Source organism: Zunongwangia endophytica, assembly GCF_030409505.1.
Classification (GTDB): Bacteria; Bacteroidota; Bacteroidia; order Flavobacteriales; family Flavobacteriaceae; genus Zunongwangia; species Zunongwangia endophytica.
This window is the reverse complement of record NZ_JAUFPZ010000002.1, coordinates 3848015-3900000: the sequence shown is the minus strand read 5'-3', so window position 1 is coordinate 3900000 and position 51986 is coordinate 3848015. Positions and strand designations below refer to the sequence as shown.

54 protein-coding genes and 1 rRNA gene (1 of these 55 cut by a window edge) are annotated in these 51986 nt (G+C 35.5%); 37 read left to right on the top strand and 18 right to left on the bottom strand.

Annotated features, from left to right (window positions below; translation table 11 throughout):
• Positions 1-42: 42 nt before the first annotated feature.
• Positions 43-1570, bottom strand: a 16S ribosomal RNA gene (locus tag QWY91_RS17120).
• Between the two features lie 886 nt (positions 1571-2456).
• Between QWY91_RS17120 and thrS the strand changes: the two genes are divergently transcribed.
• The 4 genes from thrS to rplT all read left to right on the top strand — a co-directional run bounded on the left by thrS (position 2457) and on the right by rplT (position 5668).
• The gene (gene thrS, locus QWY91_RS17115) at positions 2457-4403 is read left to right on the top strand and encodes a threonine--tRNA ligase (RefSeq protein WP_290236726.1); all 1947 of its coding nucleotides are present in this window, start codon (positions 2457-2459) and stop codon (positions 4401-4403) included.
• Positions 4404-4425: 22 nt separating this feature from the next.
• Positions 4426-4983: a translation initiation factor IF-3 gene (gene infC / locus QWY91_RS17110; protein ID WP_290237122.1), complete on the top strand. Its 558-nt coding sequence runs from the start codon at positions 4426-4428 to the stop codon at positions 4981-4983.
• A gap of 36 nt (positions 4984-5019) precedes the next feature.
• Entirely contained in the window at positions 5020-5217 is a 198-nt protein-coding gene (rpmI, locus tag QWY91_RS17105) for a 50S ribosomal protein L35 (RefSeq protein ID WP_290236724.1), read from the top strand.
• Between the two features lie 106 nt (positions 5218-5323).
• The gene (gene rplT, locus QWY91_RS17100) at positions 5324-5668 is read left to right on the top strand and encodes a 50S ribosomal protein L20 (protein ID WP_270060403.1); all 345 of its coding nucleotides are present in this window, start codon (positions 5324-5326) and stop codon (positions 5666-5668) included.
• Between the two features lie 388 nt (positions 5669-6056).
• On the opposite strand, the gene QWY91_RS17095 is transcribed toward rplT, so the two are convergent.
• The 3 genes from QWY91_RS17095 to QWY91_RS17085 form a co-directional block, all read right to left on the bottom strand.
• On the bottom strand, positions 6057-6758 hold the full coding sequence (locus QWY91_RS17095; protein ID WP_290236723.1) for a putative outer membrane beta-barrel protein: 702 nt from the start codon (positions 6756-6758) through the stop codon (positions 6057-6059).
• Positions 6759-6871: 113 nt separating this feature from the next.
• Positions 6872-7261, bottom strand: coding sequence for a rhodanese-like domain-containing protein (locus QWY91_RS17090; RefSeq protein ID WP_290236721.1), 390 nt, complete (start codon positions 7259-7261; stop codon positions 6872-6874).
• Entirely contained in the window at positions 7261-7575 is a 315-nt protein-coding gene (locus tag QWY91_RS17085) for a rhodanese-like domain-containing protein (protein ID WP_290236719.1), read from the bottom strand. Before QWY91_RS17085 ends, QWY91_RS17090 begins: the two co-directional genes overlap by 1 nt.
• Before the next feature lie 150 nt (positions 7576-7725).
• Here QWY91_RS17085 and QWY91_RS17080 point away from each other — a divergent pair, with 150 nt between their 5' ends.
• The 12 genes from QWY91_RS17080 (at position 7726) to QWY91_RS17025 (ending at position 17562) form a co-directional block, all read left to right on the top strand.
• Positions 7726-8178, top strand: a complete 453-nt coding sequence (locus QWY91_RS17080; RefSeq protein WP_290236717.1) for a MarR family winged helix-turn-helix transcriptional regulator — start codon at positions 7726-7728, stop codon at positions 8176-8178.
• Between the two features lie 11 nt (positions 8179-8189).
• On the top strand, positions 8190-8822 hold the full coding sequence (locus QWY91_RS17075) for an NAD(P)H-dependent oxidoreductase (protein WP_290236716.1): 633 nt from the start codon (positions 8190-8192) through the stop codon (positions 8820-8822).
• A gap of 21 nt (positions 8823-8843) precedes the next feature.
• A complete protein-coding gene (locus QWY91_RS17070) occupies positions 8844-9413 on the top strand; it encodes a YceI family protein (protein WP_290236715.1) in 570 nt (189 codons plus the stop codon).
• Between the two features lie 248 nt (positions 9414-9661).
• Positions 9662-11059, top strand: coding sequence for an anthranilate synthase component I family protein (locus tag QWY91_RS17065; protein ID WP_290236713.1), 1398 nt, complete (start codon positions 9662-9664; stop codon positions 11057-11059).
• A gap of 206 nt (positions 11060-11265) precedes the next feature.
• Entirely contained in the window at positions 11266-11838 is a 573-nt protein-coding gene (locus tag QWY91_RS17060) for an anthranilate synthase component II (RefSeq protein WP_290236711.1), read from the top strand.
• Positions 11839-11916: 78 nt separating this feature from the next.
• Complete coding sequence (gene trpD, locus QWY91_RS17055; RefSeq protein WP_290236710.1) at positions 11917-12906, top strand: anthranilate phosphoribosyltransferase; 990 nt, start codon at positions 11917-11919, stop codon at positions 12904-12906.
• A 9-nt stretch (positions 12907-12915) separates the two neighbouring features.
• Entirely contained in the window at positions 12916-13707 is a 792-nt protein-coding gene (gene trpC, locus QWY91_RS17050; protein ID WP_290236709.1) for an indole-3-glycerol phosphate synthase TrpC, read from the top strand.
• Between the two features lie 335 nt (positions 13708-14042).
• Positions 14043-14693: a phosphoribosylanthranilate isomerase gene (locus QWY91_RS17045; RefSeq protein ID WP_290236708.1), complete on the top strand. Its 651-nt coding sequence runs from the start codon at positions 14043-14045 to the stop codon at positions 14691-14693.
• Positions 14694-14994: 301 nt separating this feature from the next.
• A complete protein-coding gene (trpB, locus tag QWY91_RS17040) occupies positions 14995-16176 on the top strand; it encodes a tryptophan synthase subunit beta (RefSeq protein ID WP_290236706.1) in 1182 nt (393 codons plus the stop codon).
• Positions 16177-16433: 257 nt separating this feature from the next.
• Positions 16434-17201 carry a tryptophan synthase subunit alpha gene (gene trpA, locus QWY91_RS17035; protein ID WP_290236705.1) on the top strand — a complete coding sequence of 256 codons (768 nt, stop codon included), beginning with the start codon at positions 16434-16436 and terminating at the stop codon, positions 17199-17201.
• Positions 17202-17278: 77 nt separating this feature from the next.
• A complete protein-coding gene (locus tag QWY91_RS17030) occupies positions 17279-17422 on the top strand; it encodes a hypothetical protein (RefSeq protein WP_290236704.1) in 144 nt (47 codons plus the stop codon).
• 5 nt (positions 17423-17427) lie between these two features.
• Positions 17428-17562: a 30S ribosomal protein THX gene (locus QWY91_RS17025; protein WP_270060388.1), complete on the top strand. Its 135-nt coding sequence runs from the start codon at positions 17428-17430 to the stop codon at positions 17560-17562.
• Positions 17563-17722: 160 nt separating this feature from the next.
• Here the strand turns inward: QWY91_RS17025 and QWY91_RS17020 are convergent, their stop codons facing one another.
• The 5 genes from QWY91_RS17020 to QWY91_RS17000 all read right to left on the bottom strand — a co-directional run bounded on the left by QWY91_RS17020 (position 17723) and on the right by QWY91_RS17000 (position 21906).
• The gene (locus tag QWY91_RS17020; protein WP_290237121.1) at positions 17723-18385 is read right to left on the bottom strand and encodes a uracil-DNA glycosylase family protein; all 663 of its coding nucleotides are present in this window, start codon (positions 18383-18385) and stop codon (positions 17723-17725) included.
• An 11-nt stretch (positions 18386-18396) separates the two neighbouring features.
• On the bottom strand, positions 18397-19062 hold the full coding sequence (locus QWY91_RS17015) for an HAD family hydrolase (protein ID WP_290236703.1): 666 nt from the start codon (positions 19060-19062) through the stop codon (positions 18397-18399).
• Between the two features lie 85 nt (positions 19063-19147).
• The gene (gene yaaA, locus QWY91_RS17010; protein ID WP_290236702.1) at positions 19148-19909 is read right to left on the bottom strand and encodes a peroxide stress protein YaaA; all 762 of its coding nucleotides are present in this window, start codon (positions 19907-19909) and stop codon (positions 19148-19150) included.
• A 321-nt stretch (positions 19910-20230) separates the two neighbouring features.
• A complete protein-coding gene (locus QWY91_RS17005; protein WP_290236700.1) occupies positions 20231-21286 on the bottom strand; it encodes an RluA family pseudouridine synthase in 1056 nt (351 codons plus the stop codon).
• Positions 21286-21906 (bottom strand): PASTA domain-containing protein, encoded by a 621-nt coding sequence (locus QWY91_RS17000; protein WP_290236699.1) that lies wholly within the window; start codon positions 21904-21906, stop codon positions 21286-21288. Before QWY91_RS17000 ends, QWY91_RS17005 begins: the two co-directional genes overlap by 1 nt.
• 106 nt (positions 21907-22012) lie before the next feature.
• On the opposite strand from QWY91_RS17000, the gene QWY91_RS16995 reads away from it, so the two are divergent.
• Entirely contained in the window at positions 22013-22987 is a 975-nt protein-coding gene (locus QWY91_RS16995; protein WP_290236698.1) for a D-alanine--D-alanine ligase, read from the top strand.
• A gap of 5 nt (positions 22988-22992) precedes the next feature.
• On the opposite strand, the gene QWY91_RS16990 is transcribed toward QWY91_RS16995, so the two are convergent.
• Entirely contained in the window at positions 22993-23550 is a 558-nt protein-coding gene (locus QWY91_RS16990; RefSeq protein WP_290236697.1) for a hypothetical protein, read from the bottom strand.
• Between the two features lie 123 nt (positions 23551-23673).
• Between QWY91_RS16990 and coaD the strand changes: the two genes are divergently transcribed.
• On the top strand, positions 23674-24126 hold the full coding sequence (gene coaD / locus QWY91_RS16985) for a pantetheine-phosphate adenylyltransferase (RefSeq protein ID WP_290236696.1): 453 nt from the start codon (positions 23674-23676) through the stop codon (positions 24124-24126).
• 148 nt (positions 24127-24274) lie between these two features.
• Here the strand turns inward: coaD and QWY91_RS16980 are convergent, their stop codons facing one another.
• From QWY91_RS16980 to QWY91_RS16970, 3 genes are read right to left on the bottom strand one after another with little or no spacing between them, the layout of a single operon-like run.
• A complete protein-coding gene (locus QWY91_RS16980) occupies positions 24275-24826 on the bottom strand; it encodes an HNH endonuclease (RefSeq protein WP_290236695.1) in 552 nt (183 codons plus the stop codon).
• Between the two features lie 22 nt (positions 24827-24848).
• Positions 24849-27137, bottom strand: coding sequence for a TonB-dependent receptor (locus QWY91_RS16975; protein WP_290236694.1), 2289 nt, complete (start codon positions 27135-27137; stop codon positions 24849-24851).
• Between the two features lie 26 nt (positions 27138-27163).
• Complete coding sequence (locus tag QWY91_RS16970) at positions 27164-28453, bottom strand: PQQ-dependent sugar dehydrogenase (RefSeq protein WP_290236693.1); 1290 nt, start codon at positions 28451-28453, stop codon at positions 27164-27166.
• 240 nt (positions 28454-28693) lie between these two features.
• Between QWY91_RS16970 and QWY91_RS16965 the strand changes: the two genes are divergently transcribed.
• Positions 28694-30445 (top strand): M14 family metallopeptidase, encoded by a 1752-nt coding sequence (locus tag QWY91_RS16965; protein WP_290236692.1) that lies wholly within the window; start codon positions 28694-28696, stop codon positions 30443-30445.
• On the opposite strand, the gene QWY91_RS16960 is transcribed toward QWY91_RS16965, so the two are convergent.
• On the bottom strand, positions 30429-31052 hold the full coding sequence (locus QWY91_RS16960) for an NUDIX hydrolase (protein ID WP_290236691.1): 624 nt from the start codon (positions 31050-31052) through the stop codon (positions 30429-30431). The two genes, QWY91_RS16965 and QWY91_RS16960, sit on opposite strands and share 17 nt — an antisense overlap.
• A 7-nt stretch (positions 31053-31059) precedes the next feature.
• Between QWY91_RS16960 and pyrE the strand changes: the two genes are divergently transcribed.
• Both pyrE and QWY91_RS16950 read left to right on the top strand, forming a co-directional pair.
• The gene (pyrE, locus tag QWY91_RS16955) at positions 31060-31704 is read left to right on the top strand and encodes an orotate phosphoribosyltransferase (protein WP_290236690.1); all 645 of its coding nucleotides are present in this window, start codon (positions 31060-31062) and stop codon (positions 31702-31704) included.
• 1 nt (position 31705) lies between these two features.
• Positions 31706-32095, top strand: a complete 390-nt coding sequence (locus tag QWY91_RS16950; RefSeq protein WP_290236689.1) for an SRPBCC family protein — start codon at positions 31706-31708, stop codon at positions 32093-32095.
• Positions 32096-32161: 66 nt separating this feature from the next.
• Here QWY91_RS16950 and QWY91_RS16945 read toward each other — a convergent pair whose 3' ends face one another.
• Positions 32162-32893 carry a biotin--[acetyl-CoA-carboxylase] ligase gene (locus QWY91_RS16945; protein WP_290236688.1) on the bottom strand — a complete coding sequence of 244 codons (732 nt, stop codon included), beginning with the start codon at positions 32891-32893 and terminating at the stop codon, positions 32162-32164.
• A 93-nt stretch (positions 32894-32986) separates the two neighbouring features.
• Between QWY91_RS16945 and rsfS the strand changes: the two genes are divergently transcribed.
• The 6 genes from rsfS to QWY91_RS16915 all read left to right on the top strand — a co-directional run bounded on the left by rsfS (position 32987) and on the right by QWY91_RS16915 (position 37878).
• Positions 32987-33358 (top strand): ribosome silencing factor, encoded by a 372-nt coding sequence (rsfS, locus tag QWY91_RS16940; protein WP_290236687.1) that lies wholly within the window; start codon positions 32987-32989, stop codon positions 33356-33358.
• Positions 33359-33379: 21 nt separating this feature from the next.
• A complete protein-coding gene (ftsH, locus tag QWY91_RS16935; protein ID WP_290236686.1) occupies positions 33380-35422 on the top strand; it encodes an ATP-dependent zinc metalloprotease FtsH in 2043 nt (680 codons plus the stop codon).
• A gap of 100 nt (positions 35423-35522) precedes the next feature.
• A complete protein-coding gene (locus QWY91_RS16930) occupies positions 35523-36137 on the top strand; it encodes an LUD domain-containing protein (protein WP_290236685.1) in 615 nt (204 codons plus the stop codon).
• A gap of 6 nt (positions 36138-36143) precedes the next feature.
• A complete protein-coding gene (locus tag QWY91_RS16925) occupies positions 36144-36947 on the top strand; it encodes a phosphatidate cytidylyltransferase (RefSeq protein WP_290236684.1) in 804 nt (267 codons plus the stop codon).
• Positions 36937-37587: a phosphatidylserine decarboxylase family protein gene (locus QWY91_RS16920; protein WP_290236682.1), complete on the top strand. Its 651-nt coding sequence runs from the start codon at positions 36937-36939 to the stop codon at positions 37585-37587. The genes QWY91_RS16925 and QWY91_RS16920 overlap by 11 nt, the downstream gene beginning before the upstream one ends.
• A 15-nt stretch (positions 37588-37602) precedes the next feature.
• Positions 37603-37878, top strand: a complete 276-nt coding sequence (locus QWY91_RS16915; RefSeq protein ID WP_290236681.1) for an acyl-CoA-binding protein — start codon at positions 37603-37605, stop codon at positions 37876-37878.
• Positions 37879-38107: 229 nt separating this feature from the next.
• On the opposite strand, the gene QWY91_RS16910 is transcribed toward QWY91_RS16915, so the two are convergent.
• Entirely contained in the window at positions 38108-40738 is a 2631-nt protein-coding gene (locus tag QWY91_RS16910; protein WP_290236680.1) for a valine--tRNA ligase, read from the bottom strand.
• Between the two features lie 132 nt (positions 40739-40870).
• Between QWY91_RS16910 and QWY91_RS16905 the strand changes: the two genes are divergently transcribed.
• From QWY91_RS16905 to murB, 3 genes are all read left to right on the top strand, one after another.
• Positions 40871-41284 carry a DUF1573 domain-containing protein gene (locus QWY91_RS16905; protein ID WP_290236679.1) on the top strand — a complete coding sequence of 138 codons (414 nt, stop codon included), beginning with the start codon at positions 40871-40873 and terminating at the stop codon, positions 41282-41284.
• A gap of 148 nt (positions 41285-41432) precedes the next feature.
• Positions 41433-42626 carry a pyridoxal phosphate-dependent aminotransferase gene (locus tag QWY91_RS16900; protein WP_290236678.1) on the top strand — a complete coding sequence of 398 codons (1194 nt, stop codon included), beginning with the start codon at positions 41433-41435 and terminating at the stop codon, positions 42624-42626.
• Between the two features lie 5 nt (positions 42627-42631).
• Positions 42632-43639 (top strand): UDP-N-acetylmuramate dehydrogenase, encoded by a 1008-nt coding sequence (gene murB, locus QWY91_RS16895; protein ID WP_290236677.1) that lies wholly within the window; start codon positions 42632-42634, stop codon positions 43637-43639.
• On the opposite strand, the gene QWY91_RS16890 is transcribed toward murB, so the two are convergent.
• A complete protein-coding gene (locus tag QWY91_RS16890; protein ID WP_290236676.1) occupies positions 43636-44208 on the bottom strand; it encodes a fasciclin domain-containing protein in 573 nt (190 codons plus the stop codon). The two genes, murB and QWY91_RS16890, sit on opposite strands and share 4 nt — an antisense overlap.
• 132 nt (positions 44209-44340) lie before the next feature.
• Here QWY91_RS16890 and QWY91_RS16885 point away from each other — a divergent pair, with 132 nt between their 5' ends.
• The 6 genes from QWY91_RS16885 (at position 44341) to QWY91_RS16860 (ending at position 50446) form a co-directional block, all read left to right on the top strand.
• Positions 44341-44544, top strand: coding sequence for a membrane or secreted protein (locus QWY91_RS16885; protein ID WP_290236675.1), 204 nt, complete (start codon positions 44341-44343; stop codon positions 44542-44544).
• Positions 44545-44550: 6 nt separating this feature from the next.
• On the top strand, positions 44551-45654 hold the full coding sequence (locus QWY91_RS16880) for a glycosyltransferase (RefSeq protein WP_290236674.1): 1104 nt from the start codon (positions 44551-44553) through the stop codon (positions 45652-45654).
• Positions 45645-46214, top strand: a complete 570-nt coding sequence (locus QWY91_RS16875; protein ID WP_290236673.1) for an RNA polymerase sigma factor — start codon at positions 45645-45647, stop codon at positions 46212-46214. The genes QWY91_RS16880 and QWY91_RS16875 overlap by 10 nt, the downstream gene beginning before the upstream one ends.
• 76 nt (positions 46215-46290) lie before the next feature.
• On the top strand, positions 46291-47169 hold the full coding sequence (gene lipA, locus QWY91_RS16870; protein ID WP_290236672.1) for a lipoyl synthase: 879 nt from the start codon (positions 46291-46293) through the stop codon (positions 47167-47169).
• 4 nt (positions 47170-47173) lie between these two features.
• On the top strand, positions 47174-48175 hold the full coding sequence (gene gap, locus QWY91_RS16865) for a type I glyceraldehyde-3-phosphate dehydrogenase (RefSeq protein WP_290236671.1): 1002 nt from the start codon (positions 47174-47176) through the stop codon (positions 48173-48175).
• Between the two features lie 42 nt (positions 48176-48217).
• Positions 48218-50446, top strand: coding sequence for an ATP-binding protein (locus QWY91_RS16860; protein ID WP_290236670.1), 2229 nt, complete (start codon positions 48218-48220; stop codon positions 50444-50446).
• A 48-nt stretch (positions 50447-50494) separates the two neighbouring features.
• On the opposite strand, the gene lpxK is transcribed toward QWY91_RS16860, so the two are convergent.
• Positions 50495-51496, bottom strand: coding sequence for a tetraacyldisaccharide 4'-kinase (gene lpxK, locus QWY91_RS16855; protein WP_290236669.1), 1002 nt, complete (start codon positions 51494-51496; stop codon positions 50495-50497).
• A 183-nt stretch (positions 51497-51679) separates the two neighbouring features.
• Between lpxK and QWY91_RS16850 the strand changes: the two genes are divergently transcribed.
• Positions 51680-51986, top strand: the beginning of a protein-coding gene (locus tag QWY91_RS16850) for a Nif3-like dinuclear metal center hexameric protein (RefSeq protein ID WP_290236668.1). It continues 788 nt past the right edge of the window; the window shows 307 of its 1095 coding nt (coding positions 1-307); its start codon is at positions 51680-51682; its stop codon lies off the right edge, out of view.

Sequence of the window (51986 nt, the reverse complement as noted above, 5' to 3'; positions counted from 1 at the left end):
ATCTAATTGCCAGTTCCTTATTAAAATAAGGTTCTGCTCTAGAAAGGAGGTGTTCCAGCCGCACCTTCCGGTACGGCTACCTTGTTACGACTTAGCCCCAGTTACCAGTTTTACCCTAGGCCGCTCCTTACGGTAACGGACTTCAGGTACCCCCAGCTTCCATGGCTTGACGGGCGGTGTGTACAAGGCCCGGGAACGTATTCACCGCATCATGGCTGATATGCGATTACTAGCGATTCCAGCTTCACGTAGTCGAGTTGCAGACTACGATCCGAACTGTGATAGGGTTTATAGATTCGCTCCTGGTCGCCCAGTGGCTGCTCTCTGTCCCTACCATTGTAGCACGTGTGTGGCCCAGGACGTAAGGGCCGTGATGATTTGACGTCATCCCCACCTTCCTCACGGTTTGCACCGGCAGTCTGGCTAGAGTTCCCACCATTACGTGCTGGCAACTAACCACAGGGGTTGCGCTCGTTATAGGACTTAACCTGACACCTCACGGCACGAGCTGACGACAACCATGCAGCACCTTGCAATCTGTCCGAAGAAAAAGATGTTTCCATCCCTGTCAGACTGCATTTAAGCCCTGGTAAGGTTCCTCGCGTATCATCGAATTAAACCACATGCTCCACCGCTTGTGCGGGCCCCCGTCAATTCCTTTGAGTTTCATTCTTGCGAACGTACTCCCCAGGTGGGTTACTTATCACTTTCGCTTAACCACCCAGCCCTCAATTAGGCCGGACAGCTAGTAACCATCGTTTACGGCGTAGACTACCAGGGTATCTAATCCTGTTCGCTACCTACGCTTTCGTCCATCAGCGTCAATATATTATTAGTGATCTGCCTTCGCAATCGGTATTCTGTGTAATATCTATGCATTTCACCGCTACACTACACATTCTAACCACTTCATAATAATTCAAGATCTACAGTATCAATGGCAGTTCTCCCGTTAAGCGGAAGACTTTCACCACTGACTTATAAATCCGCCTACGGACCCTTTAAACCCAATGATTCCGGATAACGCTTGGATCCTCCGTATTACCGCGGCTGCTGGCACGGAGTTAGCCGATCCTTATTCGCAGAGTACCGTCAGCCCTTTACACGTAAAGGGGTTTCTTCCTCTGTAAAAGCAGTTTACAACCCATAGGGCAGTCTTCCTGCACGCGGCATGGCTGGATCAGGCTCTCGCCCATTGTCCAATATTCCTCACTGCTGCCTCCCGTAGGAGTCTGGTCCGTGTCTCAGTACCAGTGTGGGGGATCTCCCTCTCAGGACCCCTACCTATCGTTGCCATGGTAAGCCGTTACCTTACCATCTAGCTAATAGGACGCATACTCATCTCTTACCGTAACCTTTAATCACTAATCGATGCCGATCAATAATACTATGAGGTATTAATCCACGTTTCCATGGGCTATCCCTCAGTAAGAGGTAGATTGTATACGCGTTACGCACCCGTGCGCCGGTCGTCAGCAAAAAAGCAAGCTTTCTTCTGTTACCCCTCGACTTGCATGTGTTAAGCCTGCCGCTAGCGTTCATCCTGAGCCAGGATCAAACTCTTCATCGTTGTTTCATTATTTTGTAACAATCAAATCGTAAGTTTGCGTTCTTATATAAATAAGAAGTTTAAAGCTCAAAAGACGACTTTCTAGTCTTAATTCTTAATTCTACACTTCCATTTCCTAAAATTACAATAAAGTAATTTCAAGTAATGTCGTTTGTCAATTCAATATGTCAATGAACTCATTTAAAAGTCCGGGATAAAAATCCCTTCGATAGAAACAAAGGACTCGAACCTTACTACAACCCCAAGCGGTATTTCCTAGTTAATCAGTATTTTAAGAGCGTTTTAAGTTTTTCTTAAAGCGGTTGCAAATATACAACTCTTTTTAAAACTCACAAGTAAAAAATAAAAATATTTTTTTCTTAATTTTAAACGCTACTTCCAAAGAACATCGCTGTCAAAGCGGATGCAAATATACGACCCTTTTTCTTTAACCACCAAAACTTTTTTTAAGTTTTTTTTTCGATCCCTTCTTCCGTATTTATCAATGAACTCCCGCCCTCACAACCAATCATTACAGCGCTAAGCGGGTGCAAATATATATCCTAATTCTATTTTGACAATGAAAAAATAAACAAAATTTAAAAATAATTTAAAATTAGATTTCAAGATTTTAATACACAACTATTTAAGAAAACTAAAATTGTGTTAGGGATAGCAACGGCATCCTTGGCGCTATAATTTTTACAGATAAACATGTCCTCTCAATGAAGTTTTACGTCTCAAAAATAAATTTCATCTATAATAGTAGCGCCAAGATATAGTGGATAGCCCGATCCCTATAATTGCAATTATAGGGAAACACCCATAAAATACTAAATAGTAGTATTGCGCAAACAATAACAACTATTATCTTTGCTACCTATAATAACGACTATAATATATAGACATGATAAAGGTAACATTGCCAGATGGCAGTATTAAGGAATTTGAAAAAGGCTCTACTCCTATGGATGTAGCCCAAAGTATAAGTAGTGGGCTTGCCAGGAATGTAATTTCTGCAAAATATAATGATAGTACAGTAGAAACTTCTACTCCTTTAGAATCTGATGGCACCCTTACCTTATATACATGGAAAGACAAAGAAGGAAAACAAGCTTTTTGGCATTCTACTTCTCACGTAATGGCTCAAGCCATCCAAGATCTTTATCCAGGTGCTAAATTAACGATTGGCCCATCTATAGAAAATGGATTTTATTATGACGTGGATTTTGGTGAGCATAAAATTTCTGAGAATGATTTCGCCAAAATCGAAAATCGCATGTTGGAAATCGCCAGAGGTAAACACGACTTCAGCATGAGATCGGTTACGAAGGATGAAGCGCTTAACTTTTATAAGGAGGTAGGAAATCCCTTTAAAGTTGAATTGATTGAAAATCTTGAGGATGGCACTATTACCTTCTGTGACCATGACACGTTTACAGATTTATGCCGTGGAGGACATATTCCTAATACCGGAATTATTAAAGCGGTAAAATTAATGAGTGTTGCGGGAGCTTATTGGCGAGGTGATGAAAATAATCCACAACTTACCCGTGTTTACGGTACAAGTTTCCCCAAACAAAAAGAACTAAAAGAATATCTTGAACTTTTAGAAGAAGCGAAAAAGAGGGATCATAGAAAACTTGGAAAAGAACTAGAACTTTTCACCTTTTCGCAAAAAGTTGGACAAGGTTTACCATTATGGCTACCTAAAGGCGCCGCTTTACGGGAGCGCTTAGAGAACTTTCTTAAGAAAGCACAAAGGAAAGCCGGATATGAAATGGTCGTTAGCCCCCATATAGGTAATAAAGATCTATATGTAACTTCTGGGCATTATGCCAAATATGGCGAAGATAGTTTCCAACCAATTAAAACACCGCACGAAGGAGAAGAGTTTTTATTAAAGCCAATGAATTGCCCTCATCATTGTGAAATATACAATTCACAATCCTGGAGCTATAGAGATTTACCAAAACGATTTGCTGAATTTGGAACCGTTTATCGTTATGAACAAAGCGGAGAGCTGCATGGATTAACCCGTGTTCGTGGCTTTACTCAGGATGATGCTCATATTTTCTGTATGCCAGAACAGTTAGACGATGAATTTAAAAAAGTTATCGATCTTACCTTATACGTATTCGATAGTTTAGGCTTTGAAAACTTTACGGCACAGGTTTCTTTAAGAGATCCTGAGAATAAAGAAAAATATATAGGTAGTGATGATGTTTGGGAAAAAGCGGAAACTGCCATTATTAATGCAGCTAAAGAAAAAGGTTTAGATTATGTAATCGAAACCGGTGAAGCAGCATTTTATGGGCCAAAGTTAGACTTCATGGTAAAAGATGCACTTGGCAGAAGCTGGCAACTTGGCACTATTCAGGTAGATTATAATTTACCGGAACGTTTTGACCTGACATATAAAGGAAGTGACAATAATACACATAGACCTGTAATGATCCACAGAGCTCCATTTGGAAGCATGGAAAGATTTATTGCCATCTTATTAGAACACACTGGAGGTAATTTCCCACTATGGTTGATGCCAGAACAGGCTACTATACTCTCTCTCAGTGAGAAATATGAAAATTATAGCCAAAAAGTTTTAAGTTTATTAGAAAATCACGAAATTCGCAGCGTAGTAGATAACAGAAATGAAACTATCGGAAAGAAAATAAGGGAAGCCGAAGTGCAAAAATTCCCTTATATGCTTATAGTTGGAGAACAGGAAGCTAAAGATGGTACGGTTTCTGTACGTAAACATGGCGAAGGCGATATTGGCACTATGCCAGTAGAAGACTTTGCTGAAATTATAAATAACGAAATTAGAAAAACGCTAAAAGCGTTTGAAGTATAACTAAAAACTTGAAGCCATAGCAATACGAAGAAAAAAATCGAGACAACAAAGAGTAACTCGTAAGGAAGATCAACACAAAATTAACCAGAAGATTAGAGCTAGTGAAGTTCGATTGGTTGGGGATAATGTGGAAATGGATGTTTACCCGATCGAAAAAGCTTTAGCTATTGCTGAAGAACTGGGACTTGATTTGGTTGAAATTTCTCCTGATGCCAAGCCACCTGTGGTTAAGGCGATGGATTATAAGAAGTTCCTTTACGAACAAAAGAAGCGCGAAAAAGTCATGAAGGCTAAAGCGAGCAAAGTTGTCGTTAAGGAAATTCGTTTTGGGCCAAATACAGATGACCACGATTACGAATTCAAAAAGAAAAATGCTGAGAAGTTCCTGAAGGATGGTGCTAAATTAAAAGCATTTGTTTTCTTTAAAGGTCGTTCTATTGTATTTAAAGATAAAGGAGAAATCCTTTTATTAAGATTAGCGACAGATCTTGAAGAATTCGGAAAGGTTGAGCAAATGCCAAAGCTTGAAGGGAAACGAATGACGATGTTCATGTCACCTACAACTTCTAAGAAAAAATAAGAAATAAGAGAGTTATAATTATAAAAGAAGGATAGCATGCCTAAGATGAAAACGAAATCCAGCGCAAAGAAGCGTTTTAAGCTAACAGGTTCTGGAAAGATTAAAAGAAAGCACGCGTTTAAAAGTCACATCTTAACAAAGAAGTCTAAGAAACGTAAGCTTAAGTTGACGCACAGTACTCTAGTATCTGATGCTGATACAAATAATGTTAAACTTCAATTACGTTTAAAGTAACTGAAAGTTAACGGTTTAAATTCATTATAAACCCTGGAGTTGGGCAAATTAAAATTTTAATTTAAAAGTATCGATTTTCGATCGCCTGCTACAAAATCTAAAAATTATGCCAAGATCAGTAAATTCTGTTGCGAAAAGAGCTAGAAGAAAAAAAGTTCTTAAGCAAGCAAAAGGCTACTTTGGACGTCGTAAGAACGTTTGGACAGTAGCAAAAAATGCAGTTGAAAAAGCAATGCTTTACTCTTATAGAGACCGTAAAGCTAAAAAACGTAACTTCCGTTCATTATGGATTATGCGTATTAATGCTGCAGCTCGTCAACAAGGAATGTCTTATTCGCAGTTTATGGGAAAAGTAAAAGCTAATGAAATCGGATTAAACCGTAAGGTTTTAGCTGATTTAGCGATGAACCACCCAGATGCGTTTAAAGCAATTGTTGATAAAGTAAAATAAATAAAAACAATTATACTCTCTTATAAAAGACCGGCTTATATGAAGCCGGTCTTTTTTTGTTGCCGTTTTTGACCAATATTAGATTTCTAATAATCTAAATCTTAGATTCTCCTAACCGGATATTATTCCGCTTATCTTATAGATTATACTATTCGCCTAAACAAGAACAGCTATTCATCTAATTTCAAGAATAGCATATACTCTTCGTATGTATATTTGAAGTATCAAGTATTGATGGTTATTGGTTAGGTTAACGGGCAGTAGTTTGATTGTTTTATTGGTGGTTCTTAAACAATTTGTTTCTCATTTTTTTAGCTACTACTGCTCATTTTGAATTAAAAAAGCCTCGACAATGTCGAGGCTTTTTTTATGTATGGTTCTCTACTAGTTAATTGAAGTAACAACCACGACTTTTGGATTTCTGTGGACGATAATTTGAATCAAATATGATGAAAGACACACTTAACATTAATTGATTAAAACGTTTATTTTTAAAAACTGAATTTATTCCGCCGAAAGAAGTATAGTCTAATAGCACATCTGTTTCTTCTGAACTTTTAAAATTATGCTCATACCTTAAATCGACCTCAAAACGGCCAAAATGAGCTTTGGCTCCTATATTAGCAGAAATATAAGATTTATCGGTAGGTATTGCTCCATCAGGAAAAGACTCTTCGTATTCTAAAACAGCATCTCCAACCATCATACTTAAACCAGGTCCTACATACACATCGAATGGCTCATAAATATGATAGCCTAGAAGTATAGGAACACTTATTTTGTCGTAAGAGTACGAAGCAAAACGTTTATCAAAAGCAAAGTCTGATTTCGCCGTATTATATAAACCTTCCAGGCGTAAAAAAAGTTTACCGAAGCTTTTCTGCCCGTATATACCTCCATGAAATCCTTCCTTAAATTCAGATTCTAGAGTTCCGCCATTAAAGCCAGTGACAGGTACGCCTTGTGTTTCTATCTCAGCTCCAAAAACATAATTAACTCCGGCCTTTACTCCTATTATTAGGTCTTGTTGCGCCAAGGAAGTTGTTACCGAAAATAATAGAAAAGAAAGCAGTGTAAAAATTTTTCTCATAGAACTGTATATAAAATTCGAGCTAAATATAGAATATATTTAACATTTGGAGCATATTAGATATAAAAAATGGAAACTGTTTTATAGTTTCCATTTTAAAAGTAAAATTGTTTCTAGTAAACCTCACCACCTAAAAGTATCCAATCCTGAATACCACCTTCGAGTTCGTATACTTCATTAAAACCATCTTTTTTAAGAATTTTGATCGCTTTCTTAGTATTTTCTTTATCCTCGCCGTAAATAACTATCGGCTTGTCTTTAGAAAGCGTATCAAAAAATAATGAATTGTCACTATTCTCGTTAAGAATGATATTCTTAGCCTTTAGTATATGTGCATCAGCGAATTCTTCTTCAGATCGTACATCCAATACCTGAAATTCTTCTTCATTTAGACGCTCTAACATTTCTTCAGGAGAAATCATATCGATCTCACTTGCTTCCACTTCCTTGCATGCTTGTAAGGATAGAAGTAATAGGACTAAAACAAGAAGCCCACTTCTCATTAGTCTTGTGCAGTTTCGCCTTCCCATTCCATAAAACCACCTTGCAAATTATAAGTATTTGCATAGCCAAGTTGATCAAGAATAGTACAAGCCTGGGCGCTACGCTTCCCGGAACGACAATAAACATAGAAGTTCTTACTTTTATCAAGCTTTTCAACTTCATCTATAAATCCCTGTCCCTGGTAAATATCAATATTCTTAGATTCAGGAATATATCCTTCTTCAACTTCTTCTTCCGTACGAACATCTAAAACAACTGCATCGCTATCTGCCGCTAATTGTTTACTCCATTCTTCTTGTGAAAGCTCTTTCATAATTTCAATTTTCTAATTATCGCAGTAAATATACTGTTCTAAAAAAAACCATAACTAAACTCTGAAAAACAAACCCCTTTTTTTAACAATATTTTAATAAAATACTAAATCATCAAATATATATTTGTATAGACAAATGTTGTTTAGACAATGAAAGTAGAGAAACTGATTCAAACCGAACATAAATTAAGCGAAAACAAGAAGTTCGCTATAAACGTATTATTGTGCGCTAGTAAAGTTACCACTATGATGGGTGATGTCTTAAAACCGTACGATGTTTCTATGCAGCAATTTAATGTGTTGAGAATCTTAAGAGGTCAAAAGGGAAATCCAGCAAATCTAAACACTATTCAGGAAAGAATGGTCAATAAGATGAGTAATACGACTCGTTTAGTTGATAAGCTAATAAAAAAGAACCTTGTTCAGCGCCATATTTGCGAACAGAATAGACGTAAAGTAGAAATTGCAATTACAGAGGATGGTTTGGCACTGCTAGATAAATTAGATCCTTTAGTAGAACAGGTTGAAAATGACTTTGCCGAATCGCTATCTGAGGAAGAATTAGTCTTACTGAATACAAGCTTAGAAAAAATTAGAACCTAAATTATAGAATTATGGATACTACAATTGAAGATTTAAAATGGAGATATGCTACAAAGCAATTTGATGCTACTAAAAAAATATCAAAAAATGATCTAGACACTCTTCTAGAAGGAGTTCAGTTGTCTGCTTCATCTTACGGCTTACAACCTTACCAAATCTTTGTAATTGAAAACCCTGAGATTAGAGAAAAATTAAAAACAGCTGCATTCAATCAATCTCAATTGACAGAAGGCTCGCAGGTAATTGTTTTTGCTAACCATAAAAAGTTAGACGAAGCCTACGTAGATAACTATATAAAAAATATTGCTCAAACAAGGAATATGGATGTAGAAGATCTTCAGGGAATGGCCGATACGATCAAAAATTCTACGCTTCAATTACCTGATGATAAACAAAACGAATGGGCACAGAAGCAATCTTACATCGCACTTGGTTTTTTACTGACTACAGCAGCTAGTTTAAAAATTGATGTGTGCCCTATGGAAGGTTTCTCTGCTGAAGAATTTGATAAAATTTTAGGTTTAGAAGAGAAAGGACTTCATACAGGTGTTATCGCATGTATAGGATATAGAAGTGAAGAAGACGATATGCAACATGCAGCTAAAGTAAGAAAGTCGAAAGAGGATTTATTTAATTTTATATAAACGTCAAATACAAAAATTGCTATGAAAAAGAATGTTTTAAAAGGAGCTTTAGCTTCACTTGTTGTGATCGCTATGATGTCTTTCACAAGTATTATCGAAAAGGTAAATGTTAAAAATAGTACCGTAGAATGGACTGGTGAAAAAGTTACCGGATCTCACAATGGAAATATCGATCTTAAATCGGGTTTTCTAGATGTTGAAGGAGATAAAATTACAGGTGGCGAATTTGTAATGGATATGACCTCGATCGATGTAACCGATTTAGAAGGAGAAGGTAAAGGTAAATTGGAAGGCCACCTAAAATCTGATGACTTTTTTGGTGTATCCAACCACCCAGAAGCTAAACTTGTGATTAATACTGCTTCTAAAAAATCTGAAAACACTTATGGTGTTGTTGCAGATTTAACTATTAAAGGAATCACTAACCCGGTTACATTTGATATGAACTATGATGGAAAATCTGCAACTGCAGATCTTACCATAGATCGTACAAAATATGATGTACGTTATGGTTCTGGTAGTTTCTTCGATAATTTAGGAGATAAAACAATCTACGATGAATTTGAGATCGCTGTAGATTTAAAATTTTAATACCCCTAACACTCTAACGCAATCCCGTAATCTCCCCTACAGATTACGGGATTATTTTTTTGAGCTTTTTTATTTGTCCTTTCAAATATCATAACTATCTTTGAAAAGATGAAAAACAGAATAGCAAATACTTGGTGGTGGTCTAACTTACGTGCAAACTTCGTGAGCTAAACTGCCATTGTATAATAATATATAACCAAAAGGCTTGTCTCACGACAAGCCTTTTTTTATTTCAATTCGCCTTAAATATGTACAAACTTAAAACCAATCACAAAAAATTACTTGCAGATACGATTACTCCGGTAAGCGTATATTTAAAAGTACGCGATAAATATCCAAATAGTCTTCTACTAGAAAGTAGCGATTATCATGCAAATAAAAACAGTTTTTCTTATATCTGCTGTAATCCAATTGCATCTATAAGAGTACAAAATGAAGAAATAATTGAGGAATTTCCTGATGGAACTTCTACTACGACAAAAATTACTTCAGACATCAACATTCCTAATAAAATTCAGGATTTTGGGAAATTGTTCGATACTGAAGATTTAGATTTCAAATTTATAAATAACGGTCTCTTCGGCTATATCTCTTACGATGGTGTACGTTATTTTGAAGATATTGAAATCAAAAAGAAAAAAGGCGATCTAGAATTACCGGATATGTATTATGCGGTCTATCAAAATATTATTGCAATAAATCATTTCAATAATCAAGCTTTTATTTTTAACCATTCGTACGATGGTGACAATAAAATTGCAGAAATCGAGCAGCTTATTAGCGTAAAGAATTTCTCAACCTATAATTTTTATCGCGACGGCGAAACCCAAAGTAATTTATCCGACGACGAGTTTATCGAACAAGTGAAATTCGGTAAAAAACACTGTTTTCGCGGAGATGTTTTTCAGATTGTACTTTCCAGACGATTTTCTCAAAAGTTTAAAGGAGACGAATTTAACGTATACCGCGCTTTACGAAGCATAAACCCCTCGCCTTACCTATTCTATTTTGACTACGGAAACTTTAAAATCTTCGGAAGCTCTCCAGAAGCGCAATTAGTTGTAGACGAAGGTCAGGCTGAAATTCACCCTATTGCCGGAACTTTTAAACGTACCGGAAACGATGAAAAAGATGCCGAAATTGCCAAACAATTAAGTGCCGACGAGAAAGAAAACGCAGAACATGTAATGTTGGTAGATCTTGCTCGTAACGACCTTAGTCGAAACGGAAGCAATGTAAAGGTAGAAACCTATCGCGAAATTCAGTTTTTCTCTCACGTTATTCACCTGGTGAGTAAAGTTACCGGAACAAAAAATCCAGATACCTCGACAATGCAGGTCGTTGCCGATACATTCCCGGCAGGAACGTTAAGTGGCGCACCAAAACACAGCGCAATGAAGCTTATCGAAGAATGCGAAAATGTAAATAGAGATGCCTACGGCGGTGCGATAGGATTTATGGATTTCCACGGAAACTTCAACCACGCCATCATCATCAGATCTTTTGTAAGTAAAAATCACCACTTGCACTATCAGGCAGGTGCCGGTGTCGTTTCAGAATCTAAAAACGAAAACGAATTACAAGAAGTATATAACAAACTAGGCGCACTAACAAACGCATTAGAAATAGCTGAAAATGTTGAATAATGGCGTTACCTCCCTAACGGGTGGTCGGGCTTTCGGTAGTCGCTTTTTTAAACGCTAACTCGTTTAAAAAGAGCTCCAACAATACCTCAATCCCTAACGCAAACAGATCCACAAACTCTAGGGAAACCTAAGAGTATGAAAATCGAGAATAATTAAAATTTCGGGAAATTCTACCGAACAATAAAAACCTCAATGAGGGATAGAAAATGAAAAAAGTATTAGTTATAGATAATTACGATTCGTTTGTGTACAACCTGGTACATTATCTAGAAGATCTAGATTGCGACGTTACAGTAAGAAGAAACGATCAATTAGATATCGATTTTGTAGAAAATTTCGATAAAATATTATTGTCTCCCGGTCCTGGTATCCCTTCAGAAGCCGGACTTTTAAAACCGATTATAGAAAAATACGGAGCAACCAAAAGTATTTTTGGTGTTTGCTTAGGCCAGCAAGCCATCGGCGAAGTTTACGGCGGTACTTTAGGGAATCTAGACTCGGTATATCATGGTATTGCTACAGATATAGATATTGTAGTAGAAGATGAACCCTTATTTGCTGGTTTAGATAAAAAGATAAAAGTTGGTCGTTATCATTCTTGGGTAGTTTTAAAAGATTTACCAGATGCTTTGGAAGCTACCGCTTTTGATGATAAAGGACAAATCATGTCACTACGCCATAGAGAATATGATGTTCGCGGCGTTCAGTTTCATCCGGAATCAGTTTTAACTCCAGAAGGAAAGAAAATGATCGAAAATTGGGTAAAAGCAGATTCATAAAGTAAAAACGAAGCAAACATCTAATTTTCAAAACATATACATTTATCTTCCGTTTTTTAACGGAGCATTTCTTATATAATGAAAGCATTACTCAATAGGTTAATTAACCACGAAACCATCAGTAAAGAAGAAGCTAAACAAGCTTTATTCAATATATCAGATGGAGAATATAACGAAAGTCAAATTGCTGCTTTTCTAACCGTTTACATGATGCGAAGTGTAACTATTGCCGAGTTAGAAGGTTTTAGGGACGCACTTCTAGAACTTTGTGTAGCTATCGATCTAAGCGCTTACGATCCTATCGATCTTTGTGGTACGGGAGGCGATGGTAAAAATACCTTCAATATATCTACAACTTCATCTTTTGTTACTGCTGGTGCCGGAGTTCATGTCGCAAAACATGGTAATTATGGTGTTTCTTCAGTAAGCGGAAGTTCAAATGCTATGGAACATTTGGGTATCAAATTCAGCAATCGCCCCGACTTTTTAGAAAAATGTATCGATAAAGCAGGAATCTGTGTTTTACATGCGCCGCTATTTCACCCAGCCATGAAAAACGTTGCTCCTATTCGTAAAAGCTTAGCTGTGAAAACCTTTTTCAACATGTTGGGTCCTATGGTGAATCCTGCATTTCCGAAGAATCAGTTAGTGGGTGTTTTCAATTTAGAATTAGCTAGAATGTATGGGTATCTTTATCAAAACACCGATAAAAATTTCAGTATCTTATATGCATTAGATGGTTACGACGAGATTTCGTTAACAAGCGATACTAAAGTAATTTCTAATAACACCGAAAGTATAATAAAACCTAGTGATTTTGGAGTTAAGAAATTAAAACAAGAAGAAATTTACGGTGGCGGAACTATAGAAAATTCAGCAATGATTTTAGTAAATATCTTAAAAGGACAAGGTACCGAAGCTCAGGAAAATGTAGTCTGTGCTAATGCGGGAATGGCAATTTCTACAGCAAAAGGTATCACACCTCGAGAAGGATTTTATGCTGCTAAAGATTCTATCAAATCTGGTAAAGCCTTACAGGCACTAAAAAAATTACAAGAATTAAGCTAATAAGAACTTATGAATATTCTAGATAAAATAATAGCAGATAAACATAAAGAACTGGTTTTAAAAAAACTGGTTGTTCCGGTTTCCCAATTGGAAAATTCAGCGTTGTTTGAAAGAGAAACTGTTTCTTTAGCTAATGCTCTCCGAAAAAGTAAAAGCGGAATTATTGCTGAACATAAACGTCGTTCTCCTTCTAAATCGGTAATTAACCACAGTTTAAATGTAGAAGATGTCGCTAAAGGTTACGAAAATGCTGGAGTTAGTGGAATGTCGGTTTTAACCGATGGTAAGTATTTTGGAGGTTCTTTAGATGATTTGCTTTTCGCCAGAGCTTCAGTAAGAATGCCTATTTTAAGAAAAGAGTTTGTAATTGACGAATATCAATTATTAGAAGCAAAGGCTCATGGAGCCGATGTTATTCTGTTAATTGCGGCTGTTTTAGAACAATCACAAATTAAACAATTATCTGAGTTTGCTAAAAATCTAGGTTTAGATGTATTGCTTGAAGTGCATAACCAAGAAGAGTTAGAAAAATCGATTATGCCAAGCCTGGATATGTTAGGTGTAAATAACCGAAACTTAAAAACCTTTGAAGTTAGCACGCAAACCAGCAAAGATCTTTCAGAAAAAATACCTGATGATTTTGTAAAAGTTAGCGAAAGCGGAATCAGTTCCGTAGCGGCTATCAACGATTTAAAACAATATGGTTACGAAGGTTTTTTAATTGGAGAAAACTTTATGAAAACCGATAATCCCGGTGAAAGTGCGAAAGCTTTTATTGAAGAATTAGAAACTAGAAGTTAGTAAATAGAGTATAGATCGCTTCGCTGTTAGATATGATAATTTGATTTGTTGATTTGATGATGCGGTGGTTTGAAGATTAGAAAAGAAATATAATTATTTTGAAGTTAATATGGCCTATCAAAGATTGCTCGTAAAATTGGAAGTGAAAGAAGCATAAAATTTTAGGCTGTTTGAGCGTAGCGAATTCCTAAAATTTAGCTTCAGAACGTACAATTTAGAGCAAGGTTTGTAAGCCTAGTTTTTTTGTTTCTTTTTTCAGCAATGGAAAAAAGAAAAAACGAACTAATAGCTAAATAATAATAGCCTTTAAACTGTAAACCATAAACTTAAAAACCATGAACTTAAAACTCAAAATATGCGGAATGAAACATCCTGAAAATATTCAGGAAATCGCTGCATTGCACCCAGATTATATGGGTTTTATTTTCTACGAAAAAACACCTCGTTTTTTTAATACTGAAATACCTAAAATTTCAGATTCGATAAAAAAGACCGGTGTTTTTATAGAATCTGAAATCAGTGAAATTTTAGATAAAATCACTGAATTCGATTTAAATGCAATTCAGCTTCATGGTGGTGAGTCGGCTGAGTTTTGTGCAGAATTAAAAACAGTTTTAAAAGAAACGAATATTGAAATTATAAAAGTGTTTTCCGTAAAGTCTGAATTCGATTTTAATCAATTAGCAGATTTTGAAGACACCGTTGATTATTTCCTTTTCGATACCAAAGGCAAACATAAAGGCGGGAATGGCGAAACTTTCGACTGGACTTTGCTTAAAGATTACCCATCTGAAAAACCATTTTTTTTAAGTGGAGGTATTGGATTAGAGCAATTAGAAGATCTACAAGAATTTTATACCTATTTCAGCAAAATCGGTAAAGCACACTTATTATACGCTATAGATGTAAACAGTGCTTTCGAAAATGAACCCGGACTTAAAAATGCAAAAAAACTTAAACAATTTGTTGATGAAATAATTTCATAATGTGGCAATGTGGTGATTTGATAATGGAAAGAGGAATAATTATTTTGAATATTGAATAAGATTGAAAAATGGCCTATCGAAAATTGCTCGTGAAGAAAGGATGATTTGGAAATAATACAAGTAAAACGTCATGCTGAACTTGATTCAGCGTCTCACACAACTTATGAGCTCCCGGATCAAATCTGGGATGATGAAATAGGAAACATTAAAGTTAAAACTGTTTACTGAAAACAGTTAACCATAAACTAAGAATAAAAATTAAGCTGAAAGCTGAAAGCTCTAAGCTAAAAAGCTAAATAAAATGACATATCAAGCAGACGAAAAAGGATACTACGGCGAGTTTGGCGGCGCCTTTATTCCTGAAATGCTATATCCTAATGTTGAAGAATTGCGTAAGCAGTATTTAGACATTATGAAAGAAGATTCTTTTCAGAAAGAATTTAAAGCGCTTCTAAAAGATTACGTAGGTCGCCCTACTCCGCTTTACTATGCAGAACGTTTCAGTAAAAAATACAATACCAAAGTATATTTAAAACGAGAAGATCTTTGTCATACTGGTGCTCATAAAGTGAACAACACTGTTGGACAAATTTTAATGGCCAAACGTCTTGGTAAAAATAGAATAATTGCTGAAACCGGTGCAGGCCAACATGGTGTTGCTACAGCTACGGTTTGTGCACTAATGGGAATTGAGTGTATTGTGTACATGGGCGAAATTGATATTGAACGCCAGGCGCCAAACGTGGCCCGAATGAAGATGCTAGGTGCAAAAGTAGTTCCGGCAAAATCGGGTAGTAAAACCCTAAAAGATGCGACTAACGAAGCAATTCGGGATTGGATTAACAATCCATTAGACACGCATTATATTATCGGATCTGTGGTGGGACCTCATCCTTATCCAGATATGGTGGCGAGATTTCAAGCAATAATTTCAGAAGAAATTAAAGTTCAACTTAAAGAAAAAGAAAATCGGGAAAATCCAGATTATGTTGTGGCTTGTGTAGGAGGTGGTAGTAATGCGGCCGGTGCGTATTTCCATTATTTAGATAATCCTGAAGTTGGTATTATTGCGGTAGAAGCTGCCGGAAAAGGAATTTATACCGGAGAAAGTGCAGCAACTTCGGCTTTAGGAAAAGAAGGAATTATCCACGGAAGCAAAACGCTTTTGATGCAAACTGAAGACGGACAAATAACTGAACCGTATTCGATTTCCGCTGGTTTAGATTATCCGGGAGTTGGCCCAATGCACGCCAATCTATTTAGAAGCGGTCGCGGCGAATTTATTTCAATCACCGATAAAGCTGCCATGGATGCCGGCTTAGAATTGGCAAAATTAGAAGGAATTATTCCTGCAATCGAAACCTCTCACGCTCTGGCAATTTTTGAAGATCGAAAATTTAAAGAAGATGATATTATCGTGGTAAATCTTTCTGGTCGTGGCGATAAAGATCTAAATACGTATATCGATTATTTTGATCTTTAGAAATTAAATTTAAAATGCTGAAGTTTTAGTGTTTTCGTCATTCCGTCCCAATAGCTATCGGTAGATACGGAATCTCATACCGGTACGTAACTAATTGTAGGAAGCCATTATTGGATGAGACCCTAAATCAAGTTCAGGGTGACGAGATAAAATTAAAATCAAGATTTGTAAGCCTAGATTTTTTTGTTTCTTTTTCATCAATGGAAAAAGAAAGTGAGAATAAAAGCTGAAAGCAAAACAACCAAAAGCTTAAAAAAATGAATAGAATTAATCAAAAAATGAAAGAAGACAAAAAACTTCTTTCTATATATTTTACCTCAGGATATCCTGAAATTAACGATACGGTAGAAATCATTAAAAATCTAGAAAAAAATGGAATCGATTTTATCGAAATTGGACTTCCGTTTAGTGATCCTTTAGCTGATGGTCCAACAATTCAGGAAAGTTCTACCATTGCTTTAAAAAGCGGAATGACCACCAATAAACTCTTTGAACAATTAAAAAATATTCGTTCTGAAGTTTCTATTCCGCTAGTCATTATGGGTTATTTTAATCCGATACTTCAATTTGGCGTAGAAAAATTTTGTGCAAAATGCGAAGAAGTAGGAATCGACGGACTCATAATTCCAGATCTTCCGGTAGATGTTTATAATGACGAATACAAAGCGATATTCGATAAACACGGACTAAAAAATATATTCTTAATCACGCCACAGACTTCCGAAGAGCGTATTCGGTTTATCGATGAAGTTTCCAACGGATTTATTTATATGGTAAGTACCGCTAGTGTTACTGGAGGGACTAAAGGTTTTGGAGAGGATACTAAGGCTTACTTTAAGAGGATTGCTGATATGAATTTGAAGAATCCCCAGATTGTAGGATTTGGAATTAGTGATGAAGATACCTTTAACCAAGCAACTAAATATGCAAAAGGTGCTATTATTGGTAGTGCATTTATAAAGCACATAAACAAGCACGGGAAAGACAGTATCCACGAGTTTGTAAAAACGGTTAGACCGGTTTAACCAAAGTCTAACACTGTATTAGGAGCTTTTAAGAAAAGCGGTTCGTATCTTTAAGTTGAATCTTAAAAACACGAATTATGGGAGGGCCAATTGAAGATAACCACCGAACTAGAAAAACAGATCAAAAGAATCCGACACAACCATCGGGAAATAGAAACGAATCTACCAACGAAGTAGATATCGACGAAAAAACAGTTAAAGATCAACAAAACAAAAAATAGATTCTATGGGAAGAGGCGATAAAAAAACTAAACGAGGGAAAATAGCGATCGGCACTAGCGGAAAACTACGACCTAAACGTAAAAAATTTAAAGTAAAGCCGACGACCCTCGCAGAACAGGATAAAAAAGCTTTGCAGTAAATTACCCAAAATTAAAGCTATGAGGTATTTATAAGAAATTAATTTATTATTTCGAGGCAAATCTCGCGGCTTTTAATCTCGATTATCGAGCAAATAATCTGCAAAATGATAATCCCTGAAATTCAATTTGAGTTTCAGGGATTTTTACTTTTTAGAGGGTTTAGAAAAACTCTTTATACTGAAGAATTCTAAAATCTACGGTATTGAAATTAGAATCTTTCGACTTCAATTCTTTATAAAGTTGCATGCTTCCTATTGCTCGATTGGCAGAACCAGAAGGCGCAGTTAAAGAAACGGTCTTAATTAATCGTCCATCCAAAACAAACTGATGAATTCTTGGCGGTTCATTATCGATAACTTTCAGTTTGATATTTTCTTCTTCGGAATTTTTTAAATGTCTCCGGAAAAAATATTCGGGGCCATTTTTACTGTTTCCTCCCGTAAATAAAAGCGTATCGATTTTAGGATGATTTCGTAAAATCTGAAGCATATTCCGAAGTTCAACATCTTTCATTCCCAAATCAGAAGCATCTATCTTTTCTCGATAACTGCTTTCGACAACATCACAAATCCCGATGCCTCGCTTCCGAAGAAAATCCTTTCGTTGTGCAATAGCTTTTTCTGAAGTATCATAAATTAATTCCAGATCAAAAATTTGATCTAAAATTGGCCAAAGTAAACCATCCTGACTTCCGTAACAAAAATCAACATCGCGCTCCTTGAGTTTACGTTGTGTAAACCTGGGAGGCGGTAAAGTTCCGACGATAAGTTTGGTAGCACTCTCTGGAATAAATGGCGGGTATGGGTGTTTGTGATAAAAAATACCGATATTTTTTAAATTCGACCTTCTTTTTCTAAATATTGCGTGGCTTCCTGAAGCGTATCAAAAATCTTATCGGCAGCTTTTACGTTATCTTTTAAATTGGCGTCTGCCTGAATTGCTAAACATTCCAGGCCGGCTCCTTTTGCTGAAGCTACTCCGGTTTTAGTATCTTCGAAAACAATCATATTTTGTTTAGGCAAATTAATCTTTTCGATAGCAGTTAGATAACTTTCAGGATCTGGTTTGCTATTTTTCACATCAGTTCTTGTGATTGTAAACTCAAAATAATGATCGATTCCGGTTTTCTCTAAAAGAAATTCTACATTATTGCGAGGACTTCCGGTAACCAAATAAATTGGAATTCCTTTCTTCTTGAAAAGTTCGAGTGTTTCAATAGCAAAAGGCATAAATTCAACTTCCGATTCTTTTACCAACTTTTCGGCCATTCGCTCGCGCTTATACGTAAGATCTTCTCTGGAGATTGGTAGATCAAATTGCTCAATAATGGCTTTTGCATTAATCGGCGAAGGAGTTCCTGCGTAAGTTTTGATATAATAATCGTAGTCCAAATCGACATCATATTCTTTTAAAACTTCAGTCCAGGATTTGAAATGATAATGTTCTGAATCTACTAAAGTACCGTCAAAATCGAATATTGCTGCTTTGATTTCAGCCATTGTTGCTAGGTTTTTTGAAGTTTCACGAATATAATTCCGCAGTGATAAAAAAAGCTATTTTAAATATTAAACTTTCGTTAGATGTTTAACGTATAAATACCGGTTCGTTTTCTTTCTCGGTATGCTCTGCACTAAATTTATAATCATCATAATCGAAACCTTTGATATCGTCTAAAGTTTTTGCTGAAGTATCAATAATATAACGAACCATAGCACCTCTTGCTTTTTTGGCGTAAAAACTTATGATCTTTAATTTCCCATTTTTATAATCTTTAAAAACCGGAGCGATTACAGGTGTCTTTAATTCTTTCGTGTTTACTGCCTTAAAATATTCGTTACTGGCGAGATTAACAAAAAGTTCGTCTTCTTCTAATTCTGAATTCAAATAATCTGTCACCTTTTCTTTCCAAACTTCGTAAAGTGTATCGGTACTTTCGATTCCGATTTTAGTTCCCATTTCTAAACGATACGGCTGAATAAGATCCAATGGCTTTAGGATTCCGTACAAACCAGATAAAATTCGAAGTGTATTTTGAACATTATCGATTTTCTCTTCCGGAATCGAATATGCATCTAAACCATTATAAACATCTCCATTAAAAGCATACATCGCCGGGCGAGAATTCTTTTTGGTATGATCTTCTTCAAAATCCTGATAACGTGTGTAATTAAGATCAGCCAACTTATCGCTGATACTCATTAATTCTGAAATTTCTTTTTTAGTCATTCTTGCGAGCTTGCGATTAAGCTTAGCGGTAGTTTCTAAAAAAGAAGGCTGAGTTCCTCTGGTGGTCGGTAACTTCGATTCGTAATCCAGACTTTTAGCCGGTGATACAACTATTTTCATTTTTCTTTTCTATTTATAATTATCCGTAGTTTTTAATAATTGATATTTTCGTCATTCCGGACTTGATCCGGAATCTCATAGTAAATTAAAAGATCATGAAAATGAGACCCTTAATCAAGTTCAGGGTGACGACATCAAATTATTCAGAAAAAGAAATCATAAAACTGAACTATTTTATGATATAATTTAAAATCAAACTTCGAACATTTTCCGTTTATAAAGTAAAGATAAGCCTTCCTTTACCGAAAATAAAAAAGACCTTCAATTACTTATTTATAAAGCAATAGAAAGGTCTTGTTCTATAGAATTCAGCTATAAAATTTACAGCATTTCTTTTTGATTTCTGGCGTAATTCTGCCATTTTTCAATAGCACCAACCAAATCCTCTGGCAAGTCTGAATTAAAGCTCATCCACTCCCCTGTCTTGGGATGTGTAAAGCCCAAAGTCTTTGCGTGTAAAGCCTGTCTTGGTAAAATCTTAAAACAGTTTTCTACGAATTGTTTATACTTTGTAAAAGTTGTTCCTTTTAAGATACGTTCACCACCATAGCGTTCATCATTAAAAAGTGTATGACCAATATGCTTCATATGCACTCTAATTTGGTGTGTTCTTCCGGTTTCTAATTTACATGCTACCAAAGTCACATAACCAAAACGCTCCAACACTTTAAAATGAGTTACTGCTGGTTTTCCTTTTTCAGCTTCATCACCGTCGTAAACGGTGTTTTGTAATCTATTTTTTGGATGTCTCCCGATGTTTCCTTCTACAGTACCTTCATCTTCTTCAACATTGCCCCAAACCATCGCTACATATTCTCGCTCACTCGTTTTATCGAAAAACTGTTTTGATAAATGCGCCATAGCTTGTTCGGTTTTTGCAACCACTAAAAGTCCGCTAGTATCTTTATCTATTCGATGTACCAAACCTGGGCGATCACTACTATTATTAGGAAGATTTTCAAAATGATAAATAAGGGCATTTATCAAAGTTCCGCTATAATTTCCATGGCCAGGATGCACTACCATTCCGGCTGGTTTATTAACCACTAATAAAGTATCGTCTTCGTAAACAACATCAATTGGGATATCTTCCGGAGTAAGTAAAAACTCGTAAGGTGGATGCTCAAACATCACCTGCACCACATCGCCGGCCTTTACTTTATAGTTTTGTTTTACCGCAATATCATTTACATAAATATTACCGTCCTTCGCTGCTTTCTGAATTTTATTACGAGTTGCTTTCTCGATATAATTCATTAGGTATTTATCTACACGAAGTGGATTTTGACCTTTCTCTGCTGTAAACTTATGATGCTCGTAAAGCGTTTCATCATTTTGTTCTTCCAGCTCGTTATTTTCTTGTGGGTGTTCGCTCATTAAAAGTCAAATTGATCTTCGTCAGTATTTTCTTCAGTTTCGGTACTATCTACCGTAGGGCGTCGGTAATTGCCTGATCCATCTCCTAAAACAAGATCGATCTTAGAGGTCTTCATCAACTCATCCCCTACTTCGATTAGTTTTCCATTATGTCGAAGCTCTAGAACGGCATCTTCGGCGATATCTGGCTTATAAGTTACTTCACCAATTTCGAAGCCTAAAGATTTCAACGTAGGTTCTGCTTGTCTTCTTGTTCTACGTATTAAATCTGGGATAACTACTTTTCTATAGCCCGATGGATTTAACGTCAGATAAATTTTCCGATTTTCCTTTACATAATTACCAGCTCTGGGAACTTGTTCGATAACAGAAAATCTTGGATAATCTGGATTGAAATTCGCTGAATCTAAAATCTCATATCGAAGATCCATTTCATCTAATCTGGTCTCCACTTCGCTAAGGGACATCTCTGCCAAATCGGGAACTTCTAAACGTTCTCCCTGGTTAGTTGTGTGCTCTAGCCACTGCATGGCCAAAAATGTTAGAACTACAACAAAAATAATTGCTAGTACAAGCTGAATTAAAAATGTTTTGCTAAAAATGAATCTGAACAATCCCATATATTTACAAAATAAAAAGCAAAGATATAAAAACGCCTTGGTTTTGGTGACACCCTTTTTTCGTGATATTTTTGTTTTAAACGCAGCTTAGCATTAGATATTGAGTATGAAGAAAAAAATTGCCATCGCAATGGGCGGTTTCTCTAGCGAATACCGCATTTCTATAAATAGTGGTAACATGGTTTACCAGAATTTAGATAACAGCATTTATGAAGCTTACCGAGTTCATATTTCAAAAAATGAATGGTTTGTCGTTGCTGCAGATGATACTCCCTATCCTATAAACAAAAGTGATTTCACGGTTAAAATTGATGGTGAGATTATAAAATTTGACTGTGTTTTTAATACAATACATGGTACACCTGGTGAAAATGGTCTATTACAGGCCTATTTGGAATTATTGAATATTCCTCAAACAGCAGCCGATCATTACCAATCTGCTTTAACTTTTAATAAAAGAGACCTGATAAGCGTTTTAAAGCCCTACGGAATAAAATGCGCTAAAAATTTCTTTTTGAATAAAGAAGATGTTTTGGATGTAGATGTTATTGTAGATACCGTCGGACTTCCCTGCTTTGTAAAAGCAAATCGTGCCGGTAGTAGCTTCGGAATCACAAAAGTGAAGCAAAAAGACGAATTATACAGAGCTGCCCAAAATGCATTTCAGGAAGATGATGAAGCTATAATTGAATCCTTCTTAGACGGCACTGAAGTTTCTGTAGGTGTAATTACATATAATGGTGAAGCTTTGGCTTTACCGGTAACTGAGATTGTTTCAGAAAACGAATTCTTCGATTATGAAGCTAAATATCTAGGGAAATCCCAAGAAATTACACCAGCAAGAATTTCTGAAGAAGACACAAAAAAGGTTCAGGAAATCGCTAAACTGATCTATCAGAAATTAAAAATGAAAGGATTTAGTAGATCTGAATTCATATTCCATAACGGAGAACCGCATTTTATTGAGATGAATACCACACCCGGACTCAGCCAGGCAAGTATTTTACCTCAGCAAGCAGCAAAGGCTGGAATTTCTTTAAAAGAATTATATGGTAGCGCCATCGAAGCTGCTTTAAGCTAAGATTCTTAAAAATTGTAACCGATTTTTAGATCTAATGTCGCTGTAGTACCACTATTTCTAGTATCATCTAAATTTATCCGATATCCTAAAGGTCCTACAGCAATTTCAAAACCAAAATGCTGGCCAATATTACGTTTAATTCCCCATTTTGGTATAAATGCGATCGTATTGGTCACAGCAACATTATCGTGATTTGATATCGTAAATAAATCAGGATGCAAACTTGTTTCTAAACTTAGGAAGTTGGCCCCGTTATTCCAGGTTCTTCTTCCCTTATCTGCACGCTTTTTTAAATTATAATACCAGCGTGGCTCTATCGTAATTGTTGGAGTGAAAATATAATTGAATGTATTGGAGTAACTGGAACCGCCCCATATCCCTGCATTAAAACCAATTTCTGATCGTAGGGTTAATTGGTCTGCCAATCGCAGCTCGTTATATCCCCAAATCCCTAGAAAGCCAGTTTGTACGCCAAACAATGATTCTTCTACAGAGGATTTTTGGGCATTGGCAATGGAACTTCCTAAAACCAGAAATAAAAATAATGTGATGATTCTGTTCATTTTTTGATTGATTTCTCTATTGAGCGGCGCTAATATAAAAAAATAACGCTTACCTCTATAACCCAAAATAAGATTTTGTGGTTTTCATTATTTATAAGACCTTAGTATTTCAATCTATTTTCCATGAGAAGAGCTGTATTTCCGGGATCTTTTGATCCTATTACTTTAGGCCATGTAGACATCATTGAAAGAGGATTACCTCTTTTCGATGAAATAGTCCTGGCCATTGGCACCAATAGCAGTAAAAAGTATCTATTTTCTTTAGAAAAGCGATTAAAGTTTCTTGAGAAAACTTTCAAGAACGAACCTAAAATAAAGGTTACTACTTATAAAGGACTTACGGTTGACTTCTGTAAGGAGATAGATGCGAAGTTTTTGCTACGCGGATTAAGAAACGGTATTGACCTTGAGTTTGAGAAATCTATTGGGCAAACCAATTACAAAATGGAAGGTATAGAAACGGTATTTCTTATTGCTTCCTCTGGCTTAGAGCATATTTCTTCTACAGTAGTTAGAGATGTGATGCAACACGGCGGAAAATATCAATTTATGGTGCCAGATGTAGTTAGTAGTTAGTAGTTAGTAGTTAGTAGTTAGTGAATTTACGATTTCAGACTTTATGCCGAAATGAAAAGCTTTTTAAAATTACTGCTAAAACCCTACAATATCAAATCCCAAAAATCTCTTTTCTATTTTCTATTCTCTAACATCTAGAATCTAATCTCTAATACTCCCTTACGTGCCCCCAGTTTTCTCCGGTTTTGATTCGATACAATTGCATTTCTGAAATACCGAATTGCTTGGCGATCATTTTTAATCGTGTTCGGCGATTGGGATCAAAGATTTTTCGCTTAATAAATTTCACCTTCGTTTCCGTCAATTTTGCATGACTCGGCAGTTTTCTAACAATATTCTTATTTTCGGGATTACTAAACTGGTGAATTTCTTTTTCCCGCTTAGTAGCCCATTGTAAATTTTCTAGACTATTATCTTTTTTATCATAATTAAGATGAATTACAAAACGTTGTCCTTCCTTTCGTTCCAAAAAATGTTCAGCCATTAATTTATGCACGTATCTTGAAGACCAGGAACCAGATTTCAGTCTCGTGCGTATCGCTTGATAACCATTCGTGTAGGTTTTTTTCTGAAGAAAATCTCTATCCTCTCTTATTCGAATTAATCGTCCAAAATTTGAAATCTTATAGCTTTCATTCTCTGATATTCCATCATCAAATTCCACATCTTTCCATTCTTCATTATAATAACTTCTAATCATAGCGCTTTTAATATTAGGTCATTTAAAACAAATAATTAACTGCCAGGCCTGTAAAAAAATTACGAGGATATCCCGGGTAATAATATCTAGGTTGCGCACCGCCAAAACCCACTGCATTAGGCAAAACACTGGCTGCGTAATGTTCATCAAAAACGTTGTTTAATCCGCCGTAAACATTTAGTTGCAAATCTTCAATAATGTTGAATGTATAAGCAGCTTTAATATTCACCAAATTGTAAGCATCACTATATAACGCATTAGCATCGTTAAGCGGAATTTCTCCTACATTTCGATACAAAGCATTAAAACTGAAACCAAATTCAGTATTTAGATCCAGTCCCGCGTTAATGGTATGCTTTGGCACTCCGGGCAACTCGTTACCTGAATAATCTACTTCTTCATTTACAAAACGATCGAATTCAAAAAAATTGAATGCGGCATTTACAAAAGGACTTAACTGCCAGTTTTCAGCTAACGGAATTGTATATTTTCCGAAGAATTCAATTCCGTTGTGATCAGATTTACCCGCGTTAATTCCTACGTATCTATCTTCTGCAACTCGCTGTGCTACTAAAAGATTCCTTACCTGAATGCTATACACAGAAACTTCAGTATACAATCTATTATTTAACCAATTCCCTTTAAAGCCTATTTCGTAATTAAAGCCACTTTCTGCTTTTAGATCTGTATTTATCTGTCCTTCCGGAGTTAAAGTTTCAGCGACTGTCGGCGTAGAAAACCCATGGCTTAGAGAGGCATAAAGATTTTTATCTTCGGCTACTTCATAAGACAAACCTAATCTTGGTGAAAATACCGCATCAAACGTATAATTTCCGGTTTGATTGGTGGCATCTTCAGCATATAAATCGTCCAGACTATAGCCGGTGGTATTAAAATTTATTCCTGCTTCCAGCAATAACTTCTCGGTCAAATTCATATTTAACTGCGCAAAGAAATTGGCATAATGACGATCCTGTTCGTTATTACTTAATCGCGCTCCTCTTACACTACCAATATTATCAAAATCTTCATATAAATTTTCAAAAGTTCCGGTCTCATACCACTCGTTATAATATTGCGCACCAAAGCTTATTTCTGAAGGTAAATTAAAAATAGCCGTAGAAAGACTAAAATTGGTTCGTGCTCCGGCAGAAAGTCGTTCTTCTTTCAAAATATCAAAAGGTCTGGGTTCATAGCCATTTCTGAAACTTAAAAACACACTGGTTTGATTCGTGAAATTTTCAGAAATGTGATGTTGATAGCTAACACCTAATAAACCGCGATCGTAACTTTCATACCCTTTCGCAGCCCCCCAAGTATAAGCCGCAGTTTCAGGATCGTTTAAAAAATCATCTTCATTTATCGAACTTGGAATATAGGCCTTCAGTTTAACGAAATTCGCTAAAAACGACAGGCTATTTTTTTCTGAAGTAAGCAGTTTAGCATTTACCAATCCAGATTTTCTATCGTAAGCACCATTTTCCCGCCATCCATCGCTTTGCACGTGATTGTAAGTCGCAAAAACTGAAGTTTTCTCTCCGTTAATAGAAACAACATCAGATTTCTTCCAGGTATTGTAACTCCCGCCCTGTACTTTAACGCCAACTCTACTTTCATTTTTGCCGGGATCTGCCGAATATAAGTTTATGGAACCACCCAAGCCGGCACCGTAAATACTACTTGTAGGTCCTTTTATTACCTCAACGCGTTCTAAAGATTCTTGATCGATATCATCCAATGTTAACGAACCTTCTGCTGTTGCAAGCGGAATTCCGTCAAAATATGCCTGAATTCTATTGGTAGAATATTGCGCTCTAGATCCAATCCCACGAATAGTTATTTTATTGGTATTTAAAGCTCCCTGATTTACATAAACACCCGGAACATAATTGAGATTGCCTACAAAATTTACTGCATCGGTCCTTTTAAGATCGGCTTTTGATAATAAACTTACCGCCGCCGGAGTCTGCTGCAATTCAGTAGGAATTAGCGTACTTCTTAATTTTACTTCGGAAAGAGATTCGCTCGACGGGCTCAAATAAATCTTTAAATCTGAATCACTTTCTTCAAATCTTCTTGCAATTCTTACAAATCCAATACTACTGAATTTTAAAACGATCGGAAAATCTATATTTTCAATGGTAAAAAAACCGTCGCTATCTGAAATAGCAACAACTTTTGAAGCTGCTATGATGTTTACATCTGCAATACCTTCAGAAGTTGTTGAATTTAAAATCTGTCCTTTTAGTTCTTGACTAAAAGTTTGTTGAGCACTAATTATTAAAATTAGTGTAATAATTATTTTTTTCAATACTTACTTTTTAAAACGAAATTATTTTATTCCGCAGAAACTCTCCAAACGACACCTCCATTATCATCGTTTACTAATAAATCTCCGTTTGGTAAAGTTGTAACTCCTACGGGGCGTCCATAAACCTTACTTCCGTCATCGCTAGCAATAAAGCCGGTTAAGAAATCTTCTGGTTGTTGTGGTTTTCCGTTTTCGTCAAAAGGAATAAAAATCACTTTGTATCCTGCAAAATTAGAACGATTCCAAGAACCATGTTGTCCTACAAATGCACCATTTTTATAATGTGCCGGGAATTTATCTTTATCATAAAAAGCAATCCCTAAAGAAGCGGTGTGAGAACCAACCGGTACATCTGGAATAATTGCTTTTTCAACCATATCGTTATGTGGTTCTTTATGCCATCTTGGATCTTTTATATCACCATAATAGGAATATGGCCAACCGTACCAGCCGCCTTGTTTTACGCTTGTCACGTAATCTGGAACTAGATTATCACCTAATTTATCACGTTCGTTAACTGCTGCCCAAAGCTCCCCAGTTATAGGATTATAATCTACCCCAACCGGATTTCTAAGTCCCGCTGCAAACACCACTTCGTTAGAACCATCAGGATCCATCATTAGCACATTTGCTCTTCTTTTTTCTTTTTCCATGCCGTGTTCTCCTGCGTTACTTGAAGAACCTACAGTTACCACTAATTTTTTACCATCTTTACTGGCAATTAAATTTCGTGTCCAATGGTGATTGTAACCACCAGCAGGCAATTCTTTTACCATTTCTCCTTTACCTTCAAGAGCAGTCATTCCATCTTTGTAAGACCATCTTTTAATCGCATCTACATTAGCAACATAAAAATAACCGTCTAAGATTAGCATTCCGTAGGGCTGATTAAGATCTTCCGCAAAAACAAATCGCTCTTCCGGCTTACCGTCTCGATTAGCATCTCTTAAAAGTGTAATTCTATTCGCGCTCTTTTTCGCATCATCACTTTCAACTACAAAAATATCTTTCCTGTTTGGAGCTACATAAGATCTTCTTGGATGATCCAGACCTTCAGCAAACTTAGAAACAGTAAAGCCTTTTGGTGCTACTGGCATTTTTCCTTCTGGCCAAGGCACTATTTGGCTGTTTTTTTCTACAGACTCCGAAGAATATGGAGAAGGCAATTCCAGTGAACCAACAGTTGTCTCTACCGTTACAGATGGTTGATCTGCCAATTCTTTTTTCTTTTTCTTACTTAAATTTTCCTGCATTTGTGCAAATCCAGAAAAACCGATAAAGGTTAGTAAACCTACACTTATAATTTTCTTTTTCATGTTCTTAGCATTTTTCCCTAAAATAATCGGAAATACGGCTACGGGAAAATCAATAGCAATGATTAAGTATAGTTTAACAGCGAAAAGCTATTAGATAAAATATTTTGTGAAAAATAAAGCCGGAAACCTTCAAATTGAAGGTCTATTTCTTCAGTGAACCCCATTAAAAAGTTCCTAAAGTAGTAGCTTCAACTTATTTTAAGTAAGTTTACAGCCTATTTTTTGTGTTAGTATTTATCTATGGAAAGACTTCTTTTCTTCAGCTTAATAATTATTGTCTTTAGTTCCTGCGATTTTTCGAAATATCAGCTTGAGGACGAGTATGATTTTACCACTCGTTTTGAAAAATCTAAAGGAAAAGAAACCGATATTTATCCTAATGTAATTCAGTTTTACGAAGATCTTTCCAAAGTTTATTCTTCAGTACAATTAAAGGCGTTTGACACTACCGATAGCGGAGAACCTTTACATCTTGCTATTTATAATCCAGATTCTCAGTTTGATATTGATAAAATTAAAGAAGACAAGAGTGTCTTATTAGTGCTTAATGGCATCCATCCCGGGGAAAGTGATGGTATCGATGCGACAATGATGCTTTTTAGAGATTTGGCGCAAGATTCTATAAAAATTCCAGAGAATGTAGTGTTAGCAACCATTCCCGTCTATAATATTGGTGGAGCACTTAATAGAAATACTTCCTCAAGAACCAACCAAAATGGGCCAAAAGCTTATGGCTTTAGAGGAAATGCTCGTAACTATGATCTAAACAGAGATTTTGCTAAAGCAGATACTAAAAATGCTCGTGCTTTTTATAAAATATATCATTATTTAGAGCCTGAAGTTTTTATAGATAACCATGTAAGTAATGGTGCCGATTATCAATATGTTTTAACCCATCTTTTCACTCAGCACAATAGATTAGGCGGCGATATTGGCAAATATCTAGATGAAACCATGATGCCCGCTTTAGAAGATTCTCTAAAAAAGAAGAATCTTGATATTACACCTTACGTAAATGTTTTTAATGAAGTGCCTGAAAAAGGATTTTCTCAATTTGTAGATTATCCTCGTTATTCTACTGGATATACTACCATGTGGAATACTTTAGGAATGATGGTAGAAACCCACATGTTAAAACCTTACGATAAACGTGTTTATGGTACTTACGAATTAATGCGTTCGATGATTGCTTTTACAGATAATCAATCTGAAAAGATCAAACAATTACGTGCCGCTGAAAATAAAAAATATCTTACCAAACGTTGGTATCCCATACATTTTAAACCAGACATGGAGAATCCTAGTAAACGAAAGTTCAAAGGATATGAAGGAGAAATGATACCGAGTGAGGTTACTGGAGGTGATCGTCTAAAATATGATCGCAAAAAGCCCTTTACTAAAGAAATTGAGTATTACGATAATTTTGTTGCTGAAGACCGCGTCGATATTCCAAGAGCTTACGTGATTCCGCAGGCTTGGTGGAACGTGGTTGAACTTTTAAAGTTGAATAAAATTACAATGAAGCCTTTTGAAAAAGATACAACTTTGTATGTTCAGCGCTATAAAATTGAAAATTACGAAACAGGAGAATCGGCTTACGAGGGGCACTACATGCACAAAAACACTGAGGTTTCTGCAAGAATGGATTCTGTTTCTTTTAGAAAAGGAGATTATTATGTAAGCACGTTTCAGGATGGCGCTCGCTATTTGCTAGAAATGCTAGAACCAGCTGCTGAAGATTCGTTTTTTAACTGGAATTATTTTGATACCGTGCTTCAGCAAAAGGAACATTTTTCACCTTATGTTTTTGAAGATATTGCCAAAGAATTATTAGATGATAATCCAAGTTTAAAGGCATCGTTTGAAGAAAAGAAAAAGGAAGATCCCGACTTTTCTAAAAACTGGTATGCGCAATTAGATTGGATTCATAAACATTCTAAGTACTACGAATCGGCACACATGCAATATCCGATTTTTAGGATTCCACGTTAATTTTTGGAGCAGGAATTTCTTCTTCCTCAAATAACAATTTGATATTTGCATAGGAATTTTTCAGGGCTTTTTCAGCCTTTTTTGGGCTTTTCCATTTCACCTTTTCAATCCCTTCTTTTTCCTGCGGAATAAGTTTCCCATCGAAATCACTACTCATGTTGTACCAGTAGGTTTCTTTAAGCTTGAATTTTCCTTTCCGCTTAAAAATATGATAGGTTGTTCGTAGAAAACTAGTAATTTCTAATCCTGAAATTGCAGTTTCTTCTTCTACTTCTCTTATCGCACATTCTTCAATACTCTCTCCTTTTTCAATCTTACCCTTTGGCAAGTCCCACTTATCATTTCTATAAATAAAAAGTATTTCTCCTTTAGTATTATATACCTTTCCACCGCCCGCTATTACCGGCTTTATCTTCTTCCGTAGAAATTTAAGTAACTTTTCTTCCTTTTTATGATAAAGGTTCACATGAGTAATTTTCCCTTTATTAATTTTTCTAATTAAACGTTTTAATCGTACGGTTTTGATGGAATAGGTTTTATACTCACCTCCTAAATCTTTATTTGTAGAAAGAATTATCGGGGTATCATTCACAAAAACTTTATACATTTGCAGTATGATTTTAAATAAAGAAACAGCAATAAAAACTGCTGAAGTATTATTGCAAATTAAAGCAATTAAATTAGAACCACAAGAGCCATTTACATGGGCCAGTGGATGGAAGTCTCCTATTTACTGCGACAATCGTATCGTATTATCTTATCCTTTGATTAGGAATTTTATACGAGAAAATTTCGCTAAACAGGTAGAAGAAATTTATGGAAAACCAGATGTGATCGCAGCGGTAGCAACCGGTGCTATTGGCATAGGAATGCTCGTTGCAGAGTATCTAAGTCTTCCATTTGTGTATGTACGCCCCGAGGCTAAATCTCACGGAAGAAAAAACCAAATTGAAGGTAATCTTGAGGCTGGCCAAACTGTGGTGGTAATTGAAGATCTTATTAGCACAGGAGGAAGTAGCCTAAATGCTGTTAAAGCGCTTAGAGATAGCGGTGCCAATGTAAAAGGCATGCTTGCAATATTCTCCTATGGTTTTGATATCGCAAAAGAGAACATTGAAAACGCCAATCTTGATGTTCACACTTTAAGTAATTACGACTTTCTTATCGATACAGCGCAACGCACTAGTTATATTCAAGAATCTGAAGTTGAAATATTAAAAAGCTGGAGGAAAGATCCGGCAAATTGGAGTCCGCAATAATATGAATTTAGAAAGCCCAAAAGTAACTGCTAGTAAAAGTAAGCAAGAAATGTATAATTTCCTGACTAATGTTGAGAACTACGATCAAATTATGCCTAGTAGTAAGGAAAAATTTGAGGTGAAATCTTCTGAAAAATTTATTTTTCAACTTAAAGGAATGCCAGAAATTGCATTGAAAATTGTGAATACCGACGAACCTAATTTGGTGGTTTTAGGTTCTGGATCAGATAAATTTCCTTTTACCTTGAGTATTCATATCGATGAAGCTGGAACAGGCAGCGCAGTTCAGTTATTTTTCAATGGTGAATTTAATGCGATGATGGCCATGATGGTTAAAAGTCCATTACAGAAATTCATCAATAGCTTAAGCGAAAATATTTCAAAATTATAAATCGTTATTTTTCGATCAAATTAAATAACAGCTGCTTCGAAATTGTATATTTTGAAGCAGTTTTTTTTAGTACATCAATTTTACTTCTTTCAAATCGAAAGTTCTAAAAACAGCGTCTTCAACTTCGACATTTAAAAGTCCCTGGGTGGTCACTCCGCGTATAATTCCGCTAAAATATTCGCCATTTGACCACTGGAAAGTAGAAACAACATCTTTTTTAAACATTAGCGAAGCATATTCTTCAAGTATTAAGGTTTCTGTTTCTGCGGAAAGTAATTCAAGCTTCGCAGATAATTCTTCTAAAATTTCAGCTAAAACCTCTTCGAGATTAAAGTTTTCACCGGTTTGCAATTTCATTGAAGAAGCCTGCTTTAAATCACCAAAATCATCTTGGTTCACATTTAAGCCAATTCCGATTACACTAGCCGCGATGTCAGTATGCTTTAAAATATTTTCGATTAAAATGCCGCATATCTTAAAATTTGCTGACATAATGTCGTTAGGCCATTTTACCCGTAATTTGGGAACATAAAACTTATCAAGAACCTTTATTATCGATAACGATACCACCGCGCTTAACAAAAAATGATGGTTTACCGTTACCTTAATTTTAGGATAAAGCAAGCTGAATGTTAGATTTTTGCCAGCACTTACATTCCAAATTGCTCCTCTTTGCCCCTTGCCATTCGTTTGAAAACGAGCTGAAACACATACCGGCTCGAAAGTGGAATCACCTGTATAATATTGCTTCACGAAGTCGTTTGTAGAGGGGATGGCATCAACTTTGATTATACGCATAATAGACTAATGAAAAGATTGTCGCTAAATGTTGTGTTAAGTAGGTCTATAAAAAGCCAAAAAAACATAACTTTGCGTAAATAAATAAATTTAATGACGAAAAAAGAAACAAACAACGATCAACTTATAGCACATATCATTAAGGGAATTGAAGATGTAAAGGGAAATGATATCGACATCCTCGACTTAAGAGAGATTGAAAATACAGTTTGTGATTATTTTGTTATCTGCAACGGTACTTCCAACACACAGGTAAACGCCATAGTAAATTCCGTTCAAAAATCTGTAAGCAAAGCTTTAAAAGATAAACCTTGGCATATCGAAGGTAGCGAAAATGCTGAGTGGGTTTTGATGGATTATGTAAATGTGGTTGTTCATGTATTCCAGAAACACATTAGAGAGTTTTACGACATCGGAAGTCTGTGGGGTGATGCGAAGATCACGTCGATCGAAACAAAATATTAATTATTTAGAAGAAGACCAAGAATGGCTAAAAAGCAATCAAATAAAAAAATAGATCCTAAAAAACCTAAGTTTAGTGCGTATTGGATATATGCAGTTATCATATTGGTGTTTTTAGGAATTAACTTTTTTGGAGGAAATAGTTTTAATGAATCATCGAAAATTACTCCTCAACAGTATATGAACTACCTTTCTGAGGGAGACATAGATAAAACAGTAGTAATAAATAGATCGATCGCCAAGGTATATCTTACCGATGAGGCTAAAGAAAAGGCTATCCACAAAAAAAGTGGAGAATCTGATTTCTTAAGTACTGGTGGAGGTCCAGATTACAGCTTTCAAATAGGAAGTTTAGAGAAATTTCAGGAAGATATAGATACTATTGAGAAAGAAGATAATGTAGATGCTGAACTTAGCTTCGATAGCGACAGTAATGTTTGGGGAGATATTCTAATTACGCTTCTTCCATTCGTACTGATCATCGGTATTTGGATTTTCATTATGCGTAAAATGAGTTCTGGTGGCGCAGGAGGTGCCGGTGGACAGATTTTTAATATTGGGAAATCTAAAGCAAAATTATTCGATCAAAATACAGATGTGAAGACTTCTTTTAAAAATGTTGCCGGACTTGAAGGCGCTAAAGAAGAAGTTCAGGAAATTGTAGATTTCCTTAAACAGCCAGAAAAATATACCAGCTTAGGTGGTAAAATTCCAAAGGGAGCTCTTTTAGTAGGACCTCCGGGAACTGGTAAAACCTTATTAGCTAAAGCCGTTGCCGGTGAAGCTAAAGTACCTTTCTTCTCTCTTTCAGGATCAGACTTCGTAGAGATGTTTGTTGGAGTTGGAGCTTCTAGAGTTCGTGATTTATTTAAACAAGCTAAAGAAAAATCTCCTTCAATAATTTTTATTGATGAGATTGATGCTATTGGTCGTGCTCGTGGGAAAAGTAATTTTTCAGGTTCTAATGATGAACGTGAGAATACCTTAAACCAACTATTGACTGAAATGGATGGTTTTGGAACAAACACTAATGTAATCGTTATTGCAGCAACCAACCGTGCTGATGTTTTAGATAAAGCCTTAATGCGTGCTGGTCGTTTTGACAGACAAATTTATGTAGACCTTCCAGATCTTAATGAAAGACGTGAGATCTTTGAAGTACATTTAAAACCACTTAAGAAAGTTGCAGAAGAGCTTGATACCGAATTCTTAGCTAAGCAAACTCCAGGTTTCTCTGGTGCAGATATCGCTAATGTTTGTAATGAAGCTGCGCTTATCGCTGCTAGAAAAGGTAACAAGGCGGTTGGGAAACAAGATTTCTTAGATGCGGTAGATCGTATTGTTGGAGGTCTTGAAAAGAAAAATAAGATCATTACTCCAAATGAGAAAAAAGCAATTGCTTTTCATGAAGCTGGTCACGCAACAGTAAGTTGGATGTTAGAACATGCTGCTCCACTTGTTAAAGTTACCATTGTACCACGTGGACAATCTTTAGGAGCTGCATGGTATTTACCTGAAGAACGTTTAATCGTTAGACCAGAACAGATGTTAGACGAAATGTGCGCCGCTCTTGGTGGACGTGCAGCAGAAAAAGTTATTTTTGATAAAATCTCTACCGGAGCTTTAAGTGATCTTGAAAAAGTAACTAAACAAGCGAAAGCGATGGTTACTATTTACGGTCTTAATGAGAAAGTAGGAAACCTAACTTATTACGATTCATCTGGCCAAAGTGAATACAATTTCACAAAACCATATAGTGAGAAAACTTCAGAGCTTATTGACAAAGAAATTTCTAATTTAATTGAAAGTCAATATCAAAGAGCTTTAGATCTATTAACTGAGAACAGAGATAAACTTACTCAGCTTGCTGAAATTTTATTAGATAAGGAGGTTATCTTTAAAGATGATTTACAAAATATCTTTGGAGAGCGTCCTTTCGGGAAAGATACTTCTCATTTAAATGAGGTTAGAGAAAGCGAAGAATCTGCTCCATCTACTTCAAATCCAAGTACACCTGCACAATCAAGTAATGAAGGAATCGCAAATAATCCTTCATTAGATAAATAAAATTTAGATCAACTGCTAAAAAATCTTAATTTACGTAAGCGTTAAATTAAGATTTTTTACCTTTGGTTAAAATGATGTTTACAACCACACCCAAAACTATATGAATCTATTTAGAAGATTCTTAAACCCTAATAAATCTAAATCAGATAAAGATCAGGATACTCCTGATAAAGCTGATCGTGGGAAGTATATGCCTGAGGTAAAACTCCCTACCGACGAGCGTTTTATGCTGAATTTTAAAAATAACGGGGGTAAATTTTTGTATTGTGAAGATGAGGCTGAAATTCAAGAAGCCTTTGATAATATTCTTTTAGAAAACGATTGGTACGAAAAGCAGTGTTGTTGCTTTGATGAAAATCTAAAAAATAAATTTGATAGTTTCAATTTAGATTTTAATTTATCTGCAAACGCTCCCTTTTTTCTTTCTACTTGCGAATATCTAATTGCCAATGATGGATCTATTTTAATTTCCAGCAACCAGATAAAAGAGCGCAAACTTAGAGAGTTACCGGCAGATTTTATTATCTTATCTTCAACAAGCCAACTAATAGACACCATTGGTGAAGGTTTGCGAGGTATTAAGTTTAAAAATAAACAACGAATCCCTTCAAATATCACCACCATTAAGAATTTTGAACCACAGAAAGAAAGTGACTTTATGAGCTACGGTAGCAGTAGTAAAAACTTGTATTTGCTTCTTCTGGAAGATCTTTAATATTTTATGAAGGAAGCGATAATAAGAACAGTATCAGGATTACTATATATATCAATATTAGTAGCCTCTATCCTTTCTTCAGAATTAATATTTATTGGTCTTTTCTATATCCTTGGGCTCATTTGCTTAATTGAAATGCAAAAATTATTGCATTTAAAAAGCTACGCATTATATGGTGTACAAGCCTTACTATTTTATCTTTTTAGTTTTTTAAAGTTTGACCAAAATGCCACTTTAATTCTCTTGGCAGTTACCATATTTGTAAATCTATTTTTAGTTAAAGATTTACTTGTTATTCGAAAAATACCGGTTTTCGAAAAGAAAAAATATATTATTATAATATTCTATCTTATTTCTTCAGTTATATTTTTAACGCTCATTCCTACTATCGATGGAGAGTTTAAACCGAAGTTAGTTGTAGGGATATTTGGCTTAATTTGGACTAACGATACTTTTGCCTATATTGTAGGTAAGAACTTCGGTAAACGTAAATTATTTGAAAGAATATCTCCTAACAAGACTGTTGAAGGCTTTATTGGAGGAATAATATTTACCGCAATTGTAAGTTATTTTATAGCAGATTATACTGCATTTTTAAATCCGATAGACTGGGTTGGTTTAGCTATTTTCATCAGTGTTTTTGGTACTTTAGGTGATCTAATTCAATCTAAGTTTAAACGTCAGGCAGGCGTAAAAGATAGCGGAAACTTGATGCCGGGGCACGGTGGCTTGTTTGACCGATTAGATAGTATTATTTTTGCCGCCCCATTTGTCTATGCTTACTTATACCTTTTAAATTATGTTTCATAAAGAAGGCTACAAAATCATGGCTATTACTGCAGTTTCACTGATAGTAATAAACATTGGTTCTTATTCGTTAATAAATCAATACTGGATTAAGTTTGCCATTTTAGCGGCATCCATACTTTTCTTTGTATTAATTGTACAGTTTTTTAGAAATCCAAGCCGACAAACAGCTTTAAATGACAACAATGTTGTTGCTCCTGTAGATGGCAAGGTTGTAGTTATAGAAGAGGTTTTTGAGAAAGAATTTTTTCAGGAAAAGAAACTGCAGGTAAGTATTTTTATGTCTCCGCTTAACGTGCATGTAACAAGACATCCTGTTGGAGGAAACGTGAAATACAGCAAATATCACCCAGGTAAATTTTTGGTAGCATGGCATCCGAAATCCAGCGAGGAAAACGAAAGAACAACCGTTGTTGTAGAAAATCCTGTAACAGGACCTATCTTATATCGTCAGATAGCTGGAGCTTTAGCTAAGCGAATAGTAAATTATGCTGAAGAAGGGAATGAGGTAGTACAGGGAAGTGATAGTGGATTTATTAAGTTTGGCTCTCGTGTAGATGTATTTTTACCTATTGGCACTCCGTTAAAAGTTGCATTAAATGAAAAAGTAAAAGGCGGAATTACCGTTATTGCTGAAGTTTAATTTTATGTTTTAGTTATGCCTGAAAGTAACAGGAACCGTTTTTTGAAAGCCTACGAAATAGCCAGCAATACCAACAAAAAATTGCCTCCAGATATCATGCTTCACTTCTACTCTTATTACAAGAGAGCAACAGAGCAAAATGGTTTTTACATCCCACCTTCAGACGGTGGAGATCTTAGAAGTGCTTTCAAGATAAATGCGCTATTTCAGGTAAAAAATCTGACTAAAGAAGAAGCCGAGCAAAGATATATTGACTTAGTCGAAGAGCACATTGGCAAAGTTCCTGAATAGAGATTTGAGATAAATAAAAGTCTGAAGGTTATAAGACCTATTTCGATAAATTTTTTCTCAACAATTTCAGGATTTGAAAAATCAAGCTTCTATTTCCCTCTTTTAATTTCTTAATCAATGCTTCTCATTTCTAGTAATGCAGTTACGTGGTCTTTTCAGTAAAATACTCCCAACAAAAAAGCCCCACTAGATAGTGAGGCTCATATTGATAATTGATTTTATTCCCTTGTTATCTCAAACTCGCTAAACTAGCTTTTAAGGCTTCGATTTTAGCTTCAGCATCAGCTTTTTTAGCTTTTTCAATAGCAACTACTTTCTGTGGTGCATTATTCACAAAGCGCTCGTTAGAAAGCTTTTTATCTACAGATTTAAGGAAACCTTCAGTATATTTTAATTCCTCTTCTAATTTAGCAATTTCAGCTTCTACATCTATTGCTCCTACTACCGGAATAAAGTAATCGTTAGATTTTACACGGAATGATAAAGCACCTTCAACCTGCTCGTTTACATATCCCAGATTTTCGATATTCCCCATTTTAGAGATTACCTGATCAAATGAATCGGAAACATTATCGTTATTCTGAATTTTAAGATCGATCGTATTTTTAAACGCGATGTTCTTATCGGTTCTAATTTTTCTGATTCCAGAAATCACTTCAGAAGCAAAAGAAAATTCACCAATCATCTTTTCATCATAAGTAGTTTGCTCTGGCCATTTTGCCACAATCAAAGCTTCCTTGGGAGTACGTTCGCTAATAGTTTGCCAGATCTCTTCGGTAACAAAAGGCATAAAAGGATGCAGTATTCTTAAGTTATCTTCTAAAATAGCAATAACCGCATCAAATGTTTTCTTATCGATTGGTTGCTCGTAACCAGGTTTCACCATTTCTAAAAACCAGCTACAGTAATCGTCCCAAATAAGTTTATAAGTTCCCATTAAAGCATCACTAATTCTATATTTAGAATAGTGATCTTCAATTTCTGCTAAGCTTTTCTGAAATTTTGCTTTATACCAGTCGATCGCTATTTTTGAAGTTTCCGGTTGTTCTATTTCTTCTGAAACTTCCCATCCCATCACTAAACGAAAGGCATTCCAAATCTTATTGCTAAATCCACTACCCTGCTTACAAAGATCTTCATCAAACATCAAATCATTACCGGCAGGAGAACTTAGCAACATTCCTACCCGTACACCATCGGCGCCATATTGATCGATCAATCCAAGTGGATCTGGTGAATTCCCTAAAGATTTAGACATCTTACGACGTTGTTTATCTCTAACAATTCCTGTTAAGTAAACGTTTTTGAATGGTCGTTCACCACGATATTCGTAACCTGCAATGATCATTCTTGCTACCCAGAAAAATAAAATTTCTGGAGCGGTTACTAGATCATTGGTAGGATAGTAATAGTTTATTTCTTTATTTTCTGGCTCTAGAACTCCGTTAAAAACACTCATTGGCCATAACCAAGAAGAAAACCAGGTATCTAACGCATCCTTATCCTGAGTAAGATCTTCTGCAGTTAAAGCTGAGTTTCCAGATTTTTTCTGTGCTTTTTTAACGGCATCCTCAAGCGATTCAGCAACTACAAAATCGTTTGTACCATCACCAAAGTAATATGCCGGGATTTGATGTCCCCACCATAATTGGCGAGAAATATTCCAATCGCGTACATTTTCCATCCAGTGGCGGTACGTGCTTAAGAACTTTTCTGGCACTAAATTTATATCATCACCAACAACAGCGTCTATAGCTGGCTGGGCTAAATCTTTCATTTTCAAAAACCACTGGTCGCTCAGTTTTGGTTCGATTACCGCGCCGGTACGTTCACTGGTTCCCACTTTATTGGTGTGCTCTTCAGTTTTTACTAAAACTCCAGATTCCTTTAATTCAGTAACAATTTCTTTTCTAACTACAAATCGATCTTTACCAGCATAATGCATTCCGAAGTCATTAAGCGTAGCATCATCATTAAAAATATCGATGATTTCAAGATTATGCTTATCTCCTAGCATTTTGTCATTCTCGTCGTGAGCCGGAGTTACTTTTAAACAACCTGTACCAAATTCTAGATCTACATATTCATCTTCGATGATGGGAATTACTCTTCCGCAGATCGGCACAATTGCTTTCTTACCTTTTAGATGAGTAAAACGCTCGTCATTAGGATTTATACAAATGGCAGAATCTCCAAGGATAGTTTCAGGACGGGTGGTGGCAATAGTTACTACCTCATCACTACCTTCAACTTTATAATTAAGATAATATAAGTGGCCCTGCTTTTCCTGGTAAATTACTTCTTCATCAGACAATGTAGTTTTGGCTTCAGGATCCCAGTTTACCATTCTAAAACCTCGGTAAACCAAACCTTTTTCATGAAGATCTACAAAAACTTTAATTACAGAGGCAGACATGTCGTCATCCATCGTAAACTTAGTACGATCCCAATCACAAGAAGCTCCTAACTTTTTAAGCTGATCTAGAATAATACCACCATGTTTATGTGTCCATTCCCAGGCATGTTCCAAAAACTCCTCACGAGAAAGATCATTTTTACTAATGCCCTCGTTCTTAAGTTTAGCCACCACTTTCGCTTCTGTAGCGATAGAAGCATGATCTGTACCCGGTACCCAGCACGCATTAAATCCTTTTAAACGAGCTCTTCTCACCAAAACATCCTGAATAGTATTATTCAGCATGTGCCCCATATGTAGGACTCCTGTTACGTTTGGTGGCGGGATAACAATAGTATAAGGTTCTCTTTCGTCTACCTCTGAATGGAAATACTTATTATCCATCCAGTATTTATACCATTTATCTTCTACTTTATTTGCGCTGTATTGTGAAGCGATTGCCATAATTGGTCTAATTTTTGAAAATAAAAGCAAAAGTAATTATAAGTGAAGGAATTTAAAAGAAGTTGAATTGAATATAATTTTTGAACCTATTGCAATTCAGTGTATATTTACTATTCCGATAAATTTTGAATTATGAAAAAACTAGTTTTAATTACCGTTTTGGCATTTGTAGGATTTAATTCTGCCGTGGCGCAAAAAGCCGCAAAAATGCAATTTAAGTCTGAAACTATAGACTATGGTGAAATAAAAAAAGGAAGTGATGGCGTTCGTGTATTTGAATTTACAAATACTGGCGATATCGATTTGGTTATAAAAGATGTAACTTCTAGCTGTGGTTGCACGATACCTACAAAACCAGAGAGCCCTGTAAAACCTGGCGAAACTGGAAAAATTGAAGTAAAATACAACACAAATATTCCTGGACCTATAAGAAAAACAGTCACAGTATATTCTAATGCTGAAGAACCTACCAAAGCTTTAAAGATTAAAGGAAGGGTTTTGGATGATGGGAATACAGATGACAGCGACGAAACAGACACCAAATAAACGCTTAAGATTTTATACAAACTCCCTTCTATAGGGAGTTTTTTTATGCTTTTATTTTTCGAAGTTAACATCTCTTAAATTTCAACAAATCCTCCCAGTATTCTTACTTTAATTTTGCATTTTTGCATCAAACATAAATTGCTAAATAATGCCTTCTATTTCTAAAAAAGGGCTCAGCATGCCCGAATCTCCGATAAGGAAATTAGTACCATTTGCAGAAGCTGCAGCCAAAAAAGGTAAAAAGATTTACCAGCTCAATATAGGACAGCCAGACATTAAAACTCCGGAAGCTGCCATGCAGGCCGTAAAAGATAATAACATTGAAGTATTATCGTACAGCCATTCTGCAGGGTTTGCAAGTTACCGGGAAAAACTAGCTAAATATTACGAAAGAAATGACATTCATGTTGTTTCTGAAGATATTATTGTAACTACTGGTGGCTCTGAAGCGCTATTATTTGCGATGGGGACCATTACCGATACCGGAGATGAAGTGATTATTCCTGAACCATTTTACGCGAATTATAATGGTTTTGCAGTTTCATCTGGAGTTAAAATTGTACCTATAGAATCTTCTATAGAAAATAACTTTGCATTACCTCCAATTTCTGAATTTGAACAATTAATTACAGAAAACACAAAAGCCATACTTCTTTGCAATCCCGGTAATCCAACCGGATATTTATATACTAAAGAAGAAGTGCAGCAAATTGCCGATCTTGCTTTAAAACACGATCTTTTTGTTGTTGCCGATGAAGTGTATCGTGAATTCACTTACGATGGTGTGAAGCATAATAGTATTATGAGTATTCCAGAATTGGCTAACAACGCAATTATGGTCGATTCGGTTTCTAAGCGTTTTAGCATGTGTGGTGCACGTATTGGATGCTTAGTTTCCAAAAACAAAGACGTAATTACCACGGCAATGAAATTTGCGCAAGCAAGATTAAGCCCGCCAACTTTAGCACAAATTGCTAGTGAAGCGGCTTTGGATACGCCACAGGAATATTTTGAAGAGGTAAACGAAGAATATACATTACGAAGAAATATTCTTGTAGAAGGTCTTGAGAAAATGGAAGGCGTAAAAGTCGCTAAACCAAAAGGAGCATTCTATTGCATCGCAGAACTTCCTATAAAAAGTGCAGATGATTTTGCACAATGGCTGTTAGAAGATTTTGAATACGAAGGTGAAACAGTTATGGTTGCTCCTGCTGCCGGTTTTTATTCTACACCAAACACAGGGCTAAATCAGGTTCGTATTGCCTACGTCCTTAAAAGAGAAAATCTGGAACGCGCGCTAGAGATTTTAGAAGTAGCGATTAAAGAATATACCAGTAAATAAAACACATGAAGGTTATCCACAATGTTTCTTTAAAACCGTATAACACTTTTGGAATTGATGTTAGAGCAAATAAATTCATCAAGATCCGAACTATAGAAGGTTTAAAGAAAATCTTAAGGAAAACCTATGCTGAAGAACTTTTTATCCTTGGCGGTGGCAGCAATATGCTTCTAACCGATGATATTTCTAAAACCGTGCTCCAAATTCGTTTAAAAGGAAAACAAGTTCTAGAAGAAAAAGATAATTATGTAATCATAAAAGCTCATGCTGGTGAAAACTGGCATGAGTTTGTTTTATGGACACTTAAACAAAATTTTGGAGGATTAGAAAATCTTTCGCTTATCCCGGGAAATGTAGGCACCTCGCCTATCCAGAATATTGGTGCTTATGGAGTGGAACTTAAAGACACTTTTGTTTCCTGTGAAGCCATAGATATTCAGACTTTAGAGACTAAAACTTTTTCTTTAGAAGATTGCGAGTTTGATTATCGAAATTCAGTTTTTAAAAACAAACTGAAAGGGCAATACATTATTACAAGCGTAAACTTTAAGCTGAGCACAAAAAACCATCAACTTAAAATTGATTACGGAGATATCAAATCTGAATTAAAACAGATCGAAAACCCCAAAATAACCGATATTTCTAATGCTATCATCCGAATTCGAGAAAGTAAACTCCCAAATCCAGCTGAGATTGGTAATTCTGGAAGCTTTTTTAAAAATCCCATTATTTCTACGGAAGCTTTTAAAAATTTACAACAAAAATTCCCTGAAGCTCCTAGTTACAAAATCAGCGAAAACGAAGTTAAGGTTCCTGCTGGATGGCTTATAGACCAAGCGGGTCTAAAAGGTTATCGCGATGGCGATGCCGGCGTACATAAAAAACAGGCATTAGTTTTAGTGAATTATGGAAATGCCAGCGGTAACGATATTTTAGAATTATCGAAGAAAGTTAGAGCTGTTGTCAAAGAAAAATTTGGGATTGATCTGGAACCGGAAGTGAATATTATTTAATTATTTACTTCAATTTTATAGAGGTAACCATTTGAAGCTTCAGTATATTTTTCAACTTTCATAAAGTCTCCACTTAAAGTTTTTAAATAGATTCCGTCTTCCTTTTCAGCAAATTGAAGGGTAGAACCAAGACTATTCTCTAGAAAAAATTCGCCTTTATTTTCACCAATTTCAGCTTTTAGGTCTTCATAAGAAAAAGAACTATTCAGTATATAATATTTAGCGAATTCAGCAGTCTCTTTATCATCAAGATTATCAACTTCAGAACTTTCTAAACTGCCGTTTGTTGGAATAAAAACGGTATAAGGCCCATGATTCTCCAGTAAATTTGTGGCTAAATCAGCTTTCTGAAGTAAAAAATGAAAGTCAGTAAATTCTGCATTCTCGGCAATTAGTACAGCTATGCTTCTTGATTCTTGCAGCTCTTCATTTTGCTGCTCCTGGCGCTCATCAGCAACACTTTCCTCCTCTTCTACTTCTTCAACAACAATTTCATGTTGATGTTGCTTCATTTTCTTGCAACCAAGCAAGGAGAAAAACACTACAAAAAGAAATAAAATATTTTTCATATCATTAAATTACAGCAGCTTGAGTTTTAGCTGCGGTAAAAGTTCGTTAAATATTGTAAAGCATTTACTAAACGTCCGACTTATTTTAAATAAAAGCGAATAATTCGTATTTTTGCAAAACAAGATGTAATTATGGAACTATTTATCATAACAGCGGTTTTATTAGGATTAGCTTTTGCGGGTATTGCAATTAAAATTTGGGCAAAAAAGGATGGTGAGTTTGCAGGAACTTGTGCCAGCCAAAGTCCGTTTTTAAATAAAGAGGGCGAAGCTTGTAGTTATTGCGGAAAGATGCCTGAAGAAAAATGTAAAAATCCACAACAACAGACCAATTAATGCTGAATGGCAACAGTTCTATTTGCCCTGTTTCTTCTATTAGCGGCAATTAATATTGGGTACTTTTTAGCTTTTTTTAGTTTCTCTGGATCAGAATCCTCTGAAGCTTATGCAACTTCATTTCCGGTTTCCGTGATTGTTTGTGCAAAAAATGAAGCTCTAAATCTACAAAATTTCCTTCCTTCTATTTTAGAGCAGGACTATCCAAATTTTGAGGTGATCGTTATTAACGATGCTTCTTCAGATAATACATTAGATATTATTGAAGAATTTCAGCAAATAGATCCTCGTATAAAAATGGTCAATGTTGTAAATAACGAAGCCTTTTGGGCCAACAAAAAGTACGCCCTCACATTAGGAATCAAAAAAGCACAAAATGACCATCTTATCTTTACAGATGCCGATTGTGCACCACAATCCATACACTGGCTGCAGCACATGGCTTCGGGTTTTTCAGATGAGAAATCTATCGTGCTGGGCTACGGTGGCTATTTTCAGTATAAAAAATCGTTTATCAATAAACTGATTCGGTTTGAAACGCTTTTAACAGCCATCCAATATTTTTCTTACACCAAACTTGGCAATCCCTATATGGGCGTAGGGAGAAATTTAGCCTATACTTCTAAACAATTTTATAAACAAAAAGGCTTTGCATCGCACTTACACGTTCGATCGGGCGATGATGATCTTTTTGTAAACGAGGCAGCAACTAGTAAAAATATCTCTATTTGCGATCATGCCGAAAGTATTACCAGAAGCGTTCCCAAAACCAGTATTATCGATTGGTTTCGACAAAAAAGACGACACGCATCTGTTGCGAAATTCTACAAAACAAAGGATAAACTTTTATTAGGTGCATTTTATACCACAAGACTATTTTTTTGGACATTGCTCGTAATCCTATTAAGTCTGAAAATTTACTGGCAGTTTGTTTTAGGTGTCTTGGGACTTACGCTAATTATTGAAGGTATTGTATATTTTCAATCGGCTAATAAATTAGATGAAAAAGATCTAATCTGGCTTTTCCCTATTTTAGAACCTTTTCTTATCCTATCGCAATTAGGTATATTTATTGCAAATACTATTTCAAAACCTTCACATTGGAAGTAAACCAAGCGCTTTTATTACAAAAAATCCAGGAAGCTAAAAAAGGAAGTCAATCGGCTTTTAATTACTTGCTCGATCAATTTTGGAATAATGTATATGGATTTCAGCTTAAAAAAACTCAAAATGAGTATGAAGCTGAAGATATTACTATTCAGACTTTTTCAAAAGCTTTTAAACGGCTTGAAACTTTTGATGAAAATTATTCGTTTAGTACCTGGCTTATCGCTATCTCTAAAAATATTCATGTAGATATTCTTCGGAAGAAAAATAGTCAGTTACGCATGAATACTATTTCTGAAGATACTGAAAAAGTAAACACGATTGTTGACGAAACACCTTCAATTGAAGATAAGTTAATTACTGAACAGAATTTAGCGCAGCTACTTCAGGACATAAAAAAGCTTAAACCCCATTATCAAGAAGTTTTGAATCTTCGTTTTTTTCAGGAAAAATCCTATAAGGAAATCTCAGAATCTTTGGGAGAGCCTATGAATAACGTAAAGGTTAAATTATTAAGAGCCAAGAAATTACTTTCAGAAATTATAGAAGATCGTAAAAACTAATTAAGGTTCTTAAACTATCAACGTCTAATTATGCTATTAGATAGAATATTGTATCTTTGAATAAGAGATTTTTGCTATGAGTACAGAAACACTTACACCTTCAAAAACAACACCTAAAGGAAAACCAAAATGGCTTCGTGTGAAGCTTCCTACAGGTAAAAAATATACCGAATTACGTAGTCTTGTAGACAAATACGATCTACATACAATTTGTACATCGGGAAGTTGCCCAAACATGGGTGAGTGTTGGAGCGAAGGAACAGCTACTTTTATGATATTGGGTAATATTTGTACTCGATCTTGTGGATTTTGTGGCGTAAAAACCGGCAGACCAGAAACGGTAGATTGGGATGAGCCAGAAAAAGTAGCACGTTCTATAAAATTAATGCAAATTAAGCATGCGGTAGTTACAAGTGTAGACCGTGATGACTTAAAAGATATGGGATCGATCATTTGGGCAGAAACCGTGAAAGCGATTCGCCGAATGAATCCTGAAACTACACTGGAAACTCTGATTCCAGATTTTCAGGGAAATACCAGAAATATCGATCGTATTATAGAAGTCGCTCCTGAAGTTGTTTCTCACAACATGGAGACTGTACGTCGCCTAACACGTGAAGTTAGAATCCAGGCAAAATACGATCGCTCTTTAGAAGTGTTGCGTTATTTAAAAGATCAAGGTATTAATCGTACAAAATCGGGTATTATGCTTGGTCTTGGCGAAACTGAAGAAGAAGTAATCCAAACACTACACGATCTAAAAGATGCAAATGTAGATGTAGTTACCATTGGCCAATATTTACAGCCAAGTAAACGTCACTTGCCCGTAAAGCAATTTATCACTCCAGATCAATTTAAAAAATACGAAGCTATTGGACTAGATCTTGGATTTAGACATGTAGAAAGTAGCGCTCTGGTAAGATCTTCTTATAAAGCCCAAAAGCACATCAACTAAGACAATGCCTAAAATCATTAATCTTGGAATTAACGGTTTTGGCCGCATTGGCCGAAATTTGTTCAGATTACTTATTGATAATCCTCAGATAAATGTTGTTGCGATCAATGATTTAGCTGATGCTAAAACACTGGCGCATCTTCTTAAATACGATAGTATACATGGTATTTTTGATGCTGAAATAACTACGGAAGGAAATACTTTAATTGTAAACGGAAAAAAGACGGCTGTTTTTAACCAAGATCATCCTTCCAAAATCGATTGGAACACTACTGAAACGGATATAGTAGTTGAAGCTACCGGGAAATTTAAAACACGCCCTGAGCTTGAAAATCACCTTAGCGGAAGTGTAAAAAAAGTCGTTTTATCGGTACCGCCACAGGACGAATCAATCAAAATGATTGTCTTAGGTGTCAATGAGCATATTTTAGATGGTAGTGAAGATATTATCTCTAATGCTTCTTGTACTACCAACAATGCTGCACCAATGCTGAAGTTAATCCATGAGCATTTTAAAGTGGAGCAAGCGTACATAACAACTGTGCATTCATTTACTTCAGACCAAAGCTTACATGATCAACCACATCGAGATTTGCGACGAAGTAGAGCGGCAACCCAATCTATAATTCCTACCACTACAGGTGCTGCAAAGGCATTAACAGGTATTTTTCCAGATCTAAGCGATGTTATTGGCGGCTGCGGAATTAGAGTTCCCGTGCCTAATGGCTCTTTAACAGATATGACTATCAATGTCACTAAAGCAACTTCCATAAAAGAAGTTAATAGTATTTTCAAAAAAGCTTCAGAAACCACATTAAAAGGGATTTTAAGTTTTACAGAAGATCCTATTGTTTCTAAAGATATTTCTGGGAATACACATTCCTGTATTTTTGATGCAGAAATGACTTCCGTAATTGACGGAAAACTAATAAAGCTTATTGGATGGTATGATAATGAAATCGGATATTCTAGTAGGTTGATAGATTTAATTTCTTCTTTCTATTAATTTCATTATATTTAGCAGCAATTTTTAGCAGTTAGCTGTAGAATGGATAAGTTGAAGCTTACGTATTTCCTGCTATTTTCGTGCTTTATAGTTTTTTCTTCTAATGCCCAAAAAATTCAAAATAGAGAAGAAATCACCCATCAAATTGATAGTTTATTAGAAAAAGCAGAAGTTTCTGTAAATAAATACCAGTTTGATAAAGCCACTGATGAACTTAACCGATCATTAAAATTAGCTCAGGACATCAATCACAAGAGGTATACTGCTTTAGCTAGCAGCATAACCTCTAAACTTGAATATATACTTCATGATTATAGCGACGCCATAGTTTCACTTAACAGAGCTATTGACATACAAAGAGAAACTATAGATGAAACCGGTCTTGCTTATAGCTACCTTAGCCTTTCCAAAATATTAACAGCTCAAAACAATAGACAGGGAGCTTTTGATTATTTAAACCTTTCTGAAAAGCATTATAACAAATCGAATAACCAGAATTTAGAAAGATATCTTTCTTTACTAAATCTTCAAAGAGGAATAATTGCCCTCAACCTGGATCAAGTCCCAAACGAAGCTTTTAAATATTTGAAAAAAGCCAGTAAAAGTATAGATCCAGAGATTTCCTCTTATGAGTATAGCCGATTATATTACTATTTAGCGAAAACAGAATTAGCTCGAAAAAACGCGACTGAAGCTGATAAATACGCTAATTTAAGCTTGGATGCCGCTAAGAAAAATGATTTTAACGGCATGGTAATGAGCAACTACAATCTTCTTAGCAGCATTTACGAAGAGCAGGACAACGAATCTGAAGCGCTTAGTTATCTCAAATTAGGCAATAAGGAGAGGGATCAACTTTTTAAACTCAACTCGAAAACATTAGGCAAAGAATCCTATACCGCTTATGGCAATGATGTGTTAAAAAGTGAAATCAAAGAATTATCTGAAAAGAGAAAGGAAAATGAAAGATCTTTAAAAGTTAATAAACTGACTACCATTTTAAGTGTAGCTTTAATTACTATATTATCTTTACTTACCTTATCTCTATATAAAAACAATAATCTTAGAGCAAGAGCAAACGGATTATTGCAAAAGAAAAATCGTGAACTTACCCTTGCTAAAGAGAATGCGGAACGTGCAACTAAAGCTAAAGCTCAGTTTTTAAGTACAATTACCCACGAGCTTCGAACGCCGCTCTATGCGGTTACCGGACTCACGCACCTTTTACTGGAAGAGAATCCTACTCCCAACCAAAAGGAACATCTAAATTCACTAAAATTTTCAGGCGAATATCTATTAAGCCTTATAAACAATATTCTGGATCTCAACAAATTAGAAGCCAATAAGGTTGAAATCCTCTACTCTGATTTTGATCTAAGAAAAAGAATTTCAGATGTGTTAGTAGCACTAAAAAATTCGGCCGACGATAAAAATATCGACATTCATTTTGATTTTGATACGTCTATTCCGCAGAAATTAAAAGGTGACCCACTTAAGCTATCACAAATTTTAATTAACCTTATCGGCAATTCCATTAAGTTTACTGAAGATGGAGACATCTGGATAAACGTTTCTCAAGTTAGAGAAAGTAAAGACGATGTACATTTGCGCTTCGAAATTAAGGATAATGGTGAAGGGATTTCGCGAGAAAAACAAGAGACCATTTTTGAAAACTTTATACAAGGATCTACGCAAATTAACCGTAAATTTGGTGGTACCGGCTTAGGTTTATCTATTGTTAAGAATCTTCTTAATTTAATGGGAAGTAAAATAAACTTAGAAAGTGAGCTTGGCGAAGGCTCTAAATTTTGGTTTGATCTGAAATTTTTAGTAATCGAATCTGCTCCACACGCCGAAGGAAACCAACTAGATCTTACAGAAATTAATAGCGATTCTTTAGTTGGTAAAGAAATCCTTGTAGTAGAGGATAACAAGATTAATCAAATGATTACCAAAAAGATCTTAGAGAAAAGAAATGCGGTATGTGAAGTTGCAGACAACGGCACCAAAGCTGTCGAACTCGTTAAAGACTCTAATTTCAATTTAGTTTTGATGGACATTCATATGCCGGGCATAAGCGGGATTGAAGCTACAAAACAAATTAGAAAATTTAATTCTGAAATACCTATTATTGCTTTAACCGCGGTAACGCTAGATGACAATCTGGATGAATTTTATCTAAATGGTTTTAACGATATCATCCCGAAGCCTTATAAAACAGATGAATTTTATAGAAAAATAAACAAGCATCTTAAAATCAAAAAAGGCTAACACTTTATAGAAAATTCTATCTAAGAGCTAAACCCTAGCATTATATTTTTAGGCTTTTGATTCGGTGATAAACTTGTTGATTCGTTTTAAAAAAGATTGCTCATTTTCAACAAAATCGGTTTCTATAGGTAAATAAAATAATTGCGTGTTTACTTTATCTTTTAAACGCATATAATCCTTTTCGGTAGTCAAAATACAATCTTTGGTGTTTAAGGAAGCTATTTCAGCATCGCTAAAATTATGATGATCCGGAAACTTAAGATGTTCAAAATTCGCATTTTTAGTTTTCAGAAAAGAAATAAAAGGTTCTGGTTTGGCTATACCAGTAACTACCGAATAGTTATTGGACAACTTATCAAATAAAAATTCATTTGCACCGTCAGAAATTTTTTCAGCATATTTTATAGTTGAAAAATACAATTCCTGATATTGCTTAATTTGAAGTTTAAATCTAATATGCTCTCGCTCTTTTAACGTAATCGATTTTGGGCATTTAGTGACTACAATTACCTGAGCACGATCTGCACCCGAATAGGTTTCTCTAAGATTTCCTGTTGGCAGCATAAAATCATTCGCGTATAAATCGCCATACGCCGTAAGTAGAATATTGAATCCTGCTTTTACTTTGCGATGCTGAAAGGCATCGTCTAAAAGTACAATTTCAGCATTTTCTTTTCTAAGCTCAGCAATTCCATTTCTACGATCGGCATCAACGGCAACCTTAACTTCTGGAAATTTAGTTTTGAATTGCAAAGGTTCGTCTCCGGTTTCTATTGCTTGCTCATTTCCATTCAATAATAAAAACCCTTCAGTAGATCTTTTATAGCCTCTGCTTAAAACCGCAATATTTTTGTAATTCAACTTCCGAAGTAAATATTCTATCATCGGTGATTTTCCTGTTCCGCCGGCACTAAGATTCCCCACACAGATCACCGGGAAATCGTACGACGTACTTTTTAGTATTCGAGCATCAAAAAATTTATTCCTAAACCAAACAATTACTCCGTAAACAAGAGCAAAAGGAAAGAGTAATTTTCGTAGTAAATTCATATTAGCCAGGCTATAATATTTATCTTTGACATCTAATTTTAGCGATTATTGCATTAAATAAAACTTGATTATTTACCAATCTACTGCTGATAAATTAATCAAATTTGATATATTAATTTCATCGCGCACTTTTCGCTAAAGGATCTTTAAAAACACCTAAAAAGGTTTTCAAAACTTAAAAATATGATTATTCAGGATATCATAAAAGAAATTGAAGCATTTGCTCCGTTAAATTATGCTGAGGATTTCGACAATGTCGGCCTCTTAGTAGGCGATAAAAATGCGGAAGCCACCGGAGCTCTAATAACCTTAGATACTCTTGAAGCTACTGTAGACGAAGCCATCTCTAATAATTGCAATCTTATTGTAAGTTTCCACCCTATCATATTTTCCGGACTTAAAAAAATTACCGGAAAAAATTATGTAGAGCGAGTAGTTCTAAAAGCCATTAAAAATGATATTGCTATTTATGCAATACATACGGCCTTAG

What these genes read in the sequence shown, in the direction of transcription:
- rsfS (WP_290236687.1), top strand. Translation starts at nt 32,987, where the DNA reads ATGACGAAAAAAGAAACAAACAACGATCAACTTATAGCACATATCATT.
- murB (WP_290236677.1), top strand. Translation starts at nt 42,632, where the DNA reads ATGAAGGTTATCCACAATGTTTCTTTAAAACCGTATAACACTTTTGGA.
- QWY91_RS16960 (WP_290236691.1), bottom strand. Translation starts at nt 31,052, where the DNA reads ATGTATAAAGTTTTTGTGAATGATACCCCGATAATTCTTTCTACAAAT.
- QWY91_RS17075 (WP_290236716.1), top strand. Translation starts at nt 8,190, where the DNA reads ATGGATACTACAATTGAAGATTTAAAATGGAGATATGCTACAAAGCAA.
- trpC (WP_290236709.1), top strand. Translation starts at nt 12,916, where the DNA reads ATGAATATTCTAGATAAAATAATAGCAGATAAACATAAAGAACTGGTT.
- rplT (WP_270060403.1), top strand. Translation starts at nt 5,324, where the DNA reads ATGCCAAGATCAGTAAATTCTGTTGCGAAAAGAGCTAGAAGAAAAAAA.
- QWY91_RS17065 (WP_290236713.1), top strand. Translation starts at nt 9,662, where the DNA reads ATGTACAAACTTAAAACCAATCACAAAAAATTACTTGCAGATACGATT.
- QWY91_RS16990 (WP_290236697.1), bottom strand. Translation starts at nt 23,550, where the DNA reads ATGAACAGAATCATCACATTATTTTTATTTCTGGTTTTAGGAAGTTCC.
- QWY91_RS16905 (WP_290236679.1), top strand. Translation starts at nt 40,871, where the DNA reads ATGAAAAAACTAGTTTTAATTACCGTTTTGGCATTTGTAGGATTTAAT.
- QWY91_RS16915 (WP_290236681.1), top strand. Translation starts at nt 37,603, where the DNA reads ATGCCTGAAAGTAACAGGAACCGTTTTTTGAAAGCCTACGAAATAGCC.
- QWY91_RS17005 (WP_290236700.1), bottom strand. Translation starts at nt 21,286, where the DNA reads ATGAGCGAACACCCACAAGAAAATAACGAGCTGGAAGAACAAAATGAT.
- QWY91_RS16925 (WP_290236684.1), top strand. Translation starts at nt 36,144, where the DNA reads ATGAAGGAAGCGATAATAAGAACAGTATCAGGATTACTATATATATCA.
- lipA (WP_290236672.1), top strand. Translation starts at nt 46,291, where the DNA reads ATGAGTACAGAAACACTTACACCTTCAAAAACAACACCTAAAGGAAAA.
- QWY91_RS16880 (WP_290236674.1), top strand. Translation starts at nt 44,551, where the DNA reads ATGGCAACAGTTCTATTTGCCCTGTTTCTTCTATTAGCGGCAATTAAT.
- QWY91_RS16965 (WP_290236692.1), top strand. Translation starts at nt 28,694, where the DNA reads ATGGAAAGACTTCTTTTCTTCAGCTTAATAATTATTGTCTTTAGTTCC.
- QWY91_RS17015 (WP_290236703.1), bottom strand. Translation starts at nt 19,062, where the DNA reads ATGGCTGAAATCAAAGCAGCAATATTCGATTTTGACGGTACTTTAGTA.
- lpxK (WP_290236669.1), bottom strand. Translation starts at nt 51,496, where the DNA reads ATGAATTTACTACGAAAATTACTCTTTCCTTTTGCTCTTGTTTACGGA.
- gap (WP_290236671.1), top strand. Translation starts at nt 47,174, where the DNA reads ATGCCTAAAATCATTAATCTTGGAATTAACGGTTTTGGCCGCATTGGC.
- QWY91_RS16980 (WP_290236695.1), bottom strand. Translation starts at nt 24,826, where the DNA reads ATGATTAGAAGTTATTATAATGAAGAATGGAAAGATGTGGAATTTGAT.
- rpmI (WP_290236724.1), top strand. Translation starts at nt 5,020, where the DNA reads ATGCCTAAGATGAAAACGAAATCCAGCGCAAAGAAGCGTTTTAAGCTA.
- QWY91_RS16860 (WP_290236670.1), top strand. Translation starts at nt 48,218, where the DNA reads ATGGATAAGTTGAAGCTTACGTATTTCCTGCTATTTTCGTGCTTTATA.
- QWY91_RS16945 (WP_290236688.1), bottom strand. Translation starts at nt 32,893, where the DNA reads ATGCGTATAATCAAAGTTGATGCCATCCCCTCTACAAACGACTTCGTG.
- QWY91_RS16930 (WP_290236685.1), top strand. Translation starts at nt 35,523, where the DNA reads ATGAATCTATTTAGAAGATTCTTAAACCCTAATAAATCTAAATCAGAT.
- QWY91_RS16890 (WP_290236676.1), bottom strand. Translation starts at nt 44,208, where the DNA reads ATGAAAAATATTTTATTTCTTTTTGTAGTGTTTTTCTCCTTGCTTGGT.
- QWY91_RS17090 (WP_290236721.1), bottom strand. Translation starts at nt 7,261, where the DNA reads ATGAGAAGTGGGCTTCTTGTTTTAGTCCTATTACTTCTATCCTTACAA.
- yaaA (WP_290236702.1), bottom strand. Translation starts at nt 19,909, where the DNA reads ATGAAAATAGTTGTATCACCGGCTAAAAGTCTGGATTACGAATCGAAG.
- trpD (WP_290236710.1), top strand. Translation starts at nt 11,917, where the DNA reads ATGAAAGCATTACTCAATAGGTTAATTAACCACGAAACCATCAGTAAA.
- QWY91_RS17030 (WP_290236704.1), top strand. Translation starts at nt 17,279, where the DNA reads ATGGGAGGGCCAATTGAAGATAACCACCGAACTAGAAAAACAGATCAA.
- QWY91_RS17025 (WP_270060388.1), top strand. Translation starts at nt 17,428, where the DNA reads ATGGGAAGAGGCGATAAAAAAACTAAACGAGGGAAAATAGCGATCGGC.
- QWY91_RS16885 (WP_290236675.1), top strand. Translation starts at nt 44,341, where the DNA reads ATGGAACTATTTATCATAACAGCGGTTTTATTAGGATTAGCTTTTGCG.
- QWY91_RS17085 (WP_290236719.1), bottom strand. Translation starts at nt 7,575, where the DNA reads ATGAAAGAGCTTTCACAAGAAGAATGGAGTAAACAATTAGCGGCAGAT.
- QWY91_RS16970 (WP_290236693.1), bottom strand. Translation starts at nt 28,453, where the DNA reads ATGAAAAAGAAAATTATAAGTGTAGGTTTACTAACCTTTATCGGTTTT.
- thrS (WP_290236726.1), top strand. Translation starts at nt 2,457, where the DNA reads ATGATAAAGGTAACATTGCCAGATGGCAGTATTAAGGAATTTGAAAAA.
- QWY91_RS16910 (WP_290236680.1), bottom strand. Translation starts at nt 40,738, where the DNA reads ATGGCAATCGCTTCACAATACAGCGCAAATAAAGTAGAAGATAAATGG.
- QWY91_RS16950 (WP_290236689.1), top strand. Translation starts at nt 31,706, where the DNA reads ATGAATTTAGAAAGCCCAAAAGTAACTGCTAGTAAAAGTAAGCAAGAA.
- QWY91_RS16995 (WP_290236698.1), top strand. Translation starts at nt 22,013, where the DNA reads ATGAAGAAAAAAATTGCCATCGCAATGGGCGGTTTCTCTAGCGAATAC.
- QWY91_RS16900 (WP_290236678.1), top strand. Translation starts at nt 41,433, where the DNA reads ATGCCTTCTATTTCTAAAAAAGGGCTCAGCATGCCCGAATCTCCGATA.
- pyrE (WP_290236690.1), top strand. Translation starts at nt 31,060, where the DNA reads ATGATTTTAAATAAAGAAACAGCAATAAAAACTGCTGAAGTATTATTG.
- QWY91_RS16920 (WP_290236682.1), top strand. Translation starts at nt 36,937, where the DNA reads ATGTTTCATAAAGAAGGCTACAAAATCATGGCTATTACTGCAGTTTCA.
- QWY91_RS17060 (WP_290236711.1), top strand. Translation starts at nt 11,266, where the DNA reads ATGAAAAAAGTATTAGTTATAGATAATTACGATTCGTTTGTGTACAAC.
- QWY91_RS17070 (WP_290236715.1), top strand. Translation starts at nt 8,844, where the DNA reads ATGAAAAAGAATGTTTTAAAAGGAGCTTTAGCTTCACTTGTTGTGATC.
- trpA (WP_290236705.1), top strand. Translation starts at nt 16,434, where the DNA reads ATGAATAGAATTAATCAAAAAATGAAAGAAGACAAAAAACTTCTTTCT.
- ftsH (WP_290236686.1), top strand. Translation starts at nt 33,380, where the DNA reads ATGGCTAAAAAGCAATCAAATAAAAAAATAGATCCTAAAAAACCTAAG.
- trpB (WP_290236706.1), top strand. Translation starts at nt 14,995, where the DNA reads ATGACATATCAAGCAGACGAAAAAGGATACTACGGCGAGTTTGGCGGC.
- QWY91_RS17045 (WP_290236708.1), top strand. Translation starts at nt 14,043, where the DNA reads ATGAACTTAAAACTCAAAATATGCGGAATGAAACATCCTGAAAATATT.
- QWY91_RS17000 (WP_290236699.1), bottom strand. Translation starts at nt 21,906, where the DNA reads ATGGGATTGTTCAGATTCATTTTTAGCAAAACATTTTTAATTCAGCTT.
- QWY91_RS17080 (WP_290236717.1), top strand. Translation starts at nt 7,726, where the DNA reads ATGAAAGTAGAGAAACTGATTCAAACCGAACATAAATTAAGCGAAAAC.
- QWY91_RS17095 (WP_290236723.1), bottom strand. Translation starts at nt 6,758, where the DNA reads ATGAGAAAAATTTTTACACTGCTTTCTTTTCTATTATTTTCGGTAACA.
- coaD (WP_290236696.1), top strand. Translation starts at nt 23,674, where the DNA reads ATGAGAAGAGCTGTATTTCCGGGATCTTTTGATCCTATTACTTTAGGC.